Consider the following 57671-nt stretch of genomic DNA (forward strand, 5'->3'; position numbering starts at 1 on the left):
AAGAGCATCTGTTACCTCAGCGCACTGTCCTTTCCGCTGTTCGCGTGCATGGCGCTGGCGATGGATTCCATCGTCCTCCTGCTGTACGGCGAGAAGTGGGCCCGCATCATCGAGCCCGCGCGCATCCTGTGCGTCGGCTCCGCAGCCCTGACCATCGCGGTTACCGGCGCAGCGGTGGTCAGCGGCACCGGCAAATCGAAATACACGCTGCGTTTCCAGCTCGTTGGCCAGCCGGTGAAGATCGTGCTGCTGCTGATCGGCAGCCAGTACACGCTCGATCATGTGGCTGGCGGCATCGCGATCGGCGATCTCATCATCACGACCTACACCCTCCTGGTGCTCCGGCGCCTGCTGGGCTTCGATCTGGCGCGAGTGGGCGCCGCCCTCGGGCCATCGGTGCTGGTCGCCTTGTGTGCCGCGATGTCCTGCCTCGCCTTCCGGCTGGCCACGCCGAACGCCTTGCCGTTCTTCTCTGTGATCGGCTGCATGGCCTCGTCCTTCGTCGGCTGGGTCGTGGGGCTCATGCTGACGCGGCATCCTGCCGGGATCGAGGTCGGGGCGGTGGTCCGCCGCCTCGTGAAGCGCTAAGCTTGTCGGCGCAGAAATAAAAAACCCCCGGCGAGGGGAAGCCGGGGGCCAAAATGCCTTGCTTGCTCAAGGCACCCGCTCAGGGAGGTATAGCGGGAGACGGTTCAGCACCATCTGCGTGTTAGTCTAAGGGGCTACAAATTAAGTTCCCCCGGCAATTCGTTTCCAGATGTAAGCATCCCGAGAACCTCATGAAACCCGTTCATTCTGCATTTCCGGCAACCCGCATGCGCCGCATGCGCCGCGACGATTTTTCTCGCCGCCTGATGCGCGAGCATCGCCTGTCGGCCGACGATCTGATCTACCCGGTGTTCGTGCTCGAGGGCGAGCAGATCGTCCAGCCGGTGGCGTCGATGCCCGGCGTCAGCCGTGTTTCCCTCGACAATCTGCTGCGCGTCGCCGAAGAGGCGGTCTCGCTGGGCGTGCCGGCCCTGGCGTTGTTCCCGGTCGTCGAGGACGCCAAGAAATCCCTCGCCGCCGAGGAAGCCTTCAACCCCGACGGTCTTGTGCCGCGCGTGGTTCGCGCGCTCAAGGCGCGCTTCCCCGATCTGGGTGTGATCACCGACGTCGCCCTCGACCCCTACACCAGCCACGGCCAGGATGGCCTGATCGACGAGAGCGGCTACGTGCTCAACGACGAAACCCTCGAAGTGCTCGCAAAGCAGGCCCTGTGCCATGCCCAGGCCGGCGCCGACATCGTGGCCCCGTCGGACATGATGGACGGCCGTGTGGCGCGCATCCGCGCCGAACTCGATGGTGCGCGCCAGATCTACACGCGCATCCTGGCGTACTCGGCCAAGTACGCGTCGAGCTTCTACGGTCCGTTCCGCGATGCGGTCGGATCGGCGGCGAATCTCGGCAAGAGCAACAAATACACCTACCAGATGGACCCGGCCAATTCGGACGAGGCGCTGCGTGAAGTGGCGCTCGACATCTCGGAAGGTGCCGACATGTTCATGGTGAAGCCCGGCATGCCTTACCTGGACATCGTGCGCCGGGTGAAATCCGAGCTGCAGGTGCCCACCTACGTGTACCAAGTGAGCGGCGAGTACGCGATGCTGAAGGCGGCGTCGGCCAACGGCTGGCTCAACGACAAGGCCTGCGCGATGGAAGCCTTGTTGGCCTTCAAGCGCGCGGGTGCCGACGGCATCCTGACTTACTACGCGCTCGAAGCCGCCCGTTGGCTTAAAGAAGAGGCCTGATCCGCGCCGTGACAGCGCTCGGGCTTCAGCCCGAGCCGGCCGGCACCAGGGTGTGGGCGCCGTCGAAGCGCTCGGCGTAGTACCGGCTGTCAAGCCGATCGACCCGCACCTTGCCGCGGCTGTTGGGGGCATGGATGAACTTGCCGTCGCCCAGGTAGATGCCCATGTGCGAGTAGGTGCGGCCCAGGGTGTTGAAGAACACCAGGTCGCCGGGCCGCAGCGCGCTCGCGGCAATTGGCCGCGTGCGTTCGGCGATGCCGGCGGCGTTGTACGGCAGACGGCGGCCGCTGACCTGCTCGACGATGTAGCTCACCATGCCGCTGCAGTCGAGGCCGGCTTCGGGGTTCTTGCCACCGAAGCGGTAGCCGGTGTCGAGCAGACCGAGGGCGTAGAGCACGATTTCCTGGGCGTGGTCGTCGCTCGGGAGCGAGAACCAGGCGCGTGCGGGCACGCTTGCCTGGGGACGTCCGGATGTGCCGGAAGGCTTTGGGGGGGACTGGCTGCAGCCGGCGATCAGCAGGGCCAGCAACAGCGCGCCGAGCCGTCGCTCAGGCGACCAGGCGAAAGGTGACCGGGCCATGGTTGATCAGTGAAATCGACATTTCGGCGCCGAACTCGCCGGTGGCCACCGTCGGGTGGCGCTGGCGGGCGAGGGCGACGACTTCGTTGAACAGCGCCTCAGCCTCGGCGGGTGGGGCCGCGGGCGTGAAACTCGGGCGCATGCCGCGGCCGGTATCGGCAGCCAGCGTGAATTGCGAGACGAGCAGCAAGCCGCCATCGGTATCCGCGACCGATCGGTTCATCTTGCCCGCTTCGTCTGAAAATACCCGATAGCCGAGCAGGCGTTCGACCATTCGCATGGCGTTGGCCGAGCCGTCCTCGCGTTCGACGCCCACCAGGGCGAGGAGGCCCGGGCCGATCTCGCCGACCGTACGCCCGCCGACGGTGACGCGGGCCTCGAGCACGCGTTGGATCAGGGCGATCATTCGATCAGTTCGATCTGGCCATTCACCGATACCGAAACCGGGCTGTCGCCAGCCTCGATCGGCGCCGGGGCGGCATCGGCGACGGCCATGGCGGCGCGGGCCATCGGCATGACCGGCGGACGTTGCTGCGGGCCGCTGGTGTTCACCGACACGTGCTTGATCTTCCACTTTTTGTTGAGGCTGCCGGCGACCAGGCGGGCCCGGGCCTCGAACGCGGCGAGGGCGTCGGCGATGGTTTCGTCCTCGATCTTCTTCCAGGTTTCGGCCGACGGCGCCGCCGATAGTCCGCTGACGGCGAGGGTTTGCTGGAGTTTGCCGATGAGTTCGGAAAGCTGGGCGGCGTCCTTGCTCTCGAGGGCGAGGGTCGAGCGCATCCGCCAGGATTCGATACTGCGGCCGGTCTTGCCGTAGATCGGGAAGGTGCCGTTGCCGGCAGTGCGGACCTTCACGGCGGGGTAGGCGCGGGCGGTCTGCAGGGCCTGGGCGATGGTGCCATTCACCTTGCGGGCCAGTTCGCCCGGGTTGGCGTCGGTGGCTTCGTAGTAAACCTGGGCACGAAACTGGTCGTTAGGGGCGGTGCGGCTGCTTTCGACCGAGATGTCGGCGGTGGGCAGCGACGGCGCGTCGGCCGCGTGCGCCGTGGCGAGCAGCAGCGAAAGTGGCAGGGCACGGGCGAGCTGACGAAGCTTGCGGTTTTTCATGGAAGCCTTTCGAGGCGGCGAAGATGGCGTATTTTTCCCACAGCCGGGGCCGGATTGCAAAGGGGAGGCGAAAAAAGCATGCCGCCGGGGTGGGGAGTGTGGCCGAAATGCACGCGTCCGCTTGTCCGCCTGTCCGCCTGTCCGGTTGACCGGTTGGAGACGCCTCGGCAGCATCGATGGCCTGGTAACAGTGGTGAGCGCGGGGCGATGGCGAATTCGAGATGGGTGGGCGCGGTCTGGGTGGCGGTCTCGGCGGTGGCCTTCGGGGCGATGGCGATCTTCGCGCGTGTTGCCTTTGCGGGAGGCGCCGACGTGCTGGCGGTACTCTTCCTGCGCTTTCTGATCGCCGCGCTGGTGATGGCCGCCGTGATGGCGGCGAGCCGGCGGCGCTGGCCGTCGCGGCGCAACGCGGCGCTGCTCGCGCTGATGGGGGGCGTGGGCTACGTGGCCCAGTCGCTGTGCTTCTTTTCGGCATTGCGGCACGCTTCGGCGGGGCTGGTGGCCTTGCTGCTGTACCTGTACCCTTTTCTGGTGACGCTGCTGGGTGCGATCTTTCTCGGGCAGCGGCTCACCCCGCTGCGGCTCGGCGCGGTGACGGCGGCACTGCTGGGTACGGCCCTCACCATCGGCGGCAGCCTCGCGGGGAGCGGCCTCGGTATTGCGCTCGGCGTGACCACGGCGCTGATTTATTCGGTCTATATCCTGGTCGGGAGTCGCGTGCTGGCCGAGGAGGACCCCCTGGCGGCGGCGACCGTGGTGATGATGGCGGCCGCCTGCACCTTCGGCGGACTGGTGGTGCTGGAGGCACCGCATTTTCCGGTGACCTTGGAAGCGTGGCTCGCGTCGCTGGCGATCGCGCTGGTGTCGACGGTGGTGGCGATGGTCGGTTTCTTTGCCGGCATCCAGCGCCTGGGGGCCGCCGATGCGGCAACCCTGTCGACGCTGGAGCCGGTGGTGACCTTCGTGCTGGCGGCGGTTTTTCTGGGCGAACCGATCGGTGGCCTGCAGGCGTTGGGCGGCGCGATCGTGCTGGGTGCGGTGATCGCGCTGGCCCGGGGTGACGCGCCTCAGGCCGAACCGGGCAGCGGCGCGACGAGCTCGCGGTAGGCGTGCCAGGTGGCGTGGCCCAGGACGGGCATCACCACCGCGAGCCCGAGGTGGAAACTGAGGAAACCGACCAGGGTGAGCGCGACGATCAGGAAGGCCCAAATCAGCAGCGGAACGAGGTTTTCGCCCAGCGCGCGGATACTCGCCAGCATCGCGGTGATGGCGTCCTGGTTGCGGTCGAGCATCAGCGGGATGGAAACCACGCTCACCGCGAATACCAGCAGCGCGAAGAGGCTGCCGACGGCGAAATACATGAGCAGGAATTCCAGGTTCTGCAGTGACAGCACCTGGCTCAGGAAGCGGTCGAGGGTAGGCAGTTCTTCGGTGTAGAACATCGCGAAGATGACCAGCGAGGCGCGCGCCCATACCAGGAAGATGACCAGCAGGACGCCGGCAAAGAGGGCGAGATTGCCGAGATTGCGCCGCCAGACGGTGAGCGACGGGATCAGGTCGGGATGTTCGCCGCGCTCGCGCCTCCGCGACAGTTCGTAGAGGCCCATCGCGAAAAAGGGGGCGACGAGCATGAAGCCGGTGGTGACGGCCGAGGTGTAGTGGTAGGCGTGGGCGAAGACGTATGTGAGCAGCAGGCCCATGCCGGTGAAGCAGAAGCCGTAGAAGAGACTCGCCCTGGCGCAGGCCATGAGGTCGGAAAAGCCCCGGGCGATCCACCGGAACGGCGCCGCGGCGTCGATCGGGCGAATCGTGGGGAAAGGCAGCGCGGCTGCCTGTTCGTCGGTCGGGGTGAGTTGCTGAGCCATCGCGTGTCTCCTCTTGTTGTGTTGGATGCATGGCCTGCGGCTTTGGTTCAGGTCATGGGGTGCTTCCGGAACGCAGGGGTTGGGCGAATTGCCAGAGGGCGTCGAGCACGGCGCCGGGTGCCTCGGACATCATGGCGTGCCCGGCGCCAGGCAGGACAACCTTGTTGACCTTTATCTCGGCGGCGAAGGCGCCGGCCAGCGGGGCGACGGCCTTTGGCGGGGTCATGCGGTCGAGCGCGGCACTGAGCAGCAGGACCGGGCAACGAACCTTCGCGGCGGCGTCGAAGCCGCCGGTGTAGGCGTTGCACGCGGCCATGTCGCCATGGAGCACGCCGGCGGCCTGACGCTGCATCAGGCGTTCGTTGAGCCCGGTGAGGTTGAGGCCGGGAATGCTGCTGGCGCCCAGTTGGGCACGCGGGGCGTAGGACCACTGGTTGATCATCCGGTGGGCTTTGTCGCGGGCGGTCAGGGTGGCTTCGAGCAGCGGCGGCGCAACCGGCATCGGCGCCACCGAGCCGACCAGGACCAGCCCGGCGAGGCGCTGGGGGGCCGAGGCGGCGGCCTGCAGTGCGATCAGCGAGCCCATGCTGTGGCCGACGAGGATGACGCGCGGCGCTTCGAGGTGCTGGAGCAGGGCGACGGTCCAGTCGGCGAGGGCCTCGATGGAGGCGAGCGCGGGCCCTTCGCTCTGGCCGTGGCCGGGCAGGTCGGGCGCCGCGACGTTCCAGCCGTGGGAGGCGAAGTAGCGGGTCTGGAGCGTCCAGACGCTGTGGTCGTGACCGGCGCCGTGGATGAAGACAACCGTGGGCTGGCCCGTGACGTGGGCGCGGCCGCCGGTGTAGAGGTAGGTTGCGCGATCGGCGACGGCGAGTTTCATCGTGTGCCTCCGGCCTGGCTGGCTTTGAGGACGGCGGTGAGACCGCGTTCGAGATCTTCGATGAGATCGGCGGTGTTTTCGAGGCCCACCGAGAGGCGGACCGTGCCCTCGGTGATTCCGGCGGCGGCGAGGTCGGCGGCGGACATGCGGAAGTGGGTGGTGCTGGCGGGATGGATTGCCAGCGACTTGGCGTCGCCGACGTTGGCGAGGTGCGAGAACAGCCGCAGCGATTCGATGAAGGTGGTGCCGGCGGCGCGACCGCCCTTGAGGCTGAAGCTGAACACGCCGCCACAGCCCTTGGGCAGCAGGCGCGCGGCCACGGCGTGGTCGGGGTGGCTGTCGAGTTCGGGCCACGACACCGATTCGACCAGCGGATGGGCGGCCAGGTGGGCAACCAGGGCGCGGGCGTTGGCGACGTGACGTTCCATGCGCAGGCCGAGGGTTTCGACGCCCTGCAGGATCTGAAAGGCGTTCATCGGCGATAGGCAGGCGCCGAAATCGCGCAGGCCTTCGCGGCGGGCGCGCAGCAGAAAGGCGGCGATGGGCGATTCCTCGGCGAAAACCATGCCGTGGAAGCCGTCGTAGGGTTCGGTGAGGGTGGGGAAGCGGCCGCCGGTGCGTTCCCAGTCGAAACTGCCGCCGTCGACCAGCAATCCGCCGATGGCGACACCGTGGCCGCCGAGGAACTTGGTGGCGGAGTGCATGACCAGATCGGCGCCGAGGTCGAGCGGGCACTGCAGCGCGGGCGTGACGAGGGTGGCGTCCACCAGCAGCGGTACCTGGGCCGCGTGGGCGATGTCGGCAATGGCCGGGATGTCGAGGACTTCGAGACCGGGGTTGCCGACCGATTCGCCGAACAGGAGGCGGGTTTCCGGGCGGATCGCGTCGCGCCAGGCCTGCGGGTCGCGGGCATCCACGAAGGTGGTGGTGATGCCGAAGCGGGGCAGGGTGTAGCCGAGCAGGTTGTGTGAGCCGCCGTACAGCGAGCGTGAGGCGACGATGTGGCCGCCACTGCCCATCAAGGTGGTGATGGCGAGCATCAGCGCGGCCTGTCCGCTGGCGCAGGCAATGGCGCCGACGCCGCCGTCCAGTGCCGCAATGCGTTCCTCGAGCACCGCGTTGGTGGGGTTCGAGATGCGCGAGTAGACATGGCCGGCGCGGGCCTGATTGAACAGGGCCGCAGCCTGGTCGCTGTCGTCGAAGACGTAACTGGTGGTGAAATGGATCGGGGTGGCCCGGGCGTGGTGGACTGGGTCGGGGGTCTGGCCGGCGTGCAGGGCGAGCGTGTCGGCCCCGGCGTTTCGGTGAATGGGCATGGGCAGGTCGGGAGGTTGCGGGGAGATCAGGCCGGGACGTCCGGGTCGAGCATGTGCTGGATGATCGCGATGCGGTCCTTGAGCAGCAACTTGCGCTTTTTCAGGCGACGCAGAAGCAGGTCGTCACCGGGCGGCGGGGCCGTGGAAATCTGGGCGATGATGGCGTCGAGGTCGCGGTGCTCGGTGGTGAGCACCGCCAGCCGGGCGGTCAGGCTGGTGACATCGGTGACGGGATCGGTGCTGTCGTTCATACCGGAATCGAGGTGGTGAGCCAGCAACGGGCAGGATGCAACGCATCTTAGGCCGCGAAGAAATTAAATACAACGGCGTCCGGGAACTTGAAGCCGGCGCGGACGTTCCCATCTTCGGTAGCACCGTTGCCCAAAAGGCGAAACCCGTTTTCAGGAGACCAGTCATGAACGTGGTACTCAACAATCCGGTGCTGTACGTGGTGGATTACCCGGCGCTCGACGCCGTCGAGGTGATCGACAAGCGACGTGGCTTGGGCGCGTTGTTCCGCGACGAGGCGGCGCAGCGCTTCCGTCGCGAGTTGCGCGACGTGGCGGCGGCAGCCACCGAAATGGACGATTTCGAGACCTGGCTCGACGATTACGGCAGTCTGATGAATCAGCCCGCCGTCTATCACTGAGCGGCTTGCCAGCCCGGCGGCGCACTCCTAACATGTCCGTCCCGTTTTTGCGTGACCGGAGTGTTTCAGGGTGAACAAGGCCTTCGTGAAGGAAAGCGAGCAGGACGACGACGAGTCGCCGCCGGGCGTGCCGAGCCTTCCGCCGGGCACCCGCAACTACATGACCCGCCACGGCTTCGAGGTGTTGAAGGCGGAGCTCGACCAGCTGGTGCGCGACGAGCGTCCGCGGCTGGTCGAGACGGTGCGCTGGGCGGCGTCCAACGGCGACCGCTCGGAAAACGGCGATTACATCTACGGCAAGAAGCGCCTGCGCGAGATCGACCGGCGCATCCGTTTCCTCATCAAGCGCCTCGAAAGCGCCACGGTCGTCACGCCGTCCGAGCAGGAGAACACCGAGCAGGTGTTCTTCGGCGCAACGGTGACGGTGTGCGACGTGGACGGCGACGCGGAGCAGACTTACCAGATCGTCGGGGTGGACGAGGCGAACGCTTCCGAAGGGCGGATCAGCTGGATTGCGCCCTTGTCCCGCGCGCTGCTCAAGGCCCGCGAGGGCGATGTGGTGCGCTTCGCGAGCCCGGCGGGGCTGCGCGAGATCGAGGTGCTGGAAATCCGATACGTTTAAGGCGCGCTTCGCCCGGGGCGCGTATCGTCAGCCCTGCCGGCGCTCGCGCGGGCGGCGGACCATCGCCGGCGTGCGCGGCAGCGTGAAGAACAGCGTGGTGCCGGCTCCCGGCGCCGATTCGGCCCACACTTGCCCGCCGTGGCGTTCGACGATGCGCCGGACGCTGGCGAGGCCGATGCCCGAGCCTTCGAAGCCGTCGCGCTTGTGCAGTTGCTGGAAGGGCTGGAACAGGCGCGCGGCGTGCTCCATGTCGAACCCGACGCCGTTGTCGGTGACGTAGAAGAGGTGCTCGTCGCCGTGGGGCCGGCCACCGATCTGGATGATCGCGGGATGGCTGTCGCGGGAAAACTTCCAGGCGTTGCCGATCAGGTTTTCGAGGGCTTTGCGGATCAGCGCGGCGTCGGCGTCGGCGCCGAGTTCGGCCTGCACGTGGCTGTGCACGACCCGCTCGCGGGCGTGACTGTGAAGCTCGTCCAGGATGTCGCGGGCCATCGCGCTGACGTCCACGTGTTCGATGTGCAGCGGGCGATGGGAGACGCTGGCGAGCTTGAGCAGTTCGTCGATCAGGTCGCCCATGCGCAGACTGGCCTTGCGCAGACGGGCGACGTAGCCGCGCCCGGTGTCGTCGAGCCGCTCGCCGTAGTCCTCTTCGAGGGCGTGGGCGAAGCCGTTGATGGCGCGCAGCGGGGCGCGCAGGTCGTGGGAGATCGAATAGCTGAAATTGAGCAACTCGCGGTTGGTCTGCTCGAGCTCTTCGGTGCGCAGGCGCACGCGCTCTTCGAGGGTGGCGTTGAGTTCGGCCAGGGCCTGGCGTTCCTCGTCGCGGCGCACGGTGTCGCGGTGCAGCAGCAGGGCGAGGGCGCCGAGCAGTGCGACCATCAGGCTGGCGGCCGCGACGATGCGGCGCCGATGCTCGCGAAAATCGGCCAGGGCGTCGTCCACCGGGCGGCTGGTGCCGACGATGAGCGGTCGGTCGGCGAGGCGGCGGTAGGCGGTGATGCGCTCGGCCGTGTCGCCGTCGAGCGGCGCGGTCACGACCAGCGCGCGGGCGTCGGCGTCGGGCCCGATCGCCGGTGAGTCGGCGACGCTGCGGCCGATCAGGGCGTCCACCGGCGGGTGGCGCATCAGGGTGATGGCGCGTCCGGCGTGGAGGATCAGGATGGTGTCGCGCCCCGAGAACTGCAGGTCGCGATACACGCCGTCGAAATAGGCGTGGCTCATGGCCGCCCCGACGGTGCCGAGATATTTGCCGTTGGCGTCGAAGACCTGGCGGCTCAGCGGGGTGATCCACTGGCCGCTGTCGGCGCTGCGGCTGGGGCTGCCGATCTCGATGCGTTCGTCGAGCCGGTGGGGCAGGCTGCGGCGCGGCGCGGGTGCGGCGTCGTCGGCGGGCGTGAGGTCGCGGGAATGGGCGGCGAGGCTGCCGTCCTCGCGTTCGACGTAAAGGTTGTCCACTTCGGGGAGGCTGGCGGCGCGCTGGCGCAGCAGGGCGTGGAGTTCGCGCTCGGTGAACGGATCGGCGCTACCGCGGGCGGCGACCAGGGCGGCAATCTCGGCTACGGCGCTTTCGGCTTCGCCGAAGCTGCGGGCGACGTGCTCCTCGAGCACGCGGGTAAGGCTCTGGAGGTCGGACTCGGTCTGCTGCAGCGCCTGCTGGTGGTCGAAGCGGATCAGCGACACGGCGGCGACGATCACCCCGGCATTGAGCAGGGCGAAGGCCAGCCACGCCGCGATGCGCAGGCGCCAGCGCAGGCCGCGCAGGCGGGCGTCGAACCAGCCCGCGGGGCGGCTCAGCAGGGACAGGACGGCGGTGGGAATTCGGGCTGGTTCCATCGGCGGGGAAACGGGGACTTGAAAGCCGGACGGCTGCACCCATATGGGGAGCGTTAACGGTCCCTTTGGAGCAAGCTTTATGACTGTCGAGCAAACGTCCGCGCAAACCTTGAATTTCCAGGCCGAGGTGAAGCAGCTGCTGCATCTCATGATTCACTCGCTGTACTCCAACCGCGAGATTTTCCTGCGGGAGCTGATTTCCAACGCTTCCGACGCCTGTGACAAGCTGCGTTTCGAGGCGCTCGAGAACGGCGGCCTGTTCGAGGACGACGCCGAGCTGAAGATCCGCGTCGCGTACGACAAGGCGGCCCGGACGATCACGATTTCCGACAACGGCATCGGCATGAATCGCGACGAAGTGGTGACCAACCTCGGCACCATCGCCAAGTCGGGCACCAAGGAGTTCTTCGGCAAGCTGACCGGCGACCAGAAGAAGGACGCGCACCTGATCGGCCAGTTCGGCGTCGGTTTCTATTCGGCCTTCATCGTCGCCGACAAGGTGACGGTGCGCACCCGCCGCGCGGGCCTCGCCGCCGGCGACGGCGTGCAGTGGGAATGCGCGATGACCGGCGACACCGCCGGCGAATACACCGTCGAGCCCATCGAGAAGGCCGGCCGCGGCACCGAGATCACCCTGCACCTCCGCGAAGACCAAGACGACCTGCTGTCCACCTGGAAACTGAAGTCGATCATCCAGAAGTATTCCGACCACATCCTCCAGCCGGTGGTGATGAAGAAGGAGAGCTGGGACGAGGAGAAGAAGGAGCAGGTCGTCACCGACGAAGACGAAACCGTCAACAAGGCCAACGCCCTGTGGGCGCGCGGCAAGGCGGACATCACCGACGAGGAATACACCGAGTTCTACAAGCATGTCGGCCACGACTACGAGGCGCCGCTCGCCTGGACCCACTCGAAGGTGGAAGGCCGCCACGAGTACACCCAGCTGCTCTACGTGCCGGCCCACGCGCCCTTCGACCTGTGGGACCGCAACGCCCGCCACGGCGTGAAGCTCTACGTGCGTCGGGTGTTCATCATGGACGACGCCGAGAAGCTGATGCCGCTGTACCTGCGTTTCGTGCGCGGGGTGGTCGATTCCAACGATCTGCCGCTCAACGTCTCGCGCGAGATCCTGCAGGAATCGAAGGACATCGACACCCTTCGCGCGGGTTGCACGAAGAAGGTGCTGGGCCTGCTCGAAGACCTCGCCGAGAACCAGAAGGAGAAGTACGCGACCTTCTGGAAGGAGTTCGGCAAGGTGCTGAAGGAAGGCGTCGGGGAGGATTTTTCCAACAAGGAGAAGATTGCCGGCCTGCTGCGTTTTGCGTCCACCCACGCCGACACCGCCGAGGAAACCGTCTCGCTGGCCGACTACATCGGCCGCATGAAGGAAGGCCAGGACAAGATCTACTATGTCACCGCCGACAGCTTCAACGCAGCCAAGAACAGCCCGCACCTCGAGATTTTCCGCAAGAAGGGCATCGAGGTGCTGCTGCTGTCCGATCGCGTGGATGAGTGGGTGGTCGGCAACCTGACCGAGTTCGACGGTAAGCAACTCGCGTCCGTGGCCAAGGGCGGCCTCGACCTCGGCAAGCTCGAGGACGAAGCCGAGAAGGCGGCAGTCGAGAAGGAAACCGGCGAGCTGAAGGACTTGCTCGACAAGATGAAGGGCAGCCTCGGCGACAAGGTGAAGGAAGTCCGCGTCACCCATCGCCTGACCGATTCGCCCGCCTGCCTGGTGGCCGATGAGCACGACATGGGCATGAATCTGGCGCGCCTGATGAAGGCCGCGGGCCAGACCATGCCGTTGTCGAAGCCGATCCTGGAGATCAACCCGTCGCACCCGGTGGTGCTGCGCCTCAAGTACGCGGACACCCAGTTCGACGACTGGGCGGCGGTGCTGTTCGATCAGGCGCTGCTGGCCGAAGGCGGCACGCTGGACGATCCGGCAAGCTTCGTGAAGCGCATCAACCAGCTGATGCTGGCGATGAACGCCAACTGAGCCTGACGCGCGGCAGGGGGCTCACGCCCTCGCCGGCAGTCCGCGCGGGGGAGGGCACCGGCCGGTGCGCTCCCCCGTTTTTCATTCCTGGTAGATCTGGTAGGCGTTGGGCCGCTTGCGGGGCCTGAGGGTGCCGGTGACCGGGTCGTACATCGACGGCGCCTTCTTGGGCATCATCGAGCTGGTGGCCGAGCGGTTGACGTAGCCATCGGAGGCCGCCTTGAGGGTGTTGCCCCGGGTGTAGGCGGTTGTGGGGCGGCCGCCCCCGGTGCGCGGCGCCATGACCGCGCCGGGGCCGGTGTTGCAGCCCCCGTAGATGTCGCCCCGGCGACGGCTCAGAGAAGACGGGTCGTTGAAGACCTGAACCTTGCCCGAGGCGTCCTGACGGGTGGTGCCGATGCCGCGGGTCTGTTCGCGCAGGGCGCAGATCGTGGCGCTGGGCGGCTTGATGTCCTGGGCCCGCTTGCCGTCGCGGCTGGTGGAGTAGGCGCCGCCAAAGGGCACCACCTTGCCGGCACGCGCGGCCGGGCCCTGGCCGCTGCCCGCGGACGAGGTGTCGAGGGCGAAGGCAGCCGGAGGCGCGAACAGCGCGACGCACGTCGCGCACGACAGGAGCAGGGCGGATTTCTTCAAGGCGGGGCCTCTTTGCTGCATGGCAAAACGAGCAACATACCCCAAAACCTGCAAGGCTGACGAGTGCATAGTTTGATAATCGTCAATGTAAATCATCGTTATCTTTTCGAGCGATGAAGGGTCCGTTAAAGTGGCGGTCCTACCGATTCTGGGCATTCCGAAGCCATGGCTGTCGAACTTTTCAACAACGGCAAGCACGCCTGTCTGGCCTTTTACGATCTGGTGGACGAGGAGACGGATCATGCCGTCCAGTGCAACCAGTTCCTGATCGTGGATGGCGACCATGGCGCCCTGATCGATCCGGGCGGCAACATGACCTACACCGGCCTGCTGATGTCGATGCAGCGCTTCTTCCCGTCCCGCGGGCTGGACTACATCTTCGCCACCCACGCCGACCCGGACATCATCGCGTCGCTCAACAAGTGGATGGTGGCGACCCACTGCAAGGTGATGATCTCGCGGCTGTGGACGCGTTTCGTGCCGCACTTCACCACCGGCAAGGATTACACCAGCCGCATCGTGGGAATCCCCGACGAGGGCATGAACATCGTGCTCGGCCAGAACATCATCAAGGCCGTGCCGGCGCATTTCATGCACTCCGAGGGCAACTTCCAGTTCTACGACCCGGTTTCCAAGATTCTGTTCTCGGGCGACATGGGCGCGTCCCTCGTCGATCACGCCGAGGCCGCGAAGCCGGTGACCAACTTCGACGAGCACATCGCGACGATGATCGGTTTTCACCGCCGCTACATGATCTCCAACAAGATCTGCCGCTTCTGGGTGAACATGGTTCGCCAGATGGATGTGGAGATGATCGTGCCGCAGCACGGTTGCCGCTTCGAGGGCAAGGCGATGGTGAATCGCTTTCTCGACTGGATCGAGCAGTTGCCCTGCGGCGTCGATCTGCTGACCCAGGATTTCTACCGCGTGCCGTGAGCGTCGGCGGGCGCCGCGTGAGGCATCCGACGAGGCGGGCTGCGGCCCGCCTCAGCTTTTGCGCGACAACTGGGCGATGGCGCGGGTCAGGCCGTCGAGGGTGAGCGGAAACATCCGCTCGGCGATGAGCTCGCGGACGATGCCGATCGATTGCCGGTAGTCCCACATCCGCTCCGGCTCCGGGTTGAGCCACGCCAGCGCCGGGTAGGCGTCGGCGAGGCGACGCAGCCACACCGCGCCGGCCTCGGTGTTGCTGTACTCGATGGAACCGTTGGGCTGCAGGATTTCGTAGGGGCTCATTGTGGCGTCGCCGACGAAGATCAGCTTGTAGTCGGGCCCGTACTTGTGGATCACGTCGAGGGTCGGGGTGCGCTCCGTGTGGCGGCGGATGCTGTCGCGCCAGACGTGGTCGTAGACGCAGTTGTGGAAGTAGAAGTACTCAAGGTGCTTGAACTCGGCGCGGCAGGCCGAGAACAGCTCCTCGCAGACCTTGACGTGCGGATCCATCGAGCCGCCCACGTCGAAGAAGATCAGCACCTTCACGGCGTTGTGGCGCTCGGGGCGCATCAGCAGGTCGAGGTAGCCTGCATTGCGCGCGGTGGCGGCGATGGTGCCGTCCAGGTCGAGTTCGTCGGGTGCGCCCAGGCGCGCGAAGCGGCGCAGGCGGCGCAGCGCGACCTTGATGTTGCGGGTGCCCAGCTCGACGGTGTCGTCGAGGTTGCGGTATTCGCGCTGGTCCCACACCTTGACGGCGGTGCGGTTGCCGGCCGATTCGCCGCCCACGCGGATGCCTTCCGGGTTGTAGCCGCTGTTGCCGAAGGGCGAGGTGCCGCCGGTGCCGACCCACTTGCTGCCGCCCTGGTGGCGGGCCTTCTGCTCGGCGAGGCGCTTCTTGAACTCCTCCATCAGCTTGTCCCAGCCGAGTGCCTCGAGCCTGGCCTTCTCGTCCGGGCTGAGGTGCTTCTGCATCATCGCCTTGAGCCATTCCTCGGGCAGATCGACTTCCAGCCCGGGGATGGATTCGACGCCCTTGAAGTATTCGCCGAAGGCCCGGTCGAAACGGTCGTAGTGGGCTTCGTCCTTGACCAGCGTGGCCCGCGCCAGGAAGTAGAAGTCCTCCATGCTGTGGTTGCCGAGGCCGGCCTGAAGCGCTTCGAGCAGGGTCAGGAATTCCTTGGTCGAGACCGGTAGCTGGCGGCTCTTGAGGTGCAGGAAGAAGTCGATGAGCATCGCGGTGGTCCGGCGTGGCGGGCGTTCAGCGGTTGCGCTGGGCCATGAAGACGAGGCGCTCGAAGAGGTGCATGTCCTGCTCGTTCTTGAGCAGCGCGCCGTGCAGCGGCGGGACGATGGCCTTGCGGTCGGCCGAGCGCAGCGCTTCGGGCGGGATGTCCTCGGCGACCAGCAGCTTGAGCCAGTCGATGAGCTCGGAGGTGGACGGCTTCTTCTTGAGACCCGGCACGTCGCGCAGGCCGAAGAAGACTTCCAGCGCTTCGCTGAGCAGCGCTTTCTTGATGCCGGGGAAGTGCACGTCGACGATTTTCTGCATCGTGTCCCGGTCGGGGAACTTGATGTAGTGGAAGAAGCAGCGGCGCAGGAAGGCGTCGGGCAGCTCCTTTTCGTTGTTGGAGGTGATGAAGACGATCGGGCGGTGCCTGGCCTTGACCAGCTCGCGGGTCTCGTAGACGTAGAACTCCATCCGGTCGAGCTCGCGCAGCAGATCGTTGGGGAATTCGATGTCGGCCTTGTCGATTTCGTCGATCAGCACCACGGTCGGCCGATCGGCCTCGAAGGCCTGCCAGAGGGTGCCCTTGACGATGTAGTTGCCGATGTCCTTCACCCGGTCGTCGCCGAGCTGGGAGTCGCGCAGACGCGAGACGGCGTCGTACTCGTACAGGCCCTGCTGGGCCTTGGTGGTCGATTTGATGTGCCACTGCAGCAGCGGCATGCCCAGGGCGGCGGCCACCTCCTCGGCCAGCATGGTCTTGCCGGTGCCCGGCTCGCCCTTGATGAGGAGCGGCCGCTGTAAGCGGATGGCGGCATTGACGGCGAGCATCAGGTCGGGCGTGGCGACGTAGTTTTCGGAACCTTCGAAACGCATGGGGAGGCCTCTCTGGGTGCAGTGACGTTGACGTTTGCGTCAATTATAGCGGCCGCGCCCGGGCGAAGATTCGCCGGGCGGTTTCAATGGTCGCGGCGTGGATGGCGACGGTGTCGTCGATCTGGCGCGCGTAGCCGCCGGCCATCGCGACGGCGACCGGCAGGCCGCGCTTGCGGATGGCCTCGAAGACCAGCGCATCCCGCTCGGCGAGGCCGGCCTTGGTGAGCTTGAGTCGGCCCAGCCTGTCGTCCTCGAAAGGGTCGGCGCCGGCGAGGTAGATCACCAGATCGGGTTTGCCGCGGGCGAAAACGGTGCCGAGCGCCGCCTGCAGTGCGGTGAGGTAGGTGTCGTCGCCGGTGCCGTCGGGCAGTTCGACGTCCAGGTCGCTGGTTTCCTTCTCGAAGGGGTAGTTGCGGGCGCCGTGGATGCTGAAGGTGAAACAGTCGGGCCGGTTGGCGAGGATGGCCGCGGTACCGTTGCCCTGGTGTACGTCGCAGTCGATGATCGCGACCCGCTCGACGCGGCCTTCGGCGCGCATGGCCAGGGCGGCGATGGCCGCGTCGTTGAAGACGCAGAAACCTTCGCCCCGGTCGCGGAAGGCATGGTGGGTGCCCCCCGCCAGGTTGGCGGCGCAGCCTTCGGCGAGTGCGGTGCGGCAGGCGGCCAGCGTCGCGCCGGCCGAGCGTCGGGAGCGCTCGACCATGGCTTCCGACCAGGGGAAGCCGATCCGCCGCTGTGCGTCGGCTTCGAGCGTGCCGCGGACCACCCGCTGCAGATAGGACGCGTCGTGGGCGCGCAGGATCTCGGTATCGCTGGCCGCGTCGGGCACCCGGAAATCGTCGGCGTCAAAGCGTCCCGCCTCGAGCAGGCGCGCGCGCAGGCGGGCGTATTTTTCCATCGGGAAGCGGTGCCCCGCCGGCAGGGGCAGAACGAAATGGTCGGCGTAGAAAAGTTTCATCGGTGGCTTTGCGTCGTGGGGTTCGGCTGGGTGGGCGTGCGGCTGCTATTATTTCCCGATTGCGGCCGTCTGGCCGCCACGCTCGATCCATCGGGGACGCATCATGCATCTGCTAGACACGCTGCGCGCGGAAAACGCGGCCACCACGGCGATTCGCCGGGACCTTCACGCCCATCCCGAACTGGCCTTCGAGGAGCATCGTACCGCGGCCCTGGTCGCCGAGCGACTCGAGGCGCTCGGCATCGAAACCCACCGGGGCATCGGCAAGACCGGCGTGGTGGGCGTGCTGCGCGCCGGGACCAGCCGCCGCGCGATCGGCCTGCGCGCCGACATGGACGCGCTGCCGATCCAGGAAAAGAACGATTTCAACCACCATTCGCGCCACCCCGGCCGGATGCACGCCTGTGGCCACGACGGCCATACCGCGATGTTGCTGGGTGCGGCGGCGCACCTGGCCCGGCATCCGGATTTCGACGGTACCGTGTACTTCCTGTTCCAGCCCGCCGAGGAGGGCGAGGGCGGTGCGCCGGCGATGATCGCCGACGGGCTGTTCGAGCGCTTTCCGATGGAGGCGGTGTTCGGCATGCACAACTGGCCCGGTCTCCCGCTGGGCCAGATCGCCGTCCATCGCGGGCCGGTGATGGCCTGCGCCGACCGCTTCGACATCGAAATCAAGGGCCATGGCGCCCACGCGGCGATGCCCCACCAGGGCATCGACCCGGTACTGGCCGGCGCCGCGCTGGTGCAGGCCCTGCAGTCGGTAGTGAGCCGCAACACCGATCCAGCCGATTCGGTGGTGTTGTCGCTGACCCAGTTCCACGCCGGCGACGCCTACAACGTGATTCCCGACCTGGCGCGCATCGGTGGCACGGTGCGGGCCTTCCGCAACGAGCTGCGGGCCCAGACCGAGGATGCGATGCAGCGCATCTGCGCCGGCGTCGGCGCAGCCTTTGGGGCCAACGTGCACTTCGAGTATCGCCGCGGCTACCCGCCGACCATCAACACCGTGCCCGAGGCCGACTTCTGCGCCCGCGTCGCCGCCGAGGTATGCGGCGACGCTCAGGTGTCCGTCGATCCCCGGCCCAGCATGGGCGCCGAGGATTTCGCCTACTTCCTGCAGGAGAAACCCGGCTGCTACGTGTGGCTCGGCAACGGGCCGGGCGAGGGCGGCTGCACGCTGCACAACCCGCACTACGATTTCAACGATGAGGCGATCCCCTTCGGCGTCGCCTACTGGGTGCGCCTCGTGGAGCGCTGGCTGGCCGACGCCTGAGCGCCGCCGCGGCCGATGGAGCGGCACTTTTCCCGCGGTGCCCGCTCCAACCCGGGTTCCTGATTTGCCACCGAACCCATGTTTGCCCTTTCCCTCCGGATGCTCCGCCGCGATCTGCGCGCGGGCGAACTCGGCCTGCTGCTGGTTGCCCTGGTGATCGCCGTCGCCAGCCTGACCAGCGTGGGTTTCTTCACCGACCGGGTCGCCCAGGCGCTGACCCGCGAGGCCAACCAGTTGCTGGGCGGCGATCTGGTCCTGGTGTCCGATCACGACCTGGACCCGGTCTATCGGGACGAAGCGCGGCGGCGCGGTTTGCGCAGCGTGGTGTCGGCCACCTTCACGAGCATGGCGAGCGTCGGCGAGGCAGCGCAGCTGGCGGGCGTCAAGGTGGTCGAGGACGGTCATCCGCTGCGTGGGGCGATCCGCATCGCGCCGGGGCTCAACCAGCCCGATGCGCCCGCGGTGGGGATTCCGGCGCCCGGCGCGTTGTGGCTCGACGAGCGCCTGGCCAGCGCGCTCGGGGTGAGTGTGGGCGATACGGTCGGGCTGGGCGCGCTGCGCTTTCGCATGGCTGCGGTGCTCACCTTCGAGTCGGATCGGGGCGCCAACTTCTTCAGCCTGCTGCCGCGCCTCGTCATGAATTCCGCCGATCTGCCGGCGACCGGCCTGGTGCAGCCGGGCAGCCGGGTGTTCTATCGCCTTCACGTGGCGGGCGAGCCGTCCGAGGTGGCCGGCTTCGAAGCCTGGGCCAAGCCCCGCCTGAAGCGCGGCGAGAGCCTCGAGAACGTGGACAATGCGCGCCCCGAGGTCCGCGCGACGCTGGACCGCACCGAACGCTTCCTGCGTTTCGCGGCGATGCTGGCGGTGGTGCTGGCAGCCGTCGCGGTGGGGCTGGCGACGCGGCGATTCGTCGAGCGGCATCTGGACGGCTGCGCGGTGATGCGCTGCGTCGGTGCCAGCCAGGGGCAACTCATGCGGCTGTTCGTCGGCGAATTCCTGCTGCTCGGGCTGGTGGCCGGGGCGGCGGGCTGCGTTCTCGGCTTCGTGGTGCAATTCGTGCTGAGCGCGCTGCTCGGCGATCTGGTCGGTTTTCCGCTGCCCGCGCCGGGCGGCTGGCCGGTGGCCCATGGCATGGCGGTGGCGCTGCTGCTCCTGCTGGGGTTTGCATTACCGCCGTTGATCCGCCTCGGCCGCGTGCCGACCTTGCGCGTGCTGCGCCGCGAGTGGGATGGCATCGCCGCCCGCGAGGGGCTGGCGTGGGCTGCCGGCGCCCTGGTGCTGGCGGCGCTGCTGGTGGGCATCGCCCGCGACGTGTTGCTCGGCGCGTGGGTGGTGGGCGGTTTCGCGCTGGCCTTCGCGGCGTACGGCGTGGTGGCGTGGCTGGTGCTGCGCGCGCTCGGGCGGCTGCGGGCGGTGGCGAGCAGCGGCTGGCGTTATGGCCTGGCGGGGCTGCGTCGACGCCCGGTGGCGAGTCTGGTGCAGGTGCTGGCCTTGGGCATGGGTCTGACGGCGTTGCTGCTGCTCACCCTGGTGCGCGGCGATCTGCTGTCCAACTGGAAGCAGGCCACACCCGCCGATGCGCCGAACCGCTTCGTCATCAACATCCAGCCCGATCAGCTGGACCCGCTGCGCGCCTTCTTCGCCGCCGAGGGCCGGCCGGCGCCGCGCCTCCAGCCGATGATCCGCGGCCGGCTGGTGGCGGTGAACAGCCGCCCCGTGGGGCCGGACGATTACGCCGACGACCGTGCCCGCCGCCTCGTCGATCGGGATTTCAACCTCTCCTTCGATGCCCGCCTGCCCGACGGTAACAGCGTGGTCGCGGGGCGCTGGCATGGCGACACACGGACGCCCGCGTTTTCGGTGGAGCAGGGGCTGGCGCAGACGCTGGGGCTGGCACTGGGCGACGTCCTCACCTTCGAGATCGCGGGCACCCGCAGCGAGGCGCGCATCACCAGCCTGCGCAAGCTCGACTGGGATTCGATGCGGGTGAACTTCTTCGTGATCGCCGCGCCGGGCATGATCGACGACTTCCCGGCCAGCTACATCACCAGCTTCTACCTGCCGCCCGCCGACCTGGCGCTGGCGAACCGACTGGTCGCCGCGTTTCCCAATTTCACGGTGATCGACGTGGCGGCCATCATCGCGCAGGTCCAGGGCATGGTCGATCAGCTCATCGGCGCGGTGCAGTTCGTGTTCGGCTTTGCCGTGGTGGCGGGCTTGGTCGTGCTGTTCGGGGCGCTGCAGGCGACCCACGACGAGCGGGAAAAGGAATTGTCGATCCTGCGCACGCTGGGCGCCCGCAACGCCCAGCTGCGCGCCGCGCTGCTCGCCGAGTTCGCCGTCCTGGGGCTGGTTTCGGGAGCGCTCGCGGGGCTGGGCGCAACGGGCATCGGCTGGGCGCTGGCGCACTTCGTATTCAAGCTGCCTTATACGCCCGGCGTCCTGCCAGTGCTGGTGGGCGCGCTGGCCGGTGCGCTGCTGGTGATGCTGGCCGGCTGGCTCGGCACGCGCCATCTGCTTGCCCGGCCCCCTCTCGCGAGCTTGCGCGCACTGAACTAATTTACAGTTTGACGTATACTGCGGGGATGAATCCCGATGCCGTCCAGAGCGTGGCCGTCGTGCCCGCGCCTACGTCCGCCATGTCGTTCCTGGTGCCGTTCGCCGCGTTCGCGGTGATCGCGGTGATCATCTGGCTGCTCGTCCAGATGGGGCGTCTTGCCCGCCGCCTCGACGAAGGCCTGGCCGAACAACAGCTGCACTTCGTCAAGGAGCTTCAGGCCGCGTCCACGGCGGGCAGCGATCGGGTCATCGATCTGGTGGCCGGCGAGGTGGACAACCTTCGTGACCGGCTGGACGCCGAACAGGCGGCTGCCCGTCAGGCGCTGCAGCAGCTTCACCTGGCCCTCGTCGGGCAGCTCGGCAGCCAGAAGGAGGAAACGGTACTGCGCCTTGCCGATCTGGCCAACGCCTTCGCGGTGGGCCAGGAAAAACTGCGTACCGAACTCCTCGCCGAAACCCTCAAGACCCTCGCCGAACACGCCCGGGCCGACCGCGAGCTGCTGCAGAGCGGACTTAAGTCGGCATCCGAGCAGCTCGGCAGCAGCATCGAGGCGATGAACCGCACGGTGGGCGAACGCCTGGAGGCGATCACCGGCCACGTCAATCAGCGCCTCGACGAGGGCTTCCGCAAGACCAACGAAACCTTCGCCAGCGTCATGGCTCGCCTGGCGACCATCGACGAGGCCCAGAAAAAAATCGGCGATCTCACCACCAACGTGGTCAGCCTGCAGGAGCTGCTCGGCGACAAGCGGGCGCGTGGCGCCTTCGGCGAGGTCCAGCTCGAAGCCCTGGTGCGCAATGCGTTGCCGCCCGAGGCTTTCGATTTCCAGTTCACGCTGCCCAACGGCACCCGCGCCGACTGCGTGCTGCGCCTGCCCGAGCCGACCGGCATGGTGGTGGTCGATTCGAAGTTCCCCCTCGAGAACTACCACCGCATGTTTGCCGGCGAGGTCGGCGATCTCGAGCGTCGGGCCGCCCAGGCCGCCTTCCGTGGCGACGTGAAGAAGCACGTGGACGCGATTGCCGGCAAGTACATCCAGCCCGAGGTGACCTCCGACGGGGCGGTGATGTTCGTGCCCGCCGAGGCGGTGTTCGCCGAGATCCACGCCTACCACCCGGAGGTGGTGGCTTACGCGATGAGTCGCCGGGTCTGGATCGTCTCGCCGACCACGCTGATGGCCGTGCTCAACACCGCCCGCGCGGTGCTCAAGGACGTGGAGACCCGCAAGCAGATCCACGTCATCAAGGATGCGCTGGGCAAGCTGGCCAAGGACTTCAACCGTTTCGACGAGCGGATGCAGAAGCTCGCCACCCATATCCGCCAGGCTGGCGAGGATGTGGCCGAGGTGCAGACCTCGTCGCGCAAGATCAGTGCCCACTTCCAGCGCATCGAGGCGGCGCAGCTCGACGGGCTGGACGAGCCGCCCGCCGCGTTGCCGGGCGCGCCGCGTGGCTGAGGCTCAGGGCAGGCCCTGGATCTGACGCTCTTTCGGCCAGCGGATCCGGTAATCCGCCGAAAACGTCTGGCTTGCCCCGGGGCCCAGGCGCTGCGCCCAGGCCACCAGGCCGCTGCGGCCATCCCAGTTGTCGGTGCTCGCCGGCGGCGTGTGGCGGGCCACCACCTCGATCTTGTCGTCGCGCCCCACCGGCGCACCGTCGAGGACGAGCAGGTCCACCGGCTGCTTGTGCAGGTTGGTGATCGTGAATTCGTCGGCGAGATGGCGTTCGGCCAGTTGCCCGACAAAGCCACTGCTGGCGTTCTGGGCGGCTACCGAACGCGTCGTGACGCGCACCCGCTCGTCGCGACCGAAGGGCAGTTCGAGCTGGCTGCCGCGGGCAGCGTCCCAGCGGGTGGTGCCGATGTAGGCGCCGTTGCGATAGAGCTGCACGTCGCCGACGGGCCAGACGCCGTCCGGCAGTTCGCCGCGGGCCATCAGATAAGCCGCTTTTTCGTGCCGGGGCGCGACCTGGATCTGCAGCTTCACCGGCACCGGCTGGCGCTCGAGGCTGACGCTCAGGCTGCGCCCGTCCGCAGGCAGGCTGACGGGGTTGGAGATGGCGTATTCGGTGCTGAATTCCGCTTGCGTCACCGCCACCTCGAACAGTGGCGGTGGGGCGCTGGGCTCGGCGGCGGCTTTGGCCATTGCCATCGGCGCAGGGGCTGCTCGCGCGTAGGCCACGGGGCGGGCGTCGGACGGGAGTTCGGGACGCAAGTGCAGGTTCCAGGGCGCGGGCACGTCGCCGCTCACGCGGCGGCGCGGTTGCCCCGTGGTGAGCCGCAGCGAGACCCGGTTCCAGTCTTCGCCACTGCGCTGGGCGATCCGGGCGGTGCGCTCCAGGTCGACGCGGGCGGCGTCCGTGTCGAGCGCGGCGCGGTAGGTCGGGCGCCATCCTGCGTCGGCGAGCTGGTAGCGGATGCGTAGCTGACCGTCGCGGGCCGCACGAAGCCGGATCACCAGATCGCGCAGCTCGCCGACGGCGGGCTGGATCCGTTCGAGGTCGCGGATCAGACCTTGCAGTTGTGGCTCGAGCCGGGTTTTTTCGGTGTCGGCCTCGAGGATGCGGCGCTGGGCCTGGGCGCTGCCCTGGCGCAGGGCGGCCAGGTTCGGCGCGAGCTTTCCGATGGGACGGGCCGCCTCGCCCGGGGAGGCGAGACTGTCGAGGTATTTGAGCTCCAGCTCGGCCGCCTTGCGGTCGATGTCGATGGCCGCGAGTCGTGCCCTGAGCTGCTGGATCGCCTGGTCGAGACGCGCTTCCTCGGCGGTCAGGGGCGCGATGCGCGTGCGCTCGCGCAGTGTCGTGTCGCCGATCTCGATACCCGCGTCGGCATCGATCTGGAGCGTCTGGAGATCGAAGTTGGCCGGGAGCCCCGGCACTGCGAGTTCGGTGCTCCCGGCCCGGATGGGGGCGCTGCGTTCGACCAGCGCGCTGTCGGGATACAGGGTGACCTGGGTGATCGGCGCGACGTGGTGGGCTGAGGTTGCAACGGGCGCTGGCGGCGGCTCGGCCTTGACGGCGAGGGCGGGCGTACTGGCAAGGCAGGCGAGCAGCGCGAGGGCGGTGCCCGGCGCGCGCGGGTGATGAGTGGTCATCGGCGGTCGTCCGAGAAGGAGGATCCGCCGATTATAGGAGCGGGCCTTGCGTGTCGCCGGGCTGGATCGCAACGGGATATGTCGGCCGGTGAAAGCGGCGATCAGTAACCCTGGAAATCGCGCAGCAGGAAGACGTATACCTCGCGCCGGAAATCCGCGTGAATCGGCACGACGACCTTGCCGAGGGATTCGGACCCGGCGAAGCGCGCCGCGATCTCCGGAATCGCAGGCTGCCGGCCGACGTAAAGAACGTCGCGTCCGCGCTTGTCGGCCAGGGAGGTGACCAGCTCGTAGTGGTCGCGGGGCGGTCGGCCGGGGTTCCAGGCGGCGTATTCGGTGGGGTGCAGGCGATACACCAGATGGGCGATGAGCTCCCTGTCCTCGGCCACCAGGATTGCGCCGGGATGGGCGGTGAGCAGCGGCTGGACGCCGTCGGCGAGGCGAATCCAGCCCCGGGCGCGTTTGTACGGGTCTTTCTTGGCGGTCATCTCGATGCCGCCGAGACGGGCAATGTCGGGCCAATGGTAGGCCCCCAGGGCGGCGATCAGGTTGATCGCAACCCCGGCCATGACCAGCCGGGGCCACTGCGCCAGGAATACCGCCGGCACCAGCAGACAGGCGGCAACGAAGATCGGCGCGGCCCAGTTGCCGTTGGCGCGGCCGGTCAGGGCCTGGAGGCTGACCAGCAGCAGTAGCGGCACGATGAAGATCAGCAGCGTACGGTGGGCCGGTGTGCGCCACAGGCTCACGGCCTTGAGCAGCGCCCAGCCCAGCAGCACGCCGAGTAGCGGCCCGAAGGACAGCCACTGGGCGCCGACGAACTCGCCGAGCTGGCCCGGGTGCCAGCCGCGCTCGCCATGACCGCCGACACGGGTGATCTCGGCGGTGTGGCGGAAGGTCGGGAAATCGTGGGCCCAGTTCCAGTAAAGGTTGGGCGACAGGATCGCCGCCGCCAGCAGCAGTGCGACCCACGGCTGCGGCCGTGCCAGCCAGCGACGATGGCGGGGGTCGAGGGCGATCAGCAGCAGCGCGGAGGGCAGGAAGGCCGCCATCGTGTACTTGGACATCAGGCCGATGCCGATGAGCGCGCCGCAGGCCAGCCAGTCGCGCCAGCCGTCCCGTTCGAGGGCGCGCAGCAGGTATAGCAGGGCCAGCGACCAGCACAGCAGCAGCGGGGCGTCGGTGGAGACGAACAGTCCCAGCGCCGCCACCAGCGGCATCGACATGAAGGCGAAGCCGGCCCAGAAGCCGACCCGTGGCGAATACATCCGCGCGCCCAGCGCGTACAGGGCGAAGGCGGTGGCGGGGTAAAGCAGCAGCGATGGCAACTTGATCGCGATGATGCTGTCGCCGAGCAGGCGGGTGCTCGCGGCGATCAGGGCGGCGATCACCGGGGGTTTGGAAAAGTAGCCCCAGTCGAGCGCGCGCGACCAGCCCCAGTAGTAGGCTTCGTCCACGTAGAGGTCGATCCCGAGGTGGCCGATGACCCACAGGCGGTAGGCGGTGAGGACGGCGACGATCAGCGCGAGCGGCGCTGCGTAGCTGCGCGCGGCGCTCACGGTCGGGCCCTCACGAGGGCCACGCCGCCTTGGCGGAACAGGATGTCGACGGGTGCGTCGGCCGGCAGGCGGTCGATGCGGGTCAGCGCCATCTGACCCGGCTGGGGATCGCCTTTGAGCGTCACGCCCTGGCGGTAGACGCTGAAGCTGGGTGCGGTGGTAAAGCGCCAGAACAGCACTTCGCCGCCCAGCTCGCGAGCCTTGAGGCCGGCGGCCTTGACCGGTCCCTGGACCAGTCCGCCGGCGTACGGGACGACCACCCCGGCCAGCAAGCCGACCTGGACGGCGCCGGTGGCGACCAGTTTGGCCAGCGCCGGCACCCGCGGGAAGAACACGAACAGCGCCCAGACGATCAGGCCGGCGATGGTCGTGGCGATGTAGAAGGTGTCGGCGGTCTCGAAGGCGCGGGCGAGCTGGGCCCGGTAAAAGCCGTCGCCGAGCTTGCTGCGGGCAAGGGCGTCGAGCAGGTTGGGCAGCAGCGGGAAGAGGACGAACAGCAGCCCGGGCAGCAGCAGGTGGGGCCAGGCACGGCGCATCTGTCTGGCCTGCAGGCCGATCAGGATGAACAGCGGTGTGCAGCCGTAGAGCACGTAGTGGGGCAGCTTGGTGCCCGACAACGAGAAGAAGCCCAGCACGAAGCCGAACCAGATCCAGAGAAAGCGCTGCAGCGGATCGGCCAGGCTGGCGCGCAGGCGGGCCAGCGCACCGATCAGCAGGCCGCTCCAGGGCAGCAGCAGCAGCGGCACCGCCAGCAGGTAATAGAACGCGCTGCCCCCGTGGCCTTCGAGTGAGCCCGAGAAGCGCTGCACGTTGTGGCGCAGGATGAAGCCGTCGATGAAATCCTGTCCGTGGCGGTGCAGCGCATAGGCGTACCAGGGCGCAACGATTGCGACGAGGATCGCCAGCCCGAGGGGATTGAAGACCATCCGTAGCCAGCGCGTCCATTCGCCCCGGCTGGCGCAGTAGAGCAGGCTCACCGCGCCCGGCACGACCAGTGCCACCGGCCCCTTGGTGAGTGCGCCCAGCCCCATCCACACGAAGGCGCGCAGCAGCGGGGCGCGGCGGTCGGATTCGAGGTGGCGCCAGACGTCGAACAGGGTGAGCGCCAGCAGGCAGTTGAGCAGGCCGTCCGCGGTGGCGGCACGGCCGATGGCGAAGGGGCCCAGCGCGGTGCTCGCCACTGCGAGCGCCAGCAAGCCGGCGTCCTCGCCCAGGCGCTTGCGGGCGAAGAAGTAGGTGGCGTAGCTCCAGCCGATGGCGGCGAGTGCCGAGGGCAGACGGAAGGCCCACTCGACCCACTCGGTGCCGCCGAAGACCAGGTAGCCCAGCGCCTGCAGCCAGTAGATGAAGATCGGCTTGTCGAAGCGTGGGGCGCCGTTGAGGTAGGTGAACAGGAAGTCGCCCCGTTCGAACATCTCGCGGGTGGCTTCGGAGAAGGCGCCTTCGTCCACGTCGAACAGCGGCGCGCCGCCCAGCCGCAGCAGGAAGGCGACCAGGGGCAGGGCGAGGATCAGGCGGCCGAGGAGAGTTCCCGCGAGCCGCCCGGGGGCGGAGGCGTATCCGTTCATGGGCGGCGGCGAGGGTCAGGACTTGCCGGCGTGCCAGCCCTGGCCGTCGTCGAGGGCCGGGGTGTCGCGGGCGACGTAGGCCTGGCTCTGACCGGATTCGAAATAGACGCGGGTGAGCAGCTCGGCCAGTACGCCGGTGGTGACCATCTGGATGCCGGCGATGACGAAGAAGAAGCCGCCGAAGAACATCGGCCGGGTGCCGATGGAGGCGCCGGTGAAGAGCTTCAGGCCGGTGAGGTAGGTGAGGATCAGCATGCCCAGCGCGCCCAGGCCCAGGCCGATGCCACCGAAGAAGTGGCCCGGGCGGGTGCGGAAGCGCATGAAGAAGTAGACGAAGATCAGGTCGAGGATGACCCGGAAGGTGCGGGAGATGCCGTATTTGGATTCGCCGAACATCCGCGCGTGGTGGGTGACGACTTCCTGGGCGATCTTGCGCGGTGTGGTGACCGTGGCCAGCCACGCCGGGATGAAGCGGTGCATCTCGCCGTACAGGCGGACGTTCTTGATCGCGGTGGCGCGGAAGGCCTTGAGCGAGCAGCCGTAGTCCTGCAGCTTGACGCCGGTGATGCGGGCGATCAGGCGGTTGGCGATCTTGGACGGGATTTTGCGCAGGATCATCCCGTCCTTGCGGTTCTTGCGCCAGCCGGCGACGAGGTCGAGGTCCTCGCGGAGCAGGCGGCCGACCATGCGCGGGATGTCGATCGGGTCGTTCTGGAGATCGCCGTCCATCGTGACGATCACGTCGCCGCGGGCAGCGTCGAGGCCGGCCTGCATGGCGGCGGTCTGCTTGAAGTTGCGCATCAGCGCGACGATGCGCACGTGGGGGCCGAAGCGCTTGGCGGCCTTCTCGAGGTTGGGCACGGTGTTGTCGGACGAGCCGTCGTCGACGATCACCACTTCCCACGGATACGGGTAGGGGTTGAGGGCCAGGTGGATGCGCTCGAGGAGCGGGTCCACGTTGTCTTCCTCGTTGTAGAGCGGCACCACCACCGACAGGCGGTGGGGCGGCAGATCGGCCGGGATTTCCGGCGTGGCCGGCGGGAGCGGGGAGAGCTGGGTGGTGTCGGTCATGGCGATTATTCTGCTGGATGTCGGGAGGACGCCCCGTCGGCGGCGGACGAGGCGGATTGTAAGTCGGACGCGCCCGGGGTGGGCGTTTGCCGCGCGTTCGCGGCCGGGAAAAGCCAGGCGATGGCGCCGGCGGTGACCGCGCAGGCGATCACGAACAGATGTAGCGCGAGGGCGACCTGCAGGCCGCTCTGCAGTGGCACGCCGCTGGGCAGCAGGGCGGCGGCGGCACCCGCCTCGTAGGTGCCGAAACCGGCCACCCCCTGCACCGGCAGGATCGCCGCGAGCTCGGCGCCGAGGGCGCCGGCGGCACCGACGTCGAGCGCGGCGGGAATCAGTGCGGCGAGCAGTCCGGCCTGGGCGGCGAGTTTCACCGTCCAGTTGGCGAGGGTCCAGGCCCAGCCGAAGCGGGCGTGGCGGGTGCTCTCGGCGAAGGCGTCGCGCACCTTGGCGAGCTTGGCGGTGACGCCGCTGCCGTCGGCCCAGGCGTGGGGGGCGCGCGCCCAGCGCGGCAGCCACCAGGCCAGCGCCATCACGCCGGCCACCGCCAGCGCCTTGAGGCCCGGATGCAGGCCCGGCCACACCAGGGCGGCCAGGGCCATCACGACGAAGGCGTCCTGCAGGCGGAGCCAGAACAGCGAGGCGATGGCGCGGGGCAGCGGCACGCCGAAGTGCTGGCGCAGCAGCAGCGGAAAGGCCGCTTCGCCACCCCGGAAGGGTACGACGTTGATCATCGCGTTGTGGATCAGGGTGATGCGCAGGCAGGTGCCGAAGCGGCCCGCCGCCTGGTGTCGGAATTCGTCGAAGATGCGCAGTGCGCGCAGCAGGTAGGAGAGCGCGAAACCGCCCGCCGCGAGGCCCAGGGTGAGCCCGTCGAGTCGGGCGAGCAGCTCGCCGAGGCCGCGCCAACGGCCGTCGGCCATCAGCCAGGCGAGCAGGCCGACGGACACGGCGATGGCGAGGATGCGCTTGAGGGTCATGGGTGACGTTCCGCGGCGTTCAGGCCGACCGGTCGTTGGAGAGGGCGGCAGCGGCACCGCCGATGCCCCAGGCGGCGAGGCCGATGCGGTAGAGGCGTACCTCGGGCTGGCCCAGGTCGATGAAGAGCATCGCGAGGCTGGTGGCCAGCGCGATCGCTGCGATCACGCGGACACCCGCCGGGTCGTGCAGGAAACTGCTGCGGCCGGTGAGCCAGGCGCCCAGGGCGCCGATGCTCCAGCCGCCGGCCGCGCCGGTGAGCACGTCGAGGGGCCAGTGGGCGCCGACGGCGATGCGGGAAAAGGCGATCAGCCCCGCCAGGGTGAGACTGACCACGGCGGCGCGCTTTCGCGTGGCCGGGTTGGGCCAGGCCAGGGCAACGGCAGCAGCGGCGACGAAGACGGTGACTGCGTGTCCGGACGGGAAGGCGTGGACGTAGAGCTTCTGGCCGATCAGGTTGAAGCTGTCGGCCTCGAGCACGCCGGCGGGCCGCATGATGTCGAAGTAGCGTTTGCCGCCCTCGCTGAACACGATGGCCAGCGGCGCGGCCAGAAATGCCGATGCGAGCAGGCGCGGACGGGTCTTGAGGGTGGGGGCGAGCAGGGCGATGGCGCCGATTACCGAACCGGTGACGGTGAGCATCGACCACACGCCGGCCGGGATGCGCCGCGCGGCGCCGTTGAGGCTGACGAACAGCGCCTGGTTGGTTCCGGTCAGGGCCACGCCGGCCGCCAGTGCGGCGAGCACCAGCGCGGGCACCAGCGCCCAGCCGAGCGGGAGGGCCGGAGGGGCGTCGGTGGGGGTGGAGTCGGTGACGGGAGGGAGCAAGGCAGGCTGGCGCAACAAAACAGCGCAGTTTACCCGATTGCGCGTCGGCATCGAAGCCGGCGTGGTCAGGCGGCGCGACCGGGGCCGCCGCTGACGGCGGCGAGGGAGATCCGGCGCTTGCCGATGTGCTTGGCGCGGTACATCGCCGCATCGGCGGCACGCAGCAGGCTGTCCTGGTCCTCGCCGTCGTCGGGGGCGATGGCAAGGCCGATGCTGCCGTTGAGGATGATGGTGTGGCCCATCACTTGGAAGGGATGGCTGAACACCCCGAGCAGGCGTTCGCCGAGGAAAGTGAGGCTTTCGCGGTTGCCCACGTCCGGGAACACGCCGACGAATTCGTCGCCGCCGGTGCGGGCGATCAGGTCGCTGATGCGCAGTGCCGAGCTGAAGCGCTGGGCGATCTGCACCAGCAATTCGTCTCCGACGGCGTGGCCGAAGGTGTCGTTGACCGGCTTGAAGCTGTCGAGGTCGAGGGCGGCGACGCCGAGCACGAGGCCTTGCTGCTTGCAGCGGGCGAGTTCCCGCTTGAAATGGCCTTCGAGGAAGCCTCGGTTCGGCAGGCCGGTGAGCGGGTCGTGATTGGCCAAGTGCTGCAGGCACTCGTTGGTCAGGTGGCGGGCGGTGACATCGAGCAGGGTGACGATGCGTAGCGGGCCCTTCTCGCTTTCGATGGTGCCGGGGATGCGTTCGATCGCGAGGGGCATGCCGTCGGGGCGCTCGCCCGTCCAGACGCCGTCGTTCTCCTGGAGGATGTCCTCGATGCGCTTGCCGCGCAGGTCGCGGCGGGGACGTCCGAGCATTCGGCAGGCGGCGCGATTGGCGTCGGCGATCTTGTCGGTGCTGCCGAGGATGCAGACCCCCGCGCCGATCTGGTTCATCATCGAGCGCATCAGCTGGCCCGAGCGCTCGAGGCGGCGGGTCTGGCGGATCAGCAGGGTGCCGACCACCGCGAAGGCGACGACGCTCGTCCCGAGGGCGACCACGACCAGCTGCATCGCGCTGCGGCTCGCGGCGTCGCGTTTCTCGGCCAGATGCACGCCCAAGGCGGCGAGCGCCGGGCCTAGGGCGCGCAGCTCTTCGTACGCCGCACTTGAGCCGCGCGCGCTGCTGTTCAGGCGCATGAAGCTGCTCCAGCGCACGATCACGTCGGTGAGGGCGTGGCGCGTGTCGGCCGCTTCGATCGGGACGAGCTGGGTGAGGGTGTTGTCCAGGCCGCGGATTTCGCCCCCGGTGCGCAGGCCCTGCAGCGCCGCGCTGAGCCAGGCGTGCTGGGGGTCGCCGATGGTGGGGTTGTCGGGAAAGTCGGCGCCGGACACGACGCCGGCGCTGGCGGTGAGGCGCCACACGACGGTGGTGATCTCGCGCACCATCGCCACCTGGTCGGCCAGTTCGCGCTGGTCGGTGTTGCGCTCGTAGGCCATCGCCAGCAATGCCGTCTCGATCGCGCAGAAGGCCACGACGATGCTCCAGAACAGGCGCGACGAGAGGATGAAGGCTCCGCGTGTGGTCATGGCGACGATGGTTAAAAAATCCCAACCGCCAATTATGTCACAGTTTTATTCCTGCGTTACCGTCCCGTTCTTTCGACGCAAGCGCGAAACGGGAGGTCGGAGCCGGTGTGGGGCTCGGGTATAATGCGCGGTCTTCCTCGCGTCCGGCTGTCGGGTGATTGAACCGCGGCCGGGCCGGTTTCAACTTCGCGCCCATCCCTGCCATGTCCGAAATCCTCAAGCTGCGCGGTGCGCCCGCCGTTTCCAGTTCCCGTCTTGCCCGGCTGACCGACTCGGTCAAATCCGTCCTGCCACGCCTCAAGGGGCTGGCCGCCGAGCACTGGTATTTCGCGGAGATCACCGCGCCGCTCTCGGCCGACGAGCTGGCGCGGCTGGTGGATCTGCTCGGTGCTCACCCGGAAGGCGAGGCGCCCGCCGGTAGCCTGCTGATGGTGACGCCGCGCCTGGGCACCATCTCGCCGTGGTCGTCGAAAGCCACCGACATCGCCCACCAGTGCGGCTTCGACAAGATCGTCCGCATCGAGCGCGGCACGGCGTATTCCTTCGAGCTGCGCGGCGGCCTCGATGCCCGCGACCGCGACACCGTGCTGCCGGCGATCCACGACCGCATGACCGAATCGGTGCTCGACAACCCGGACGCCGCCCATGCGCTGTTCCACCACTACGCGCCGCAGCCGCTCACCACCGTCGACATCGTCGCCAAGGGCCGTGATGCGCTGGTGATCGCAAACAGCGAGCTGGGCCTCGCCCTGTCCGAAGACGAGATCGACTACCTGGTGGACAACTTCACCCGGATGGGTCGCAACCCGACCGACGTCGAGCTGATGATGTTCGCCCAGGCGAACTCCGAGCACTGCCGCCACAAGATCTTCAACGCCGACTGGGTGATCGACGGCCGTCCGATGGACAAGACCCTCTTCGGGATGATCCGCGAGACCCACAAGGCCCACCCGGAAGGCACCGTCGTCGCCTATTCCGACAACGCCTCGGTGATCGAAGGCGCGGCGGTGGACAAGCTCTACCCGGACGAGAACGGCGCGTGGCAGTTCCGCAACGAGCTCACCCACATCCTCGCCAAGGTCGAGACCCACAACCACCCGACGGCGATCTCGCCCTTCCCGGGCGCGTCCACCGGCTCCGGCGGCGAGATCCGCGACGAAGGTGCCACCGGCCGCGGCTCCAAGCCCAAGGCGGGCCTCGCCGGCTTCTCGGTGTCGAACCTCGAGATCCCCGGCTTCGAGCAGCCCTGGGAGCAGCACTACGGCAAGCCCGAGCGCATCGCCTCGGCCCTCGACATCATGATCGAAGGCCCGCTGGGCGCCGCCGCGTTCAACAACGAATTCGGCCGTCCCAACCTCACCGGCTACTTCCGCACCTTCGAGCAGAGCGTGCAGGACGAAGTGCGCGGCTACCACAAGCCGATCATGATCGCCGGCGGTCTGGGCAGCATCCAGGACCAGCAATCGTTCAAGATCAAGTTCGGCCCCGGCACCCTGCTGATCCAGCTGGGCGGCCCGGGCATGCTGATCGGCCTGGGCGGCGGCGCCGCCTCGTCGATGGCCACCGGCACCAACACCGCCGACCTCGACTTCGCCTCCGTCCAGCGCGGCAACCCCGAAATCCAGCGTCGCTGCCAGGAAGTCATCGACGCCTGCTGGCAGAAGGGTGACGCCAACCCCATCCTGTCGATCCACGACGTGGGCGCAGGTGGACTCTCCAACGCCTTCCCCGAACTCGCCGATTCCGCCGAGCTCGGCGCCCGCTTCGAACTGCGCGAAGTGCACATCGAAGAGCCGGGCATGAGCCCGCGCGAGATCTGGTCGAACGAATCCCAGGAACGCTACGTCCTGGCGATCGCCCCCGAGAGCCTGTCGGTCTTCCAGGCCATCTGCGAACGCGAGCGCTGCCCGTTCGCGGTGGTGGGCACGGCTTCGGCCGACGGCCATCTGGTGGTCTCCGACCGCCACTTCGACAACAAGCCCGTCGACATGGAGATGCAGGTCCTGCTGGGCAAGCCGCCCAAGATGACCCGCAATGTGTCCTCGCGCCAGGTCTTCGTGCCGCCCTTCGACGTCACCGACATCGCCCTCGACGATGCCTGTCGCCGCGTGCTGTCGATGCCGGCCGTGGCCAGCAAGAACTTCCTCATCACCATCGGCGACCGCTCGGTGGGCGGCATGACCGCCCGCGACCAGATGGTCGGCCCGTGGCAGGTGCCGGTGGCCGACGTCGCCGTCACCACCATGAGCTTCCACGGCTACCTGGGCGAAGCCTTCGCGATGGGCGAGCGTACCCCGGTCGCCACGCTGGATGCGCCGGCCTCCGGCCGCATGGCCATCGGTGAGTCCATCACCAACATCGCCGCCGCCGACATCCGCTCGCTGGGCGATGTGAAGCTCTCTGCCAACTGGATGGCCGCCGCCGGCCATCGGGGCGAGGACGTCAAGCTCTACAAGACGGTCGAGGCCGTGTCGCAGTTCTGCCAGCAGGCCGGCATTGCGATCCCGGTGGGCAAGGATTCCCTGTCGATGCGTACCGCCTGGCAGGACGAAGGCGAGGCCAAGCAGGTCGTCTCGCCGCTGTCGCTGATCGTCACCGCGTTTGCGCCGGTTCAGGATGTGCGTCGCACCCTCACGCCGCAACTGCAGTTGCTGGAAGGCGTCGAGACCGAGCTGCTCCTCATCGACCTTGGCAACAACGCCAACCGCCTCGGCGGCTCGGTGCTGGCCCAGGCCTACAATTCCGTCGCCGAGCACGCGCCGGACGTGGACGCCGCCCAGCTCAAGGCTTTCTTCGATCTCATCCAGCAGTGGCGCAAGGACGACCTGATCCTCGCGTACCACGACCGCGCCGACGGCGGCCTCTTCGCCACCCTGTGCGAGATGGCCTTCGCGTCCAAGTGCGGCCTGTCGGTGATGCTCGATACCGTCGCCTACGATCAATTCATGAATGACGTGGATGGCCTCGACAAGCGCCCGGATTCCCTCAAGGGCCGCTTCAACGACATGCTGTTCAAGGCGCTGTTCGCCGAAGAGCTCGGCGCGGTGATCCAGATCCGTCGCGACGACCGCAGCCGCTTCACCGAAGCCCTGCGCGCCGCTGGCCTTAGCTATCACTTCGTCGGCGAGCCCAACGATCGCGACGAGCTGCGCTTCTGGCGCAACGCCAAGCTGGTGTTCAGCGCGCCGCGCGCCGAGCTGCTGCAGACCTGGTCCGCCACCAGCTACCAGATCGCCCGCCTGCGCGACGACGCCGAGTGCGCCAAGGAAGAATTCGAAGCCCTGGCCGACGTTGCCAACCCCGGCCTGTCGGTCAAGCTCGGCTTCGACCCGGCCGAGGACATCGCCGCGCCCTTCATCGCCACCGGCGCCCGCCCGAAGATCGCGATCCTGCGCGAGCAGGGCGTGAACTCCCAGGCCGAGATGGCCGCCGCCTTCGAGCGCGCCGGCTTCGCGCCCTTCGACGTGCACATGTCCGACCTCCAGGCCGGTCGCGTCCATCTGTCCGACTTCAAGGGCCTCGCGGCCTGCGGCGGCTTCTCGTATGGCGACGTGCTGGGGGCAGGGCAGGGCTGGGCCAAATCGATCCTCTTCAACGGGGCGCTTCGCGAACAGTTCGAGGCCTTCTTCAACCGCGCCGACACCTTCGCGCTGGGCGTCTGCAACGGCTGCCAGATGATGTCGAACCTTGCCGAGATCATCCCCGGCGCCGACTGCTGGCCGCGCTTCCAGCGCAACCGCAGCGAGCAGTTCGAGGCTCGCTTCGTGATGGTCGAGGTGCAGGAAAGCCCGTCGATCCTGCTCGCCGGCATGGCCGGCAGCCGGATGCCCATCGTCGTTTCCCATGGCGAAGGCCGCGCGGTGTTCCAGGGTGTGGACGACAAGGACAACGCGCTGGTTTCGCTGCGCTACGTGGACAACACCGGCGCCATCGCCACCCGCTATCCGTTCAACCCGAACGGTTCGCCGGATGGCATCACCGGTCTCACTACGCCGGACGGCCGCTTCACCATCATGATGCCGCACCCCGAGCGCACCGCCCGCACCGTGCAGATGAGCTGGCACCCGGCCGATCTGGGCGAGGATTCGCCGTGGCTGCGGATGTTCCGCAACGCGCGCAAGTGGGTCGGTTGAGGCCGGCGTCACGGTGAATGAGAAGAGGAGGCCGCGGCCTCCTCTTTTTTTGCCTGCGCCCCCCGGGTGGGACGCGCTCAGGGCTGCGTGTCGGCAAGGGCGGCGCGGAAGGCGGCGAGTTCCTGTTCGAGTTCGTCGAGCAAGCCCGGCAGGGGGCCCAGGTCTGCGCTGCGGGTTTTCTGTTCGACGCTGTCGAGCAGCAGGATGATCGGTTCGGCCCCCATCGCGCCGAGCAGTCCGCGCAGGGCGTGACTGTGGCGCAGGGTGGCGTCGGCGTCGTTAAGGTCGACGGCGTCGCGCAGGCGCTTCAGGTCGTCGGGCAACTGGGCCAGCAACTGGGCGCCGATCAGTTCGATGATCTCCCGGTCGGCATCGAGCAGTGCCCGGGCGTAGTCGAAGCGGGTGCGGGTGGCGCGGGGGGCCGTGCTGTCCGGATGGAGGGTGGCGATGCGGGCAAGGCGCGCCTTGAGGGCGGCACTCTCGAGCGGTTTCGGGAGGTAGTCGTCCATGCCGGCGGCGAGGCAGGCGTCGCGGTCGGCTTCCATTGCATTGGCGGTGAGGGCGATGATCGGGATCTGCAGGCCGCGGCGGCGGATTTCGCGGGTGGCGTCGAGGCCGTTCATCACCGGCATCTGCATGTCCATCAGCACCACGTCGAAGCGCTGGTCTGGCTGGGCGAGGCAGTCGAGGGCGAGCGCGCCGTTCTGGGCCACCGTGACATGGTGGCCGATGCGGCCGAGCAGGGTGACGATGAGCTTCTGATTGACCGGGTGGTCTTCGGCGAGCAGGACGTGCAGGCTGCGCTGGTCTTCGGCGATGGCGTGGCGGGTGACCAGACGCGGGGCGCCCGAGGCGCCGTCGTCGGCGCCCGGGTGGAGGCGGCCGAGGACGCGGCGCAGGGTCTGGCGGATTTCGTCCTGGGTGATCGGGCGGGTCAGGTAGCCGTCGATGCCGATCTCCCGGCAACGCGCCGCGTCGCCCTTGGTGCCGACCGACGAGAGCAGGACGAGGGCAGGCTTCGGGATGTCGCCGAGCTGCAGGATGCGCTGGGCGAGACCGAAACCGTCGTCGCCGGGCAGGCCGGTGTCGAGCAGCACGACGTCGAACGGTTGGCGGCGGGTGGCAGCCTGCAGGGCGGCGAGGGCGCCGGCCGCGCTGTCGGTGCTCGATGTCTGCAGCCCGGCCTGCCGCAGGGCCCGCTCGAGGATCAGGCGGTTGGTCGGGTGGCCGTCGACGATCAGGGCGCGGCGGCCGACGAGTTCGGCGGGTTGGACGAGGTCGTCGCCGGGCGCCTCGAGCGGGTCGAGGGGCAGATGGAAGTAGAAGCAGCTGCCCTTGCCGGGCTCGCTGGCGACACCGATCCCGCCGCCGAGGGCAACGACCAGGCGGCGGGAGATGCTGAGGCCGAGCCCGGTGCCGCCGAAGCGACGGGTGGTGGAGCTGTCTTCCTGGGAGAAGGCTTCGAAGACGCTGCGAATCTTGTCGTCGGGGATGCCGATGCCGGTGTCGCGCACTTCGATGCGCAGACGGGGTTCGGGGTGGCTGCGGTCCACACCGAGCTTGACGCCCACCTCGCCCCGGGGGGTGAACTTGATGGCGTTGCCGACCAGATTGAGGAGGATCTGGCGCAGCCGCCCCGGGTCGCCACGTACCCGCCGGGGCACGTCCGGATCGATGTCGCAGACGAGTTCGAGACCTTTTTCGTAGGCGCGCAGGGCGACGGACTTGAGGGCTTCGGTGATCGTGCGGTGCAGGTCGAAGTCGATGGTCTCGATGAGCAGCTTGCCGGCTTCGATCTTCGAGAAGTCGAGGATGTCGTTGATGATGGTGAGCAGCGATTCGGCCGAGGATTGGACGAGCTGGAGGTACTCGCGCTGCTCGGCGTCGAGGTCGGTGTCGAGCGCGAGTTCGGTCATGCCGAGGATGCCATTCATCGGCGTGCGGATCTCGTGACTCATGTTGGCCAGGAAGTTGCTTTTCGCGTTGTTGGCGGCCTCGGCGGCTTCCTTGGCCTGGCGCATGGCTTCTTCGGCACGCTTGAGGGGCGTGATGTCGTGGATCACGCCGATCAGCCCGCCCACCTCGCCGTCGGCGTCGACGAGGGCGACCTTGCGAAAGTGGGCGATCATGTTCTCGGGCCCGTAGGGCAGGGCGGAGTCGAATTCCTGCACGCCGCCTTCGGCGATCAGCCGGCGGTCGAGCTCGTCGTGGTGGCGGGCGTCCACGTCGGGCAGCAGTTCGAAGCTGGTCCGTCCCAGCCAGTCGTTACGGTTGACGCCGGTGAGAAGCTCGAAGGCGCGGTTGAGGCGGACGAAGCGCTGCCGGCGGTCCTTAATGTAGATGGGGATCGGGATCGCTTCGAAGAGCGTGTCGGTCAGTTCGAGTTCTTCGCGCAGGCGGCGCTCGAGCGCCTTGGTTTCGGTGATGTCGGTTTCGATGGCGATGTGACGGGTGATCTCGCCAGCCGCGTCGCGGAACGGGACCACCGTCGCTTCGACCCAGTATTCGCTGCCGTCCTTGCGGCGATTGCAGACCTGCCCGTGCCACACCTGCCCCGAGGTGATCGTGGACCACAGCTCGGCGTAAAAGGCGGCGTCGTGGCGGCCGGAATGGAGCAGGCGGCGGTTCGCGCCGACGAGTGCCTCGCGGCGATAGCCGGTGAGCTGGCACAGGCGGTCGTTGGCGTGAAGGATCACGCCCGCGGGATCGGTGACGCTGACGATGCTGTGCTGATCGAAGGCGAACTTCTGGTAGTCGAGTTCGAGGGTGCTGCGCTGGCGATCGGCCACCAGGGTGGCGAGTTGTCGGCTGATTTGCTCGAGATCGCCCTCGTGGTCGATGGGGGCGTCCTGCAGTGTCCCGAGGGTGGTGCGCAGGTCGTGAAGCGACTCGTCGTGCCGGGCGTAGCTTGCGCCGACCTGCGCCAGGAGCGGGGCGAGGCCCGCCAGGAGCGCTGCCCCCGGGCCGTCGGCGGCGAGTGCGCGAAGGTGGTCGAGGGCGGCGTCGAGGGCATCCGGCGAGTCGAGACCGGTGCTCGCGCGCAGCTGACGGAGCAGAGTCGGATGCAAGGGGGCCGTCATCGGCGACTCGCGGCGAGGCGGGCGATGCGGATTGGGGTGGGGGCGAGTTTCATCTTCGGGTGTGAAGCGCTGGCGCAAATAAAAACGGATTGCCGACAAGGGGGCTTATCGGCAATCCGCGGCGGCTCTTCAGTGTCTTCTCGCCCCGAGGTTGGGACGGCCGGGCCGAGAGGCCCGGCGGCGTGGGTCACATGCCCTGGTAGATCGGGCCTTCGCCCCCCTGAGGGGTGACCCAGTTGATGTTCTGGGTCGGGTCCTTGATGTCGCAGGTCTTGCAGTGGACGCAGTTCTGGGCGTTGATCTGCAGACGCGGGTTGCTGCCTTCGGCGTCACGGACGATCTCGTAGACGCCGGCCGGACAGTATCGCTGTTCGGGGGCGTCGTACTTTGCCAGGTTGACGGCGATGGGCACCGATGCGTCCTTGAGCTGCAGGTGGCAGGGCTCATCCTCTTCGTGGTTGGTATTGGAGAGAAAGACCGAGGAGAGTCGGTCGAAGGTGAGCTTGCCGTCGGGCTTGGGGTAGGCGATCGGGCTGCACTCGGCGGCCGGACGCAGGGCGGTGTGGTCGGCGCTGTTGTGGAGGGTCCAGGGGACCTTGCCGCCGAAGAGCGTCTGCTCGGCGCCGAACAGGAGGGAGCCGAGCCACAGGCCCTTCTTCATGTAGGGCTTGAAATTGCGGGTCTTGTGGAGTTCGGCGTGCAGCCAGCTGGCCTTGAAGGCTTCCGGGTAGGCGCTCAGTTCGTCCTGCGCGCGGCCGGCAGCGAGGGCGTCGTAGACGGCCTCGGCCGCGAGCATGCCGGATTTCATCGCGGCGTGGGTGCCCTTGATGCGGGCGGCGTTGAGGAAACCGGCGTCGTCGCCGATCAGCGCGCCACCCGGGAAGACCAGCTTCGGCTGGCTCTGCAGGCCACCAGCTGCGATGGCCCGGGCGCCGTAGGCCAGGCGTTTGCCGCCGTCGAGGAACTTGCGGATTTCCGGGTGGGTCTTGTAGCGCTGGAACTCCTCGAATGGCGACAGGTAGGGATTGCTGTAGTTGAGGCCGACGACGAAGCCGACTGCGACGAGGTTGTCTTCGAGGTGGTAGCAGAAGCCGCCGCCGTAAGTGGCGGTGTCCATCGGCCAGCCGGCGGTGTGCACCACGAGGCCGGGGACATGCTGCCCGGCGGGGATTTCCCAGAGTTCCTTGATGCCGATGCCGTACGTTTGCGGATCGACGCCGTCGCGCAGGGTGAAGCGGGCTTCGAGTTGTTTGCCCAGGTGGCCGCGACAGCCTTCGGCGAAGAAGGTGTACTTGGCGCGCAGCTCCATGCCGGGCTGGAAATTGGGGCCCTGGGTGCCGTCCTTGAGCACGCCCATGTCGCCGGTGATCACGCCGGCCACGGCGCCCTTCTCGTCGAACAGCAGCTCGGCGCCGCTGAAACCGGGATAGACCTCGATGCCCATCGCTTCGGCCTGCTCGCCCAGCCATTTGACGAAGTTGCCCAGGCGGACGATGTAGTTGCCGTCGTTGTGGAAGGAGTCGGGCAGGAGACCGTTGGGCACCTGACGACCGCCGGTCTCGGACAGGAAGATCACGCGATCCTCGGATACCGGGGTGTTGAGCGGCGCGCCACGCTCTTTCCAGTCGGGGAAGAGCTCGTTGAGGGCACGGGGATCGACGACCGCGCCGGAGAGGATGTGGGCGCCGATTTCGGCGGCCTTCTCGATCAGGCAGACCGAGAAATCCTGCCCTTTTTCCGCTGCGAGTTGCTTGAGCCGGATCGCCGTGGCGAGGCCCGCAGGGCCGCCGCCGACGATCAGTACGTCGAATTCCATGGAATCGCGTTCCATTGCCGTCACCTCCTGATATTTTCTGATTTGTTCTGGATCGGCACGCCGACTGGCGCCCGTTTCGGCTCGCGGAAGAGGCCCGCCGGCCGCAGTTGGGCCGGCAGCCAACATACGCAAGCGTATGTTACATTGACTCGGCGCGCACGGGGCAGTTGTATAGCATCCGTCACGCGACTGCAATCGAAAACAAGACAAGGAGACACGTCCCCATGAGCGACGCACAGGCAACGCGCAAATTGCAGCTGATCACCCGGATTCCGGTCCGCTGGGGTGACATGGATGCCTACGGGCACGTCAACAACACGATCTATTTCCGCTACTGCGAGCAGGCCCGCGTCGAGTGGCTGGAGCAGTCGGGCTCGGCGGTGACCCCGGACAACCCGGTGGCGCCGGTCATCATCAATGCCAGCTGCACTTTCCTGATTCCCATCAACTATCCGGCCACGGTGGTGCTGCGCATGTACGCCGGCGAGCCGGGGCGTAGCAGCGTGATGACCTGGTACGAGCTGGGGGTCGAGGGCGACGAGCGGGTCTATGCCGAAGGCGCATCGAAGGTGGTGTGGATGGATCCGCGCACCGGCAAGTCGGTACCGCTCCCCGACGACATTCGCGCCAAGGTAAGCTGAGCACTTCGTGCAGCATCGACACCGGACGACGAGCCGGGTTATGAATAACAGTCGCAGGAGAACTTCATGAGCTATCCCATCGCCGAGCGCCCGTTGTGGGTGCCGGATGCCGGCCGTGTGGCAGGCGCCAACATCACCGATTTCACCTGTCAGGCCGAGGCCCGCTGGGGGCGGGCGCTGCCGGATTACGCCGCGCTGCACGCCTGGTCGGTCAGCGAGCCGGCCGAGTTCTGGACGTCGGTGTGGGATTACGGTCAGGTGAAGGGCCAGATGGGCGACGTCGTGCTCGAGGACGGTGATCGCATGCCAGGTGCCCGCTGGTTCCCCGGTGCGCGGCTCAACTTCGCCGAGAATCTGCTGCGCAGCCGCGACGACAGTGATGCGTTGATCTTCTGGGGCGAGGATCGGGTTCATAACCGTCTCTCCCACGGCGACCTCTATCGCCAGGTGGCGCATCTGGCCGCCGCGCTGCGTGACATGGGCGTCGAGCCTGGCGACCGCGTCGCGGCCTGGATGCCGAACCTGCCCGAAACCATCGTGGCGATGCTCGCCGCGACCAGCATCGGTGCGATCTTCTCGTCCGCGTCGCCGGATTTCGGTGTGCAGGGCGTCCTCGACCGTTTCGGTCAGATCGAGCCGAAGGTGCTGGTGGCGGTCGATGGCTACTACTACAACGGCAAGGTTGTCGACTGCCTCGATCGGCTTGCGGCGATCACCGACGGGCTGCCTTCGGTGAAGCGGGTCATCGTCGTGCCTTACGTTCATGCCCACCACGATCTTTCTCATGTGCATCACGCGCGGCTGCTGGCGGACTTCGTCAAGCCCTTCCTGGCCGAAACCGAGATCCGATTTGCCCAGCTGCCCTTCGATCACCCGCTTTACATCATGTATTCGTCGGGCACCACCGGCGTGCCCAAGTGCATCGTTCACTGTGCCGGCGGCGTGCTGCTCCAGCATTTGAAAGAGCTGCGCCTGCATGGTGACGTCAAGCCGGGCGATCGTTTGTTCTACTTCACCACCTGTGGCTGGATGATGTGGAACTGGCTGGTGTCTGGCCTCGCCGCCGGCGCCACGCTGCTGCTTTACGACGGTTCGCCGATGATCGGCAACGGCGCGATCCTGTTCGACTACGCGCAGGCCGAGCACATGACCCACTTCGGCACGTCCGCCAAGTTCATCGACGGCATCGCCAAGGCTGGCCTGCGTCCCCGCGCCACCCATGACCTGTCGGCGCTGCGGGCGATGTTTTCCACCGGCAGCCCGCTGGTGCCCGAGGGCTTCGAATACGTCTATCGTGAGATCAAGTCCGACCTCTGCCTGTCCTCCATCTCGGGCGGCACCGACATCGTGTCGTGCTTTGTGCTCGGCAACCCCGCGCTGCCCGTGTGGTCTGGGGAGATCCAGTGCAAGGGGCTCGGCATGGCGGTAGACGTTTTCGACGAGGCCGGCACGCCGGTGCGCAGCGAGAAGGGAGAACTGGTGTGTACCCGGCCTTTCCCGGTGATGCCGATCGGTTTCTGGAACGACGCGGACGGCGCCAAGTATCGTGCCGCGTACTTTGCCCGCTTCGACAACGTGTGGTGCCACGGTGACTATTCCGAGATCACCGCCCACAACGGGCTGATCATCTACGGCCGCTCCGACGCCACCCTCAACCCGGGCGGCGTGCGCATCGGCACGGCGGAGATCTATCGTCAGGTCGAGAAGCTCGACGAGGTCGTCGAATCCCTGGTCATCGGCCAGCAGTGGCCGCCGGGCGACGCCGCCGACGTGCGGGTGGTGCTCTTCGTCAAGCTACGCGAAGGTCTCGCCCTCGACGATGCGCTGATCGCCCGCGTCCGCCAGACCATCCGCGACAACACCACGCCGCGCCATGTGCCGGCCAAGGTGGTGCAGGTGACCGACATTCCGCGCACCAAGAGCGGCAAGATCGTCGAGTTGGCGGTGCGCTCGGTGGTGCACGGCGAGCCCGTCAAGAACGTCGAGGCATTGGCCAATCCGGCCGCGCTCGAGCAGTTCCGGGCCCGGCCCGAACTGCAGTCTTGAGGAGCCCGCGATGCTCATGGATCGTCAGAAGGGCAGCCTCCTCGTCGTGGATGTGCAGACCCGCCTGCTGCCGGCCATCGCCGACGGCGAGGCGGTGCTGGCCAACTGCAGCTGGCTCGTCGGGGTCGCCCGACGTGTCGGCGTGCCGGTGGTGGTTTCCGAGCAATATCCGCAGGGCCTCGGCCCCACCGCCGCGCCGCTGCGCGAGGCGGCTGGCGACGCGCGGGTGGTCACCAAGACGCATTTTTCATGCGTGTCGGACGGTTGCCTCGACGGCACCGAGGTGGATGCCCGCCGTCAGGTGGTGGTCGTGGGGACCGAGGCGCACGTCTGCGTGATGCAGACGGCGCTCGAGCTGCGCTGGCAGGGCAAGGAGGTGTTCGTCGTCGCCGACGCGGTCGGCTCCCGCAAGGCGGTCGACCGCGAAATCGCTCTGGCGCGTATGCGCAGCCACGGCATCGAAGTGGTCACCCGCGAGATGGTCGCATTCGAATGGCTCAAGCAGAGCGCCACCGAGCTGTTCCGCGAAGTTAACCGGGACTTCATACGCGACAATTGAGGAATCGTTACCCTCTACGGGAAGCGGGCCCGTTGAAGAAAGGGGGGTGAATCGGCTATCATTCCCCTTTCCAGAAGTCCCCCGTGTCATGACCAAATACGTCTTTGTTACCGGTGGTGTCGTGTCCTCTCTGGGCAAGGGCATCGCCGCCGCCTCCCTCGGGGCGATTCTCGAATCCCGCGGCATCAAGGTTACCCACCTCAAGCTCGACCCCTACATCAACGTCGACCCCGGCACGATGAGCCCCTTCCAGCACGGGGAAGTCTTCGTGACCGAAGACGGTGCCGAAACCGACCTCGACCTCGGCCACTACGAGCGCTTCACCAGCGCCAAGATGAGCAAGCGCAACAACTTCACCACCGGCCAGATTTACGAGGCGGTGATCAAGAAGGAACGGCGCGGCGAATACCTCGGCAAGACGGTCCAGGTCATTCCCCACATCACCGACGAAATCAAGACCTACGTCAAGCGTGGCGCCGAAGGTGCCGACGTGGCGATCGTCGAGGTGGGCGGCACCGTGGGCGACATCGAATCGCTGCCCTTCCTCGAGGCCATCCGTCAGATGGGCATCGAAGAAGGCCGTAACGGCACCTGTTTCATCCATCTCACGCTGCTGCCCTACATCCCGACCGCCGGTGAGCTCAAGACCAAGCCCACCCAGCACTCGGTGAAGGAACTTCGCGAGATCGGCATCCAGCCCGACATCCTGCTGTGCCGCGCCGACCGCTCGGTTCCAGCCGACGAGCGCCGCAAGATCGCGCTGTTCTGCAACGTGATGCCCGAAGCCGTCATCGAGTGTCTCGACGCCGACTCCATCTATCGCATCCCGGGCATGCTGCACGACCAGATGCTCGATGAGATCGTCTGCCACAAGCTGGGCATCCTGGCCCGCGCGGCCGACCTGTCGATCTGGGAGCGCCTGCTCGACGCGCTGAACAACCCGAATCACAGCCTCGACATCGCCTTCGTCGGCAAGTACGTCGACCTGACCGAATCCTACAAGTCGCTCATCGAAGCCCTCAACCACGCCGGGATGCACACCCGCAGCAAGGTCAACATCCACTACCTGGATTCCGAGGACATCGAGAAGGACGGCTGTGGCGCACTCAAGTCGATGGACGCCATCCTCGTCCCAGGGGGGTTCGGCCGTCGTGGCACCGAAGGCAAGATCGCCGCGATCCGCTACGCCCGCGAGAACAAGGTGCCGTATCTGGGCATCTGCCTCGGCATGCAGCTGGCGGTCGTCGAGTTCGCCCGTGACGTGGCCGGCATGAACGGCGCCCACAGCACCGAGTTCGACAAGCACACCGGTTTCCCGGTCATCGGCCTCATCACCGAATGGCACGACGCCTCAGGCAAGGTCGAGAAACGCGGCGAGGATTCCGATCTGGGCGGCACGATGCGCCTCGGCGGCCAGGTCTGCAATCTGGCCGAGGGCTCGCTGGCCCGTGAGATTTACGGCAAGGCCGAGATCACCGAACGTCACCGCCATCGCTACGAAGTGAACAACACGCTGCTCGCCCAGCTCGAAGCGCAGGGCCTGCGCGTCGCCGGCCGCGCGCCGGGCACCGACCTGTGCGAGATGATCGAGCTGCCGTCCGACGTCCATCCGTGGTTCGTGGGCTGCCAGTTCCATCCGGAATTCACGTCCAATCCGCGTAACGGCCACCCGCTGTTCACCGCCTTCGTCAAGGCTGCGCTCGCCCACCAGCAGGGCGGTTGAAAGGAATCGTCATGAAACTCTGCGGCTTCGATGTCGGTCTCGACAAGCCCTTCTTCCTGATCGCCGGCCCTTGCGTCATCGAGTCGCGCGAGATGGCCCTCGAAACCGCGGCGGCGCTGAAGGACATCTGCGCCGAACTGGCGATCCCCTTCATCTACAAATCCAGCTACGACAAGGCCAACCGCAGCTCCGGCAAGTCCTTCCGGGGCATGGGCATGGAAAAGGGGCTCGAGATCCTCGCCGAAGTCCGCGAGAAGGTCGGCGTGCCGGTGCTCACCGACGTCCACACCGAAGCCGAAGTGCCCCACGTGGCGGCGGTCGTCGATGTGCTGCAGACGCCGGCCTTCCTGTGTCGCCAGACCGACTTCATCCACGCCGTGGCATCCTGCGGCAAGCCGGTGAACATCAAGAAGGGCCAGTTCCTTGCTCCAGGCGATATGAAGAACGTCGTCGACAAGGCCCGCGAGGCCAACGGCGGCGCCGATACCATCATGGTGTGCGAGCGCGGCGCGTCCTTCGGCTACAACAACCTGGTGTCCGACATGCGCTCCCTGGCGATCATGCGCGACACCAGCTGTCCGGTGGTCTTCGACGCGACCCACTCGGTGCAGCTGCCGGGCGGGCAGGGCACGGTTTCGGGCGGCCAGCGGGAGTTCGTGCCGGTGCTGGCGCGGGCGGCCGTGGCCGTTGGCATCGCCGGGCTGTTCATGGAAACCCACCCCGATCCCGCCAAGGCCTTCTCGGACGGCCCCAACGCGTGGCCGCTGCCCAAGCTGAAGGCGTTGCTGGCGACCCTCAAAGCGATCGATGCGCTGGTCAAGGGTGAGGGTTTCGAAGAGCTCAAAGGCTGAGCCCGCAGGCGATTTTCCGGTTTCGAAGTTAGAGGCGGCCGGAAGGTCGCCGCTGTAAATTCAGTGATAAGAAAGGAAGTTCATGAGCGCCATTGTTGATGTCATTGCCCGCGAGGTCCTCGACTCCCGCGGCAACCCCACCGTTGAAGCCGACGTGCTGCTCGAATCCGGCGTGATGGGTCGCGCGGCGGTGCCGTCCGGCGCCTCCACCGGCTCCCGCGAGGCCATCGAACTGCGCGACGGCGATGCCGGCCGCTACCTGGGCAAGGGCGTGCTGCAGGCGGTCGAGAACGTCAACACCGAGATCTCCGAAGCGCTGATCGGCCTCGACGCCGAAGAGCAGGCCTTCATCGACAAGACCCTGATCGACCTGGACGGCACCGACAACAAGTCGCGCCTGGGCGCCAACGCGCTGCTGGCCGTGTCCATGGCCGTGGCCAAGGCTGCCGCCGAAGAAGCTGGCCTGCCCCTGTACCGTTACTTCGGTGGTTCCGGTGGCATGGCCATGCCGGTGCCGATGATGAACGTCATCAACGGCGGCGCTCACGCCAACAACTCCCTGGACATCCAGGAATGCATGATCATGCCGGTCGGCGTGAAGAGCTTCCGCGAAGCCCTGCGCTGTGGCGCCGAGATCTTCCATCACCTCAAGAAGCTCACCGACAAGAAGGGCTACCCCACCACCGTCGGCGACGAAGGCGGCTTTGCCCCGAACGTCTCGGGCACCGATGAAGCTCTCAACATGATCCTCGAAGCCGCTGCCAACGCCGGCTACGAGCCGGGCCGCGACATCGTCCTGGCCCTGGACTGCGCCGCTTCCGAGTTCTACAAGAACGGCAAGTACGAGCTGGTCGGCGAAGGCCTGTCGCTGACGTCCGAAGGCTTCACCGACTACCTCGCCACCCTGGCCGACAAGTTCCCGATCATCTCGATCGAAGACGGCATGGCCGAGGGCGACTGGGCGGGCTGGAAGCACCTGACCGACCGCCTCGGCAAGAAGGTGCAGATCGTCGGTGACGACCTCTTCGTGACCAACACCCGCATCCTGAAGGAAGGCATCGACAAGGGTATCGCCAACTCGATCCTCATCAAGATCAACCAGATCGGCACCCTGACCGAGACCTTCGCCGCCGTCGAGATGGCCAAGCGTGCCGGCTACACCGCGGTGATCTCCCACCGTTCCGGTGAAACCGAAGACTCCACCATCGCCGACATCGCGGTGGGTCTGAACGCCATGCAGATCAAGACCGGTTCGCTGTCCCGTTCCGATCGCATCTCCAAGTACAACCAGCTGCTGCGCATCGAGGAAGATCTCGGCGATACCGCCTTCTACCCGGGCCTGTCGGCTTTCTACAACCTGCGTACCCGCTAAGGGTTTCCGCAGACCGGAGCACGGCGACGTCGGGTCGCCGTGCTCCGGATGCTCAGTCTTGCTTCCATGCGTTGGCCAACCGTCATTCTCGCCTTACTCGTGCTTGCCTTGCAGTATCCGCTCTGGATCGGCAAGGGTGGCTGGCTGCGCGTCTGGGAAGTGGAGAAGCAGCTTTCTGCCCAGAAGGAAGGCAATCGCAAGCTGGAGCAGCGTAACACCGGCCTCGAAGCGGAAGTACGTGACCTGAAGACGGGTTACGAAGCCGTGGAAGAGCGCGCGCGTTTCGAGCTTGGCCTCACCAAGCCGGACGAAGTCTTCGTCCAGACGCCTCAAACACCCAAGTAAGTCTCGTCCCTGCATCGCTCGCCTGTTTGAGGCGAGGTCCGGGGTTGCCTCCGCTGACCGTCGCCGTCAGGTTGGTCTGGCGGGAGCTTGTCCGCACGCGTCGTCGGCCGTCATTGCCTCGATGGCTGCCAGCAGGCCGCGGGTCGAGTCGTCGTGCGCAATGCCGGCAGTGGCGTCGATGCGTTGCGCCATGGCCTTGCCCAGCATGACGCCGTATTGATCGAAGCTGTTGATGCCCCAGATCCAGCCCTGAACGAAAACCTTGTGTTCGTACAGCGCCAGCAATTGACCGAGGCTGAACGGTGTGACTTCGGGCATCAGCAGGGTGCTGCTGGGCTGGTTGCCCGCGCAGACCCGGTGCGGCGCGAGGCGCGCGACCTGGGTTTCGTCGACGCCAAGGGCACGTAGTTCGGCCTCGGCTGAGTGGAGGTCGTGACCTTGCATCAATGCGGCCGACTGGGCCAGCGCGTTGCCCAGGAGACAGCGGGTGGCCGCCGACGGATTGCGCGGAACGGGCACGATGAATTCGAGCGCGAGCTTGCGGGTACCCTGGTAGAACAACTGGTGGTAGGCGTGCTGGCCGACGGTGCCGGCGCCGCCGAACACGATCGGCGCGGTCGACCAGGTGACGGGGCGCCCCTCGCGGTCGACCGACTTGCCATTGCTTTCCATTTCGAGCTGCTGCAGATAGGCGGGCAGGCTGCGCAGGCGATGACTGTAGGGCAGGATCGCGAGGCTGTCGGCGCCGAGAAAGGTGGTGTTCCAGATGCCCAGCAAGGCCATCAGCACCGGCAGGTTGGCGGCGGGCGGCGCGTCGGCGAAGTGGGCGTCCATGCGGCGGCCGCCGGCCAGGAAGGCGTCGAACGCGTCCGGCCCGAAGGCCAGCATCACCGGCAGACCGATGGCGGACCATACCGAGAACCGTCCGCCGATCCACTCGGGCAGCGGGAAGATCGCGTCGGCCGACACGCCGAATGCGTTGGCGGCCGCTACGTTCTGGCTGATGGCGACGAAATGACGGGAAAGATCGGCCGCATCGCCCAGGGCCGCGCCGAGCCACATGCGGGCAAGGCGGGCGTTGCTGAGGGTTTCGCTGGTCGAGAAGCTCTTCGAGGCGACGATGAACAGGCATTCCGCAGGGTCGGCGAGACGCAGGATCGCCTGGAGTTCGGTCTCGTCGATGTTGGCGGCGAATGACAGGGTAAGTCGCTGGGATTGCGTCGACGCGAAGGCTTCGGCCAGAAGCTGGGGGCCGAGATCGGAGCCGCCGATGCCCAGGTGAATGACGTGGCGGAAGGGGCGACCGGTGCTGCCGCGCACGTGGCCGTCGTGCAGGCGCGCCGCGAAGGCGCGCATCCGGGCCAGGGTGGCGGCGCTGTCGGTGCGGGCGCTGAAGGGACTGCGGTCGAACAGTCGGGCCGCGGTATGCAGGGCGGCCCGCCCTTCGGTGAAATTGACCGGCTGGCCGGACAGCATGGCGGCGATGCCGTCGGCAAGACGGGCTTCGTCGGCCAGTGCGAGGAGGTCGGCGAGCGCCGTGGCGGACAGGCGCTCCTTGGCGTAATCGAGCAGAAAGCCGTCGGCCTTGCACGAGAAATGCGTGAACCGCCTGGCGTCCTTGGCGAAATGCGCGCGCAGGGTTGTGCCGGCTTCGTGGCGGGCGTGCAGGCGCAGACGGCTGGCGGCGTCGCTGTTGTCGAGGCGAAAGGCTGGCAGAGGGGCGCCTGCCTCAACCACGGCGGTAGAGCTTGAAGGTCTCGGCCTTGCGACCGCCACCAAGGCGGCGCTCCCAGATCAGGGTGCCTTCGCCGCGTACCTTTGCGCTCGTGGTGTGGGTGGCGTAGGTGAGCAGCAGCGGGCATTCGCCACCGCTGGCGTAGGGGCGCGTCCGGATGCCGGCGAAGTAGTCGAGGGCGGCGCGCTGGGTATCGCCGACTCCGCGTCGAACGATGCAGATGTCGCCTTGACCAGCGAGGGCGGCGCGCAACTCGGCCGCGATGGGCTGGTAGTTCTTGGTGTGGGCGAACCAGGGCTGCCAGAGCGTGACGGCGAGGCACCACAGCAGGGTCATGCCGACTGCCCAGTTGGTGGTGCCGCGCAGGGGGGCACGGCGTACCAGCAGAGGGAGTGCCAGCAGGGCGAGGCTGAGCAGTGCGCCGATGAGCGCGCCCCAGGCGAGGTTGCCCTGGGGGAAGTCCGGCGCCATCTTGGCAACCTGGCGGGCGAGGCCGGGCGGCCAGCCGAAGTGCAGCGCACTCCAGCCCAGCCAGACGAGCAGGGCGAAGAACGCGAAGCTCATGATGCCGAACCAGTCGAGGGCGTTGGCCGCGCCGCGGCGCAGGGTGGCCACGCCGAGGGCGGCCAGCAACGCGAGGGGCGGCAGCGTGGGGAGCACGTTGGCGGGGCGCAGGTTGCCGGTCGTGGCGACGAGCAGCACGGCGAGCAGGCCGGCGAGGATCGGCAGCGCGAGCGGCGGTGTGGCCAGGGTCTTGCGGTTGCGCCAGACCGCCCAGCCGGCGATCGGCCACAGGGGCCAGGCGAACCAGCCGAGCAGTTGCATCAGCTTGCCGAAATCGCCCAGGTGGTAGGTGTGGGGAAGGGCCGAGGCGAGCTCGTCGGCCCACCACGACGCGAGGGCTTCCGGCTGGGTCAGGGCGACGGCGCCCAGCCATGCGCCGGCGATCAGGCCGGTGACCAGTGTGCCGAGGGCAATTCCGGTCAGCACGCCCCGGCTGCGGCAGCTCGGGCACAGCAGGGGCGCCACGAGCAGGACGGGGAGGGTCAGGATCAATCCGGACAGGCCGCCGGCGAGGAAGGCGGTGCCGCAGCCGGCACCGGCCTGCAGGCCGCCGCGTAGCGGACGTTCGGCCAGCTGGCCAAGACCGGCGTAGCAAAGGGTCATACCGGCGAGCTGGGCCAGCATCGGTTGGGTCTCGTGGGCGTGCACGACGAGGCCGATCGCGCCCAGGCCGAGCAGCACGGCCGGCGCGAAGGCGCTCTCGCCATACAGGCGGCGGGCCGCGATGCCGGTCCAGTAAAGGTAGGCGGCGGTGAACAGCGGGCTGGCGAGACGGGCGGCATCATGCACCGGCAGCAGGCCGCCGAACACCTTGGCGAGCAGCGCGCCGACCCAGTAGTAGAGCGGCGGGTAGTCGTGGAAGGCTTCACCGGCGATCTCGGGCATCAGCCAGCTGCCGTGGGTGAGGATGGCGTGGATGGGCCCAAGGTAGGTGATGTCGTCGCCGCGCCAGGGCAGGTGGCCGGTCGTGCCGACCAGCAGGTAGACGGCGATGAGCAGGGCCAGCGACCAGCCGGTGAGGGGGGCCGTCAGGGCGAAGCGGGGGGCATCGTTGGGCATGGGTTTGCGCGGGCGGCGGCGGTCTGGGCGTGACGCTTGAAGGCTACCGGTTCATTGGGACAAAACAACCGGGAAAATAAAAAAGGCAGCCTCGGCTGCCTTTTTTTGGACGATGCCGGCGAAGGGCGATGATCAGCCCAGGCGCTGCACGGAACCGTACTTCTGGCGGAAACGCTCGACACGGCCGGCGGTATCCACGATCTTCTGCTTGCCGGTGTAAAACGGGTGGCAGGCGGCGCAGACTTCGACGTGGTACTGGGGCTTGCCCATGGTCGAGCGGGTGGTGAAAGTGTTGCCGCAGGAGCAGGTCACTTGCACTTCGGTGTAATTCGGGTGGGTATCGGCTTTCATCGCGGTTCCTTTGAGTACGTGGGTGGTGAATTTGGCCACCCGAAAACGCAGTATTTTGAACTAGTTCAGCGCCTTAGGCAAGGAATCCCGCAATTTTTAGAGGAACCGGGCGACGAAGGCCCCTTCGCTGCCCGGGGGAAGCGCCAGCCAGACCCGGTGATCGCTGCCGGGAACCCGCTCGATGTCGTCGCCGGCGGGGCCGACGAGGCGTTCGACGCGAACTTCACGGTTGCCCGAGGGGTGGATCAGTTCGAGCCGGTCGCCGACGGAGAAGGCGTTCTTGGAGGCGATTTCGGCCAGGCCGCGCGTGGCGTCGTAGCCGACCACGTCGCCCACATACAGGCTGCGATCCGATTCGGAGTGGCCGCGCAGGTAATTCTGCATCTCGTGCGGGGTGTGGCGCTGGTAGAAGCCGTCGGTGTAGCCACGATTGGCGAGGCCTTCGAGCTGGCCGAGCAGGCGCGGATCGAGCCCGCGGCCGGCGACCGCGTCGTCGATGGCTTGGCGGTAGGCCTGGCAGGTGCGGGCGACGTAGTAGGGGCTCTTGGTGCGGCCTTCGATCTTGAAGGAGTCGATGCCGATCTCGGTGAGCCGCTGCACGTGCTCGATGGCGCGCAGATCCTTGGAGTTGAGGATGTAGGTGCCGTGTTCGTCCTCTTCGATCGGCATGTAGTCGCCGGCGCGCTTGTGGGGTTCTTCCAGCAGGTGGACGTCGCCGCTGCCGCAGGTCCGGGCTTCGTGGGTCTTGAAATCCCAGCGGCAGGAGTTGGTGCAGGTGCCCTGGTTGGGGTCGCGGTGGTTGAAGTAGCCGGAGAGCAGGCAGCGGCCGGAGTACGCGATGCACAGGGCGCCGTGGATGAAGACCTCGAGTTCGGTGTCGGGGCAGTCCTGGCGGATGCTGGCGATCTCGTCGAGGGAGAGTTCCCGGGAGAGGATCACCCGCGCGATGCCGGCCTGCTTCCAGAAGCGAACGGCGGCGGCATTGACGGTGTTGGCCTGTACCGAGAGGTGGATCGGCATCTCGGGGAAGTGCTCGCGGACCATCAGGATGAGGCCCGGGTCGGACATGATGAGCGCGTCGGGCTTGAGGGCGATGACCGGCGCGATGTCCTTGACGAAAGTCTTGATCTTGGCGCCGTGGGGGTAGATGTTGGCGACGACGTAGAAGTGCTTGCCCAGCGCATGGGCGCGGGCGATGCCGTCGGCGAGGACGGGCAGATCGCCGAAATCGTTGTTGCGCACGCGCAGCGAGTAGCGCGGCTGGCCCGCGTAGATGGCGCTGGCGCCAAACGCGAAGGCGGTGTCGAGCATGGCCAGCGAGCCGGCCGGGGCGAGGAGTTCGGGTGTTTTGCGGGACATCGGGAAGATCGGTCGGGGTGGGGTGGTGGCTTCAGCGGTAGGCGTCGAGGGCGCTGCGCCAGCGGGCGAGCGCGGGGCTCTGGGTGTCGATGCGGCTTTGAAGCACCTGTTCGGCCATTTCGAGCATGGCTTTTTGTTCCTGGCTGATGAACTGCACGGGCTGCGTCTCGAGGTGGACCAGCAGATCGCCGGCCTTGCGCTTGCCCCGGCCGGGAAAGCCGGCGCCAGGAACGCGGATTTCGGGCTGGGTGCCGCCTTCGGGAAGGAGCACGTCGCGGACGCCGGTGAGGGTCGGCACTTCGATGTTGCCGCCAGCCAGGAGCCGGAAGACGCTGACCGGCACGGTGACGTGGAGGTCGTGGCGATCGAGGCGGAACAGCGGGTGGGCGCGGGTCTGCAGGGTGAGATAGAGGTCGCCGGGTTCGCCGCCCTCGGGCGCGGGTTCGCCCTGGCCGGCGATGCGGAGTTCCTCACCCGGCAGCATGGCGGGCGGAACGCTCACCGCGAGCTGGCGTTCGGCGGGCAGCCAGCCGCGTCCATCGCAGCTGGGGCAGTGGGTGTCGGTGGTGAAGCCCTTGCCGTGGCAATGGCCGCAGGGTTCGAGGCTGCCGCCCACGCGCAGGCGTCCGCTGCCGTGGCAGTGGCTGCACATGCTGGTGCGGCCGTAGCTGCGCTGACCGCTGCCGCCACAGGCGTCGCAGGGCTCGCGACCGTCGATAGTGACGGTGACGGTGGCGCCACGGGCGGCGTCGATGAGATCGAGCAGGATGTCCTGGCGGCGGTCGTGACCACGGGGTTTGCGGCTGCGCGGGGGCGGCTTGGCTGGCTCGGATGCGGGAGCGTCGTGGTGTTCGTCGAGGATGGCGTCGGCCTTGCGGGTGAGGCGCTCGAAGGCTTCCCGCACGCGGCGGAACTGGTCCTGGGCTTGCGGGTCGGGGTTGCGGTCGGGGTGCCAGCGCATGGCGAGGCGCTTGTAGGCGCGCTTGATGTCGGCATCGCTGGCGTCCTGGGCAACGCCGAGGATCTGGTGAAAATCGGGGGAGGACATCCTCCCATTTTAATCGGCGTCGGCCCGGGGCGGGGGCGATTGTCGGGGGGGCTTTCAGGGTTTGTCGGATTTGCGCCGGTCTTGATGACACTCGTGCAGACAATGGACGCTGCCGTCCTCGTTGGCGACTTCGAGGCGCACGGCGAAGCCCCACAGCCGGGCGACGTGCTTGAGGACTTCTTCGGTGTCGCCGGACAGGGGGCGGCGTTGGTAGGCCTGATGGCGCAGGGTGAGCGAGCGGTCGCCGCGCAGATCGACATTCCAGACCTGCAGGTTGGGTTCGCGGCTGCCCAGGTTGTAGTTGTCGGACAGGATCTCGCGCACCCGACGGTAGCCGCGCTCGTCGTGAATCGCGGAGATGCGCAGCCGATTGTCCTTGTCGTCGTCGAGGATGGCGAAGAGGCGGAAATCGCGCATCACCTTGGGCGACAGGAACTGGGCGACGAAGCTCTCGTCCTTGAAGTTGCGCATGGCGAAGTCGAAGGTCTCGCGCCAGTTGCTGCCGGCGATGTCGGGGAACCAGTGGCGGTCTTCGTCGGTGGGGTGCTCGCAGATGCGGCGGATGTCCTGCCACATGGCAAAGCCGAGGGCGTAGGGGTTGAGGCCGCGATACCACGGTTCGTTGTAGCCCGGCTGATAGACGACGTTGGTGTGGGAGTGGAGGAACTCCATCATGAAGCTGTCGGCGAGCAGCCCTTCGTCGTAGAGCGTATTGAGCAGGGTGTAGTGCCAGTAGGTGGCCCAGCCTTCGTTCATGACCTGGGTCTGACGCTGGGGGAAGAAGTACTGCCCGACCTTGCGCACGATGCGCACGACCTCGCGCTGCCAGGGTTCGAGGAGCGGGGCGTTCTTCTCGATGAAGTAGAGGAGGTTTTCCTGGGGCTCGGGCGGAAAGCGTTTGGTCTCGACGGTCTGCGTCCGGGCCTGGGCGGTGGGCAGGGTGCGCCACAGGTCGTTGACCTGGCTCTGGAGATATTCGGCGCGCTCCCGCTGGCGGGTGAGTTCCTTGTCGAGCGAGAGCCGGGCGGGGCGCTTGTAGCGGTCGACGCCGACGTTCATCAGGGCATGGCAGGAGTCGAGGAGCAGTTCGACGTCTTCTTCGCCGTAGCGCTCTTCGCATTCGGTGAGATAGTTCCGGGCGAAGATCAGGTAGTCGATGATGGCGTCGGCGTTGGTCCACTGGCGGAAAAGGTAATTGCCCTTGAAGAAGCTGTTGTGGCCGTAGGCGGCGTGGGCGATCACCAGCGCCTGCATCGTCATGGTGTTTTCTTCCATGAGGTAGGCGATGCAGGGGTTGGAGTTGATGACGATCTCGTAGGCGAGGCCCATCTGGCCCCTGCGGTAGCCCTTTTCGGTCTGCAGGAAGCTCTTGCCGAAGGACCAGTGGTGGTAATTGACGGGCATCCCGACGGACGAGTAGGCGTCCATCATCTGCTCGGAGGTGATGAGCTCGACCTGAATCGGGTAGGTGTCGAGCCCGTACTCGCGCGCGACCCGGTCGATCTCGGCGTGGTAGGCCTCGATGAGTTCGAAGGTCCACTCGCCGGGGGCGGGCAAGGGCTTCCGGCGTCGGGGTTTGGTCGCTGTGCTCATGCCAGTTTCTTCTTGAACAGTTCGCGGAACACCGGGTAGATGTCCGGCAGGCCTTCGATGTGTTGCATTGCAAAATTGCGCTGGTGGCCTGCCAGCTTTTCGTACTCGCGCCACAGGTTCTGCGGCTCGCCCGGGGTGATCTCGATGTAGGCGAAGTACTGCACGTAGGGCAGGATCGACTGGGCCAGCAGGTCGCGGCAGTGGGGCGAGTCGTTTTCCCAGTTGTCGCCGTCGGATGCCTGGGCGCCGTAGATGTTCCAGGCACCGTTGGCGTATCGCTGATGGAGGATGTCCTTCATCAGCTCGAGGGCGCTCGAAACCACGGTGCCTCCCGATTCTCGGGAGTGAAAGAAGTCTTCCTCGTTCACCTCTTTGGCCACGGTGTGGTGGCGGATGAACACCACTTCGATGTGCTCGTAGGTGCGGGTGAGGAAGAGGTAGAGCAGCATGAAGAAGCGCTTGGCGGTGGCCTTCTTGTCCTCGTCCATCGAGCCCGACACGTCCATGATGCAGAACATCACCGCCTGGGTGGTCGGCTTGGGCACCTTGATGCGGTTGTTGTAGCGCAGGTCGAAGGTGTCGATGAACGGGATCGCCTCGATCTTGGCACGCAGGATGCCGATTTCGTCCTTCAAGCGGATCACCTCGGGATCGTCGTCGGTGCGTGTCTCGAGGAGTTCTTCCAGCTGTTTCTGCAGCTCACGCAGCGTGCCGCGGTAAGGTGACGACAGCGCCAGCCGGCGGCCGAGCGCGCCCCGCAGCGAGCGCACCACGTTGATGTTGGCTGGCGTGCCGTCGTTGGTGAAGCCGGCGCGCTGGCTCTTGTATTCGTGGATGCGGGCGAGCTGGGTCTTGACCAGATTGGGGAGCGCCAGATCGTCGAAGAAGACATCGAGGAATTCCTCGCGGGAGAGGTTGAAGACGAAGTCGTCCTCGCCTTCCCCCTCCTTGCTCGCCTTGCCCTTGCCGCTTCCACCGCCGCCACCCGACGGTCGCGGAAGCTCGTCGCCGGTGGAGAACTGGTCGTTGCCGGTGAAGATGGTCTCCCACACGCCGCCGTGACCGTGGTGAAACTGGGGTTCCGACAGATCGCGGGCGGGAATCGAGACGCTTTCGCCGTTATCGAGATCCTTGATCGAGCGACCGGCGATGGCGTCCGCCACCGCCTCGCGGATCTGGTGCTTGAACCGGCGCATGAACCGCTGCCGGTTGACTGCGCTCTTGTTCTTGCTGTCGAACCGGCGATCGATGATTCGGACCATTCGAGCCTCTGGAGCAGTTACGGCGGCGCCGGCCACGCGCGGGGCCGGCTGGGGGCCGTCAGGACGACTTGCGGACGCGCAGGTACCACTCGCAGAGCAAGCGCACCTGCTTCTCGGTGTAGCCCTTTTCGATCATGCGATTGACGAAATTCTGGTGCTTCTTCTGCTCGTCGCCGCTGGCCTTGGCGTTGAAGCTGATCACCGGCAGCAGATCCTCGGTGTTGGAGAACATCTTCTTCTCGATCACCGCGCGAAGCTTTTCGTAGCTCGTCCAGCTCGGGTTCTTGCCGTTGTTCTTGGCGCGGGCGCGCAGCACGAAGTTCACCACCTCATTGCGGAAGTCCTTCGGGTTGCTGATGCCGGCCGGCTTCTCGATCTTCTCGAGTTCGTCGTTGAGCGCGTTGCGGTCGAGTATCTCGCCGGTGTTCTGGTCGC

Annotated in this window: 47 protein-coding genes (2 of these 47 only partly in view); 18 read left to right on the forward strand and 29 right to left on the reverse strand. The window is 67.3% G+C overall.

Translation table 11 applies throughout. From position 1 onward, the window contains the following. Window positions 1–588 carry the end of a lipopolysaccharide biosynthesis protein gene (locus ACE3P2_RS07555; protein WP_374262904.1) on the forward strand. It extends 846 nt beyond the left edge of the window, so only the last 588 of its 1434 coding nucleotides appear in the window; its start codon lies off the left edge, out of view; its stop codon occupies window positions 586–588. Between the two features lie 191 nt (window positions 589–779). Further along, entirely contained in the window at window positions 780–1790 is a 1011-nt protein-coding gene (hemB, locus tag ACE3P2_RS07560) for a porphobilinogen synthase (protein ID WP_374262907.1), read from the forward strand. A gap of 25 nt (window positions 1791–1815) precedes the next feature. On the opposite strand, the gene ACE3P2_RS07565 is transcribed toward hemB, so the two are convergent. From ACE3P2_RS07565 to ACE3P2_RS07575, 3 genes are read right to left on the reverse strand one after another with little or no spacing between them, the layout of a single operon-like run. Further along, window positions 1816–2370 (reverse strand): C40 family peptidase, encoded by a 555-nt coding sequence (locus tag ACE3P2_RS07565; RefSeq protein WP_374262910.1) that lies wholly within the window; start codon window positions 2368–2370, stop codon window positions 1816–1818. Beyond that, the gene (gene dtd / locus ACE3P2_RS07570) at window positions 2339–2776 is read right to left on the reverse strand and encodes a D-aminoacyl-tRNA deacylase (RefSeq protein ID WP_374262912.1); all 438 of its coding nucleotides are present in this window, start codon (window positions 2774–2776) and stop codon (window positions 2339–2341) included. Before dtd ends, ACE3P2_RS07565 begins: the two co-directional genes overlap by 32 nt. Further along, window positions 2773–3477 (reverse strand): SIMPL domain-containing protein, encoded by a 705-nt coding sequence (locus tag ACE3P2_RS07575; RefSeq protein ID WP_374262915.1) that lies wholly within the window; start codon window positions 3475–3477, stop codon window positions 2773–2775. The genes dtd and ACE3P2_RS07575 overlap by 4 nt, the downstream gene beginning before the upstream one ends. Before the next feature lie 225 nt (window positions 3478–3702). Here ACE3P2_RS07575 and ACE3P2_RS07580 point away from each other — a divergent pair, with 225 nt between their 5' ends. Then, window positions 3703–4584: a DMT family transporter gene (locus ACE3P2_RS07580; RefSeq protein WP_374262917.1), complete on the forward strand. Its 882-nt coding sequence runs from the start codon at window positions 3703–3705 to the stop codon at window positions 4582–4584. On the opposite strand, the gene ACE3P2_RS07585 is transcribed toward ACE3P2_RS07580, so the two are convergent. From ACE3P2_RS07585 to ACE3P2_RS07600, 4 genes are read right to left on the reverse strand one after another with little or no spacing between them, the layout of a single operon-like run. Further along, entirely contained in the window at window positions 4545–5342 is a 798-nt protein-coding gene (locus ACE3P2_RS07585) for a DUF2189 domain-containing protein (RefSeq protein ID WP_374262919.1), read from the reverse strand. The genes ACE3P2_RS07580 and ACE3P2_RS07585 overlap by 40 nt on opposite strands. Before the next feature lie 52 nt (window positions 5343–5394). Next, window positions 5395–6219 carry an alpha/beta fold hydrolase gene (locus ACE3P2_RS07590; protein WP_374262921.1) on the reverse strand — a complete coding sequence of 275 codons (825 nt, stop codon included), beginning with the start codon at window positions 6217–6219 and terminating at the stop codon, window positions 5395–5397. Then, window positions 6216–7535, reverse strand: coding sequence for an O-acetylhomoserine aminocarboxypropyltransferase (locus tag ACE3P2_RS07595; protein WP_374262923.1), 1320 nt, complete (start codon window positions 7533–7535; stop codon window positions 6216–6218). Before ACE3P2_RS07595 ends, ACE3P2_RS07590 begins: the two co-directional genes overlap by 4 nt. 26 nt (window positions 7536–7561) lie before the next feature. Then, on the reverse strand, window positions 7562–7786 hold the full coding sequence (locus tag ACE3P2_RS07600) for a DUF465 domain-containing protein (protein WP_374262926.1): 225 nt from the start codon (window positions 7784–7786) through the stop codon (window positions 7562–7564). A 164-nt stretch (window positions 7787–7950) separates the two neighbouring features. Here ACE3P2_RS07600 and ACE3P2_RS07605 point away from each other — a divergent pair, with 164 nt between their 5' ends. Next, on the forward strand, window positions 7951–8184 hold the full coding sequence (locus ACE3P2_RS07605; protein WP_374262928.1) for a DUF3567 family protein: 234 nt from the start codon (window positions 7951–7953) through the stop codon (window positions 8182–8184). A 70-nt stretch (window positions 8185–8254) separates the two neighbouring features. Beyond that, window positions 8255–8806 (forward strand): transcription elongation factor GreB, encoded by a 552-nt coding sequence (greB, locus tag ACE3P2_RS07610; RefSeq protein WP_374262930.1) that lies wholly within the window; start codon window positions 8255–8257, stop codon window positions 8804–8806. 27 nt (window positions 8807–8833) lie between these two features. On the opposite strand, the gene ACE3P2_RS07615 is transcribed toward greB, so the two are convergent. After that, complete coding sequence (locus tag ACE3P2_RS07615) at window positions 8834–10639, reverse strand: ATP-binding protein (protein ID WP_374262932.1); 1806 nt, start codon at window positions 10637–10639, stop codon at window positions 8834–8836. 79 nt (window positions 10640–10718) lie between these two features. On the opposite strand from ACE3P2_RS07615, the gene htpG reads away from it, so the two are divergent. Next, window positions 10719–12638 (forward strand): molecular chaperone HtpG, encoded by a 1920-nt coding sequence (gene htpG / locus ACE3P2_RS07620; RefSeq protein ID WP_374262935.1) that lies wholly within the window; start codon window positions 10719–10721, stop codon window positions 12636–12638. A gap of 81 nt (window positions 12639–12719) precedes the next feature. Here htpG and ACE3P2_RS07625 read toward each other — a convergent pair whose 3' ends face one another. Next, window positions 12720–13271, reverse strand: coding sequence for a hypothetical protein (locus ACE3P2_RS07625; RefSeq protein WP_374262938.1), 552 nt, complete (start codon window positions 13269–13271; stop codon window positions 12720–12722). Between the two features lie 165 nt (window positions 13272–13436). On the opposite strand from ACE3P2_RS07625, the gene ACE3P2_RS07630 reads away from it, so the two are divergent. Beyond that, on the forward strand, window positions 13437–14207 hold the full coding sequence (locus ACE3P2_RS07630) for an MBL fold metallo-hydrolase (protein ID WP_374262940.1): 771 nt from the start codon (window positions 13437–13439) through the stop codon (window positions 14205–14207). A 51-nt stretch (window positions 14208–14258) separates the two neighbouring features. On the opposite strand, the gene ACE3P2_RS07635 is transcribed toward ACE3P2_RS07630, so the two are convergent. Genes ACE3P2_RS07635 through ACE3P2_RS07645 form a run of 3 tightly spaced genes read right to left on the reverse strand, consistent with a single transcriptional unit; the run spans window position 14259 to window position 17263 of the window. Next, on the reverse strand, window positions 14259–15437 hold the full coding sequence (locus tag ACE3P2_RS07635; RefSeq protein ID WP_374262942.1) for a VWA domain-containing protein: 1179 nt from the start codon (window positions 15435–15437) through the stop codon (window positions 14259–14261). A gap of 25 nt (window positions 15438–15462) precedes the next feature. Further along, the gene (locus ACE3P2_RS07640; protein ID WP_374262945.1) at window positions 15463–16305 is read right to left on the reverse strand and encodes an AAA family ATPase; all 843 of its coding nucleotides are present in this window, start codon (window positions 16303–16305) and stop codon (window positions 15463–15465) included. A 43-nt stretch (window positions 16306–16348) separates the two neighbouring features. Beyond that, window positions 16349–17263, reverse strand: coding sequence for a histone deacetylase (locus ACE3P2_RS07645; protein ID WP_374262948.1), 915 nt, complete (start codon window positions 17261–17263; stop codon window positions 16349–16351). A gap of 103 nt (window positions 17264–17366) precedes the next feature. Here ACE3P2_RS07645 and ACE3P2_RS07650 point away from each other — a divergent pair, with 103 nt between their 5' ends. From ACE3P2_RS07650 to rmuC, 3 genes are all read left to right on the forward strand, one after another. Next, window positions 17367–18536, forward strand: coding sequence for a M20 aminoacylase family protein (locus ACE3P2_RS07650; protein ID WP_374262950.1), 1170 nt, complete (start codon window positions 17367–17369; stop codon window positions 18534–18536). 78 nt (window positions 18537–18614) lie between these two features. Beyond that, window positions 18615–21095 (forward strand): ABC transporter permease, encoded by a 2481-nt coding sequence (locus ACE3P2_RS07655; RefSeq protein WP_374262953.1) that lies wholly within the window; start codon window positions 18615–18617, stop codon window positions 21093–21095. A gap of 26 nt (window positions 21096–21121) precedes the next feature. After that, a complete protein-coding gene (rmuC, locus tag ACE3P2_RS07660) occupies window positions 21122–22552 on the forward strand; it encodes a DNA recombination protein RmuC (RefSeq protein ID WP_374262956.1) in 1431 nt (476 codons plus the stop codon). Window positions 22553–22555: 3 nt separating this feature from the next. Here rmuC and ACE3P2_RS07665 read toward each other — a convergent pair whose 3' ends face one another. From ACE3P2_RS07665 to ACE3P2_RS07695, 7 genes are all read right to left on the reverse strand, one after another. Then, entirely contained in the window at window positions 22556–24187 is a 1632-nt protein-coding gene (locus ACE3P2_RS07665) for a mucoidy inhibitor MuiA family protein (RefSeq protein ID WP_374262959.1), read from the reverse strand. A gap of 101 nt (window positions 24188–24288) precedes the next feature. Next, a complete protein-coding gene (locus ACE3P2_RS07670) occupies window positions 24289–25746 on the reverse strand; it encodes an ArnT family glycosyltransferase (protein WP_374262962.1) in 1458 nt (485 codons plus the stop codon). After that, on the reverse strand, window positions 25743–27314 hold the full coding sequence (locus ACE3P2_RS07675; RefSeq protein ID WP_374262965.1) for an ArnT family glycosyltransferase: 1572 nt from the start codon (window positions 27312–27314) through the stop codon (window positions 25743–25745). The genes ACE3P2_RS07670 and ACE3P2_RS07675 overlap by 4 nt, the downstream gene beginning before the upstream one ends. 15 nt (window positions 27315–27329) lie before the next feature. Further along, a complete protein-coding gene (locus ACE3P2_RS07680) occupies window positions 27330–28385 on the reverse strand; it encodes a glycosyltransferase family 2 protein (protein ID WP_374262968.1) in 1056 nt (351 codons plus the stop codon). A 5-nt stretch (window positions 28386–28390) separates the two neighbouring features. Then, window positions 28391–29362 (reverse strand): lysylphosphatidylglycerol synthase transmembrane domain-containing protein, encoded by a 972-nt coding sequence (locus ACE3P2_RS07685; protein ID WP_374262970.1) that lies wholly within the window; start codon window positions 29360–29362, stop codon window positions 28391–28393. Window positions 29363–29381: 19 nt separating this feature from the next. Next, entirely contained in the window at window positions 29382–30188 is an 807-nt protein-coding gene (locus ACE3P2_RS07690) for a phosphatase PAP2 family protein (protein WP_374262973.1), read from the reverse strand. A 65-nt stretch (window positions 30189–30253) separates the two neighbouring features. Continuing rightward, a complete protein-coding gene (locus tag ACE3P2_RS07695) occupies window positions 30254–31699 on the reverse strand; it encodes a diguanylate cyclase domain-containing protein (RefSeq protein WP_374262976.1) in 1446 nt (481 codons plus the stop codon). Between the two features lie 203 nt (window positions 31700–31902). On the opposite strand from ACE3P2_RS07695, the gene purL reads away from it, so the two are divergent. Then, entirely contained in the window at window positions 31903–35832 is a 3930-nt protein-coding gene (purL, locus tag ACE3P2_RS07700; protein WP_374262978.1) for a phosphoribosylformylglycinamidine synthase, read from the forward strand. A 77-nt stretch (window positions 35833–35909) separates the two neighbouring features. Here the strand turns inward: purL and ACE3P2_RS07705 are convergent, their stop codons facing one another. Beyond that, on the reverse strand, window positions 35910–38912 hold the full coding sequence (locus ACE3P2_RS07705) for a response regulator (RefSeq protein WP_374262980.1): 3003 nt from the start codon (window positions 38910–38912) through the stop codon (window positions 35910–35912). 187 nt (window positions 38913–39099) lie between these two features. Next, window positions 39100–40743: an electron transfer flavoprotein-ubiquinone oxidoreductase gene (locus ACE3P2_RS07710; RefSeq protein ID WP_374262983.1), complete on the reverse strand. Its 1644-nt coding sequence runs from the start codon at window positions 40741–40743 to the stop codon at window positions 39100–39102. A 209-nt stretch (window positions 40744–40952) separates the two neighbouring features. Between ACE3P2_RS07710 and ACE3P2_RS07715 the strand changes: the two genes are divergently transcribed. The 7 genes from ACE3P2_RS07715 to ftsB all read left to right on the forward strand — a co-directional run bounded on the left by ACE3P2_RS07715 (window position 40953) and on the right by ftsB (window position 48265). Continuing rightward, the gene (locus ACE3P2_RS07715) at window positions 40953–41369 is read left to right on the forward strand and encodes an acyl-CoA thioesterase (RefSeq protein WP_374262986.1); all 417 of its coding nucleotides are present in this window, start codon (window positions 40953–40955) and stop codon (window positions 41367–41369) included. Window positions 41370–41435: 66 nt separating this feature from the next. After that, window positions 41436–43415: an acetoacetate--CoA ligase gene (locus ACE3P2_RS07720; protein WP_374262989.1), complete on the forward strand. Its 1980-nt coding sequence runs from the start codon at window positions 41436–41438 to the stop codon at window positions 43413–43415. 10 nt (window positions 43416–43425) lie between these two features. Beyond that, window positions 43426–43974, forward strand: a complete 549-nt coding sequence (locus ACE3P2_RS07725; RefSeq protein ID WP_374262992.1) for a hydrolase — start codon at window positions 43426–43428, stop codon at window positions 43972–43974. Between the two features lie 88 nt (window positions 43975–44062). Then, window positions 44063–45697 (forward strand): CTP synthase, encoded by a 1635-nt coding sequence (locus ACE3P2_RS07730; RefSeq protein ID WP_374262995.1) that lies wholly within the window; start codon window positions 44063–44065, stop codon window positions 45695–45697. A gap of 11 nt (window positions 45698–45708) precedes the next feature. Further along, window positions 45709–46548 (forward strand): 3-deoxy-8-phosphooctulonate synthase, encoded by an 840-nt coding sequence (gene kdsA / locus ACE3P2_RS07735; protein WP_374262998.1) that lies wholly within the window; start codon window positions 45709–45711, stop codon window positions 46546–46548. 82 nt (window positions 46549–46630) lie between these two features. Next, the gene (gene eno / locus ACE3P2_RS07740; RefSeq protein WP_374263001.1) at window positions 46631–47920 is read left to right on the forward strand and encodes a phosphopyruvate hydratase; all 1290 of its coding nucleotides are present in this window, start codon (window positions 46631–46633) and stop codon (window positions 47918–47920) included. 66 nt (window positions 47921–47986) lie between these two features. Continuing rightward, the gene (gene ftsB / locus ACE3P2_RS07745) at window positions 47987–48265 is read left to right on the forward strand and encodes a cell division protein FtsB (RefSeq protein WP_374263070.1); all 279 of its coding nucleotides are present in this window, start codon (window positions 47987–47989) and stop codon (window positions 48263–48265) included. Between the two features lie 66 nt (window positions 48266–48331). On the opposite strand, the gene pgi is transcribed toward ftsB, so the two are convergent. The 8 genes from pgi to ACE3P2_RS07785 all read right to left on the reverse strand — a co-directional run. After that, window positions 48332–50002, reverse strand: coding sequence for a glucose-6-phosphate isomerase (pgi, locus tag ACE3P2_RS07750; protein WP_374263003.1), 1671 nt, complete (start codon window positions 50000–50002; stop codon window positions 48332–48334). Further along, window positions 49995–51623: an ArnT family glycosyltransferase gene (locus ACE3P2_RS07755; protein ID WP_374263006.1), complete on the reverse strand. Its 1629-nt coding sequence runs from the start codon at window positions 51621–51623 to the stop codon at window positions 49995–49997. The genes pgi and ACE3P2_RS07755 overlap by 8 nt, the downstream gene beginning before the upstream one ends. Window positions 51624–51755: 132 nt before the next feature. Then, window positions 51756–51974: a 50S ribosomal protein L31 gene (gene rpmE, locus ACE3P2_RS07760; protein ID WP_374263009.1), complete on the reverse strand. Its 219-nt coding sequence runs from the start codon at window positions 51972–51974 to the stop codon at window positions 51756–51758. Between the two features lie 96 nt (window positions 51975–52070). Beyond that, window positions 52071–53333 carry a U32 family peptidase gene (locus ACE3P2_RS07765; protein ID WP_374263011.1) on the reverse strand — a complete coding sequence of 421 codons (1263 nt, stop codon included), beginning with the start codon at window positions 53331–53333 and terminating at the stop codon, window positions 52071–52073. A gap of 31 nt (window positions 53334–53364) precedes the next feature. Continuing rightward, the gene (locus ACE3P2_RS07770) at window positions 53365–54381 is read right to left on the reverse strand and encodes a DnaJ C-terminal domain-containing protein (protein WP_374263014.1); all 1017 of its coding nucleotides are present in this window, start codon (window positions 54379–54381) and stop codon (window positions 53365–53367) included. 54 nt (window positions 54382–54435) lie between these two features. Continuing rightward, window positions 54436–55974 (reverse strand): SpoVR family protein, encoded by a 1539-nt coding sequence (locus ACE3P2_RS07775; protein WP_374263017.1) that lies wholly within the window; start codon window positions 55972–55974, stop codon window positions 54436–54438. After that, window positions 55971–57236 carry a YeaH/YhbH family protein gene (locus ACE3P2_RS07780; protein WP_374263020.1) on the reverse strand — a complete coding sequence of 422 codons (1266 nt, stop codon included), beginning with the start codon at window positions 57234–57236 and terminating at the stop codon, window positions 55971–55973. Before ACE3P2_RS07780 ends, ACE3P2_RS07775 begins: the two co-directional genes overlap by 4 nt. Before the next feature lie 58 nt (window positions 57237–57294). Next, window positions 57295–57671: the final stretch of a PrkA family serine protein kinase gene (locus ACE3P2_RS07785; RefSeq protein ID WP_374263023.1), read on the reverse strand. It continues 1546 nt past the right edge of the window; 377 of the gene's 1923 nt are visible here — the last part of the coding sequence; the start codon falls outside the window, past its right edge — the gene reads right to left on this strand; its stop codon occupies window positions 57295–57297.

This window comes from Zoogloea sp. (assembly GCF_041911615.1).
Lineage (GTDB): Bacteria > Pseudomonadota > Gammaproteobacteria > Burkholderiales > Rhodocyclaceae > Zoogloea.

Coding starts and splice junctions, on each gene's coding strand:
- hemB (WP_374262907.1), top strand. CDS start 780: ATGAAACCCGTTCATTCTGCATTTCCGGCAACCCGCATGCGCCGCATG.
- ACE3P2_RS07565 (WP_374262910.1), bottom strand. CDS start 2,370: ATGGCCCGGTCACCTTTCGCCTGGTCGCCTGAGCGACGGCTCGGCGCG.
- dtd (WP_374262912.1), bottom strand. CDS start 2,776: ATGATCGCCCTGATCCAACGCGTGCTCGAGGCCCGCGTCACCGTCGGC.
- ACE3P2_RS07575 (WP_374262915.1), bottom strand. CDS start 3,477: ATGAAAAACCGCAAGCTTCGTCAGCTCGCCCGTGCCCTGCCACTTTCG.
- ACE3P2_RS07585 (WP_374262919.1), bottom strand. CDS start 5,342: ATGGCTCAGCAACTCACCCCGACCGACGAACAGGCAGCCGCGCTGCCT.
- ACE3P2_RS07590 (WP_374262921.1), bottom strand. CDS start 6,219: ATGAAACTCGCCGTCGCCGATCGCGCAACCTACCTCTACACCGGCGGC.
- ACE3P2_RS07595 (WP_374262923.1), bottom strand. CDS start 7,535: ATGCCCATTCACCGAAACGCCGGGGCCGACACGCTCGCCCTGCACGCC.
- ACE3P2_RS07600 (WP_374262926.1), bottom strand. CDS start 7,786: ATGAACGACAGCACCGATCCCGTCACCGATGTCACCAGCCTGACCGCC.
- ACE3P2_RS07605 (WP_374262928.1), top strand. CDS start 7,951: ATGAACGTGGTACTCAACAATCCGGTGCTGTACGTGGTGGATTACCCG.
- ACE3P2_RS07615 (WP_374262932.1), bottom strand. CDS start 10,639: ATGGAACCAGCCCGAATTCCCACCGCCGTCCTGTCCCTGCTGAGCCGC.
- htpG (WP_374262935.1), top strand. CDS start 10,719: ATGACTGTCGAGCAAACGTCCGCGCAAACCTTGAATTTCCAGGCCGAG.
- ACE3P2_RS07630 (WP_374262940.1), top strand. CDS start 13,437: ATGGCTGTCGAACTTTTCAACAACGGCAAGCACGCCTGTCTGGCCTTT.
- ACE3P2_RS07635 (WP_374262942.1), bottom strand. CDS start 15,437: ATGCTCATCGACTTCTTCCTGCACCTCAAGAGCCGCCAGCTACCGGTC.
- ACE3P2_RS07640 (WP_374262945.1), bottom strand. CDS start 16,305: ATGCGTTTCGAAGGTTCCGAAAACTACGTCGCCACGCCCGACCTGATG.
- ACE3P2_RS07645 (WP_374262948.1), bottom strand. CDS start 17,263: ATGAAACTTTTCTACGCCGACCATTTCGTTCTGCCCCTGCCGGCGGGG.
- ACE3P2_RS07650 (WP_374262950.1), top strand. CDS start 17,367: ATGCATCTGCTAGACACGCTGCGCGCGGAAAACGCGGCCACCACGGCG.
- ACE3P2_RS07655 (WP_374262953.1), top strand. CDS start 18,615: ATGTTTGCCCTTTCCCTCCGGATGCTCCGCCGCGATCTGCGCGCGGGC.
- rmuC (WP_374262956.1), top strand. CDS start 21,122: ATGAATCCCGATGCCGTCCAGAGCGTGGCCGTCGTGCCCGCGCCTACG.
- ACE3P2_RS07665 (WP_374262959.1), bottom strand. CDS start 24,187: ATGACCACTCATCACCCGCGCGCGCCGGGCACCGCCCTCGCGCTGCTC.
- ACE3P2_RS07675 (WP_374262965.1), bottom strand. CDS start 27,314: ATGAACGGATACGCCTCCGCCCCCGGGCGGCTCGCGGGAACTCTCCTC.
- ACE3P2_RS07680 (WP_374262968.1), bottom strand. CDS start 28,385: ATGACCGACACCACCCAGCTCTCCCCGCTCCCGCCGGCCACGCCGGAA.
- ACE3P2_RS07685 (WP_374262970.1), bottom strand. CDS start 29,362: ATGACCCTCAAGCGCATCCTCGCCATCGCCGTGTCCGTCGGCCTGCTC.
- ACE3P2_RS07695 (WP_374262976.1), bottom strand. CDS start 31,699: ATGACCACACGCGGAGCCTTCATCCTCTCGTCGCGCCTGTTCTGGAGC.
- purL (WP_374262978.1), top strand. CDS start 31,903: ATGTCCGAAATCCTCAAGCTGCGCGGTGCGCCCGCCGTTTCCAGTTCC.
- ACE3P2_RS07705 (WP_374262980.1), bottom strand. CDS start 38,912: ATGACGGCCCCCTTGCATCCGACTCTGCTCCGTCAGCTGCGCGCGAGC.
- ACE3P2_RS07710 (WP_374262983.1), bottom strand. CDS start 40,743: ATGGAACGCGATTCCATGGAATTCGACGTACTGATCGTCGGCGGCGGC.
- ACE3P2_RS07715 (WP_374262986.1), top strand. CDS start 40,953: ATGAGCGACGCACAGGCAACGCGCAAATTGCAGCTGATCACCCGGATT.
- ACE3P2_RS07720 (WP_374262989.1), top strand. CDS start 41,436: ATGAGCTATCCCATCGCCGAGCGCCCGTTGTGGGTGCCGGATGCCGGC.
- ACE3P2_RS07725 (WP_374262992.1), top strand. CDS start 43,426: ATGCTCATGGATCGTCAGAAGGGCAGCCTCCTCGTCGTGGATGTGCAG.
- ACE3P2_RS07730 (WP_374262995.1), top strand. CDS start 44,063: ATGACCAAATACGTCTTTGTTACCGGTGGTGTCGTGTCCTCTCTGGGC.
- kdsA (WP_374262998.1), top strand. CDS start 45,709: ATGAAACTCTGCGGCTTCGATGTCGGTCTCGACAAGCCCTTCTTCCTG.
- eno (WP_374263001.1), top strand. CDS start 46,631: ATGAGCGCCATTGTTGATGTCATTGCCCGCGAGGTCCTCGACTCCCGC.
- ftsB (WP_374263070.1), top strand. CDS start 47,987: ATGCGTTGGCCAACCGTCATTCTCGCCTTACTCGTGCTTGCCTTGCAG.
- ACE3P2_RS07755 (WP_374263006.1), bottom strand. CDS start 51,623: ATGCCCAACGATGCCCCCCGCTTCGCCCTGACGGCCCCCCTCACCGGC.
- rpmE (WP_374263009.1), bottom strand. CDS start 51,974: ATGAAAGCCGATACCCACCCGAATTACACCGAAGTGCAAGTGACCTGC.
- ACE3P2_RS07765 (WP_374263011.1), bottom strand. CDS start 53,333: ATGTCCCGCAAAACACCCGAACTCCTCGCCCCGGCCGGCTCGCTGGCC.
- ACE3P2_RS07770 (WP_374263014.1), bottom strand. CDS start 54,381: ATGTCCTCCCCCGATTTTCACCAGATCCTCGGCGTTGCCCAGGACGCC.
- ACE3P2_RS07775 (WP_374263017.1), bottom strand. CDS start 55,974: ATGAGCACAGCGACCAAACCCCGACGCCGGAAGCCCTTGCCCGCCCCC.
- ACE3P2_RS07780 (WP_374263020.1), bottom strand. CDS start 57,236: ATGGTCCGAATCATCGATCGCCGGTTCGACAGCAAGAACAAGAGCGCA.